The 42,398-nt window shown below is 60.2% G+C and carries 33 protein-coding genes; 11 read left to right on the top strand and 22 right to left on the bottom strand.

Annotated features, from left to right (window positions below; translation table 11 throughout):
* The 4 genes from AC6FTP_RS11325 to AC6FTP_RS11310 all read left to right on the top strand — a co-directional run.
* Positions 1-1,265, top strand: a 1,265-nt coding sequence (locus AC6FTP_RS11325; protein ID WP_497207028.1) for a DUF7453 family protein, incomplete at its 5' end; no start/stop codon positions are given.
* 469 nt (positions 1,266-1,734) lie between these two features.
* Positions 1,735-3,060, top strand: a complete 1,326-nt coding sequence (locus AC6FTP_RS11320; protein WP_497207027.1) for a Trx7/PDZ domain-containing (seleno)protein — start codon at positions 1,735-1,737, stop codon at positions 3,058-3,060.
* A gap of 45 nt (positions 3,061-3,105) precedes the next feature.
* The gene (locus tag AC6FTP_RS11315; protein ID WP_497207026.1) at positions 3,106-5,403 is read left to right on the top strand and encodes an exo-beta-N-acetylmuramidase NamZ domain-containing protein; all 2,298 of its coding nucleotides are present in this window, start codon (positions 3,106-3,108) and stop codon (positions 5,401-5,403) included.
* 55 nt (positions 5,404-5,458) lie between these two features.
* Positions 5,459-6,040 (top strand): serine O-acetyltransferase, encoded by a 582-nt coding sequence (locus AC6FTP_RS11310; protein WP_497207025.1) that lies wholly within the window; start codon positions 5,459-5,461, stop codon positions 6,038-6,040.
* A gap of 25 nt (positions 6,041-6,065) precedes the next feature.
* On the opposite strand, the gene AC6FTP_RS11305 is transcribed toward AC6FTP_RS11310, so the two are convergent.
* The 8 genes from AC6FTP_RS11305 to pyrH form a co-directional block, all read right to left on the bottom strand.
* Complete coding sequence (locus tag AC6FTP_RS11305) at positions 6,066-7,535, bottom strand: DUF1501 domain-containing protein (protein WP_497202442.1); 1,470 nt, start codon at positions 7,533-7,535, stop codon at positions 6,066-6,068.
* 170 nt (positions 7,536-7,705) lie between these two features.
* Positions 7,706-8,665 carry an alpha/beta fold hydrolase gene (locus tag AC6FTP_RS11300; RefSeq protein WP_497207024.1) on the bottom strand — a complete coding sequence of 320 codons (960 nt, stop codon included), beginning with the start codon at positions 8,663-8,665 and terminating at the stop codon, positions 7,706-7,708.
* The gene (locus tag AC6FTP_RS11295; RefSeq protein ID WP_497207023.1) at positions 8,662-9,426 is read right to left on the bottom strand and encodes a M14 family metallopeptidase; all 765 of its coding nucleotides are present in this window, start codon (positions 9,424-9,426) and stop codon (positions 8,662-8,664) included. The genes AC6FTP_RS11300 and AC6FTP_RS11295 overlap by 4 nt, the downstream gene beginning before the upstream one ends.
* A gap of 42 nt (positions 9,427-9,468) precedes the next feature.
* A complete protein-coding gene (locus AC6FTP_RS11290; RefSeq protein ID WP_497207022.1) occupies positions 9,469-10,191 on the bottom strand; it encodes a hypothetical protein in 723 nt (240 codons plus the stop codon).
* A 127-nt stretch (positions 10,192-10,318) separates the two neighbouring features.
* Entirely contained in the window at positions 10,319-10,771 is a 453-nt protein-coding gene (gene ybeY / locus AC6FTP_RS11285) for an rRNA maturation RNase YbeY (protein ID WP_497207021.1), read from the bottom strand.
* Positions 10,771-12,474, bottom strand: coding sequence for an HDIG domain-containing metalloprotein (locus AC6FTP_RS11280; protein ID WP_497207020.1), 1,704 nt, complete (start codon positions 12,472-12,474; stop codon positions 10,771-10,773). The genes ybeY and AC6FTP_RS11280 overlap by 1 nt, the downstream gene beginning before the upstream one ends.
* A gap of 81 nt (positions 12,475-12,555) precedes the next feature.
* Entirely contained in the window at positions 12,556-13,545 is a 990-nt protein-coding gene (locus tag AC6FTP_RS11275) for a PhoH family protein (RefSeq protein WP_497207019.1), read from the bottom strand.
* 24 nt (positions 13,546-13,569) lie between these two features.
* On the bottom strand, positions 13,570-14,313 hold the full coding sequence (pyrH, locus tag AC6FTP_RS11270) for a UMP kinase (protein WP_497207018.1): 744 nt from the start codon (positions 14,311-14,313) through the stop codon (positions 13,570-13,572).
* Between the two features lie 113 nt (positions 14,314-14,426).
* On the opposite strand from pyrH, the gene dprA reads away from it, so the two are divergent.
* Positions 14,427-15,527, top strand: coding sequence for a DNA-processing protein DprA (gene dprA / locus AC6FTP_RS11265; protein ID WP_497207017.1), 1,101 nt, complete (start codon positions 14,427-14,429; stop codon positions 15,525-15,527).
* Here dprA and AC6FTP_RS11260 read toward each other — a convergent pair whose 3' ends face one another.
* A complete protein-coding gene (locus AC6FTP_RS11260; RefSeq protein ID WP_497207016.1) occupies positions 15,528-16,235 on the bottom strand; it encodes an urease accessory UreF family protein in 708 nt (235 codons plus the stop codon).
* A 49-nt stretch (positions 16,236-16,284) separates the two neighbouring features.
* Between AC6FTP_RS11260 and AC6FTP_RS11255 the strand changes: the two genes are divergently transcribed.
* On the top strand, positions 16,285-16,647 hold the full coding sequence (locus AC6FTP_RS11255) for a YkgJ family cysteine cluster protein (protein ID WP_497207015.1): 363 nt from the start codon (positions 16,285-16,287) through the stop codon (positions 16,645-16,647).
* Between the two features lie 89 nt (positions 16,648-16,736).
* On the opposite strand, the gene AC6FTP_RS11250 is transcribed toward AC6FTP_RS11255, so the two are convergent.
* The 3 genes from AC6FTP_RS11250 to AC6FTP_RS11240 form a co-directional block, all read right to left on the bottom strand.
* Positions 16,737-19,274: a protein kinase domain-containing protein gene (locus AC6FTP_RS11250; RefSeq protein ID WP_497207014.1), complete on the bottom strand. Its 2,538-nt coding sequence runs from the start codon at positions 19,272-19,274 to the stop codon at positions 16,737-16,739.
* A 344-nt stretch (positions 19,275-19,618) separates the two neighbouring features.
* Positions 19,619-19,993, bottom strand: coding sequence for a metallopeptidase family protein (locus AC6FTP_RS11245; RefSeq protein WP_497207013.1), 375 nt, complete (start codon positions 19,991-19,993; stop codon positions 19,619-19,621).
* A gap of 21 nt (positions 19,994-20,014) precedes the next feature.
* Positions 20,015-20,479 carry a hypothetical protein gene (locus AC6FTP_RS11240; RefSeq protein ID WP_497207012.1) on the bottom strand — a complete coding sequence of 155 codons (465 nt, stop codon included), beginning with the start codon at positions 20,477-20,479 and terminating at the stop codon, positions 20,015-20,017.
* Positions 20,480-20,590: 111 nt separating this feature from the next.
* On the opposite strand from AC6FTP_RS11240, the gene AC6FTP_RS11235 reads away from it, so the two are divergent.
* The gene (locus tag AC6FTP_RS11235) at positions 20,591-21,040 is read left to right on the top strand and encodes a DUF2452 domain-containing protein (protein WP_497207011.1); all 450 of its coding nucleotides are present in this window, start codon (positions 20,591-20,593) and stop codon (positions 21,038-21,040) included.
* Between the two features lie 68 nt (positions 21,041-21,108).
* Here AC6FTP_RS11235 and AC6FTP_RS11230 read toward each other — a convergent pair whose 3' ends face one another.
* The 6 genes from AC6FTP_RS11230 to AC6FTP_RS11205 form a co-directional block, all read right to left on the bottom strand.
* Complete coding sequence (locus tag AC6FTP_RS11230) at positions 21,109-22,734, bottom strand: outer membrane protein assembly factor BamB family protein (RefSeq protein ID WP_497207010.1); 1,626 nt, start codon at positions 22,732-22,734, stop codon at positions 21,109-21,111.
* 22 nt (positions 22,735-22,756) lie between these two features.
* Positions 22,757-25,057: a PQQ-binding-like beta-propeller repeat protein gene (locus AC6FTP_RS11225; RefSeq protein ID WP_497207009.1), complete on the bottom strand. Its 2,301-nt coding sequence runs from the start codon at positions 25,055-25,057 to the stop codon at positions 22,757-22,759.
* Between the two features lie 533 nt (positions 25,058-25,590).
* Positions 25,591-25,977, bottom strand: coding sequence for an ApaG domain-containing protein (locus tag AC6FTP_RS11220; protein ID WP_497207008.1), 387 nt, complete (start codon positions 25,975-25,977; stop codon positions 25,591-25,593).
* Between the two features lie 265 nt (positions 25,978-26,242).
* Positions 26,243-27,640 (bottom strand): efflux transporter outer membrane subunit, encoded by a 1,398-nt coding sequence (locus AC6FTP_RS11215; RefSeq protein ID WP_497207007.1) that lies wholly within the window; start codon positions 27,638-27,640, stop codon positions 26,243-26,245.
* A complete protein-coding gene (locus AC6FTP_RS11210) occupies positions 27,637-30,744 on the bottom strand; it encodes an efflux RND transporter permease subunit (protein ID WP_497207006.1) in 3,108 nt (1,035 codons plus the stop codon). The genes AC6FTP_RS11215 and AC6FTP_RS11210 overlap by 4 nt, the downstream gene beginning before the upstream one ends.
* A gap of 3 nt (positions 30,745-30,747) precedes the next feature.
* A complete protein-coding gene (locus tag AC6FTP_RS11205) occupies positions 30,748-31,896 on the bottom strand; it encodes an efflux RND transporter periplasmic adaptor subunit (protein WP_497207005.1) in 1,149 nt (382 codons plus the stop codon).
* Positions 31,897-32,154: 258 nt separating this feature from the next.
* On the opposite strand from AC6FTP_RS11205, the gene leuA reads away from it, so the two are divergent.
* Entirely contained in the window at positions 32,155-33,819 is a 1,665-nt protein-coding gene (leuA, locus tag AC6FTP_RS11200) for a 2-isopropylmalate synthase (protein ID WP_497207004.1), read from the top strand.
* Positions 33,820-33,979: 160 nt separating this feature from the next.
* Positions 33,980-35,425, top strand: coding sequence for a DUF1501 domain-containing protein (locus AC6FTP_RS11195; RefSeq protein WP_497207003.1), 1,446 nt, complete (start codon positions 33,980-33,982; stop codon positions 35,423-35,425).
* Between the two features lie 7 nt (positions 35,426-35,432).
* Here AC6FTP_RS11195 and AC6FTP_RS11190 read toward each other — a convergent pair whose 3' ends face one another.
* Positions 35,433-36,809 carry an outer membrane protein assembly factor BamB family protein gene (locus tag AC6FTP_RS11190; protein ID WP_497207002.1) on the bottom strand — a complete coding sequence of 459 codons (1,377 nt, stop codon included), beginning with the start codon at positions 36,807-36,809 and terminating at the stop codon, positions 35,433-35,435.
* Positions 36,810-36,999: 190 nt separating this feature from the next.
* On the opposite strand from AC6FTP_RS11190, the gene AC6FTP_RS11185 reads away from it, so the two are divergent.
* A complete protein-coding gene (locus tag AC6FTP_RS11185; protein ID WP_497207001.1) occupies positions 37,000-37,962 on the top strand; it encodes an amidohydrolase family protein in 963 nt (320 codons plus the stop codon).
* A gap of 2 nt (positions 37,963-37,964) precedes the next feature.
* Here AC6FTP_RS11185 and AC6FTP_RS11180 read toward each other — a convergent pair whose 3' ends face one another.
* From AC6FTP_RS11180 to AC6FTP_RS11170, 3 genes are all read right to left on the bottom strand, one after another.
* On the bottom strand, positions 37,965-40,559 hold the full coding sequence (locus AC6FTP_RS11180) for a DUF7133 domain-containing protein (protein WP_497207000.1): 2,595 nt from the start codon (positions 40,557-40,559) through the stop codon (positions 37,965-37,967).
* Positions 40,560-40,582: 23 nt separating this feature from the next.
* Complete coding sequence (locus AC6FTP_RS11175; RefSeq protein ID WP_497206999.1) at positions 40,583-41,191, bottom strand: GNAT family N-acetyltransferase; 609 nt, start codon at positions 41,189-41,191, stop codon at positions 40,583-40,585.
* Positions 41,192-41,346: 155 nt separating this feature from the next.
* Positions 41,347-42,075 carry a 3-keto-disaccharide hydrolase gene (locus tag AC6FTP_RS11170; protein WP_497206998.1) on the bottom strand — a complete coding sequence of 243 codons (729 nt, stop codon included), beginning with the start codon at positions 42,073-42,075 and terminating at the stop codon, positions 41,347-41,349.
* A gap of 70 nt (positions 42,076-42,145) precedes the next feature.
* On the opposite strand from AC6FTP_RS11170, the gene AC6FTP_RS11165 reads away from it, so the two are divergent.
* Positions 42,146-42,398, top strand: a 253-nt coding sequence (locus AC6FTP_RS11165) for a pseudouridine synthase domain-containing protein (protein WP_497206997.1), incomplete at its 3' end; no start/stop codon positions are given.

The raw sequence follows: 42,398 nt of genomic DNA, 5'->3' as shown, positions 1-42,398 counted from the left end.
TCAATGAGACCGACCACATCGCCTTCACGGCCGAAGTGCGCGGCGCAGGCATCACCAAGAACGTCAACAGCCGCTGCCTGTTCAGCAATGCCAGCGATGGCACCCTGAAACTCGTGGCCCGCACGGGAATGAATGTTGGCCTCACCAGCAATCTGAAGACCATCGGCAACTTCTCCATCGGCGGTGATCTCATCATCTTCCTCGGCACGCTCGTGGATAACAGCATCGTGCTCTTCGGCTGGGACGCCAATACCGGTCTTCGTCCTCTCATGCGCAATGGCCAGAGCCTCGATGCCAACGGCGTAACCAAGACAGTGAAGAGCTTTAACATCCTGGAAACTGGCAATGCCTCCTCCGGTCATGGCAAGGAACTCAGCGTGGCCCCCACGGGTGAGTCCCTCGTCAGCATCAACGTCACCTTCACTGACAACAGCTCCGGCGTCGTGGTGGGCAGCTTCGATGGCACGAGCGACACGGGCTTTGGCGCGACCTACGGAGCCAGCCAGCAGCTCGCGGACACCTATGCTGCTCCGGCGGTCATTCCGTTGGCGAAGTGGGGCAGCTTCCGCAGCCCCGGCTTTGACAACACGGGCAGCTACTACGGCTTCATCAGCCAGATGCTAACCAACACGCTGGCCGGAGTCAGCACCACGAACAACGTCGGTGTCTTTGTGGATACCGCGCCCGGAGTGCTGACGCTGCAACTGCGTGAAAACGACGCCGCCCCCGGCACCAGCGGCCTCGTGTTTAGCGACTTCAGCGACCTCGTGCTCGGCGGCGGGGACTACGAATACCTCGTCAAAGGTGAAGTGCGTGGCAGCGGAGTGGTGACCAACGTGAATGACAAAGGCCTGTGGGCGCAGCACGCCACGAACGGGCTCGCACTTGTCGCAAGAGAAGGCAGTGAAGCGCCCGGAGTCGTCGGCAGCACCTTCTACCGGCTGAGCCAGATCGCGCTGCCCGGCACCGCCCAGCCGATGTTCCAGGCGACGATGACCAACGGAGTCGGCGGTGTGACCAGTGCGAACGATACCGGCCTGTGGGTGATCAACGAAAGTGGAGCCGTGAAGCTGGCCGTGCGAGAAGGTGACACCCTCAACGTGGACGGCACCCCACGGGTCGTGACGGCGATCACCGCCCTGCTCAATGGCACGACCACCGGCGGAGCCCTGGGCCGCCGAGTCTTCCTGCAAGATGGGCAGCTCACCCTGATGCTGACCTTCACCGGCGGCATTCAGGCGAATGCCAAGGTCGTGGTACCGTAAAGGAAGTTCTCGCACCCAACCCTTTGAAAAGACCGCCTGATTGTGTGCGCTCGACTCCGAACCTAATTGGAATGGGGTTCTACGTGGCGGCCCGGACGTGCCGCCCCATTCCCAAGGAAGGTGAGGCCCCGACAACACGCATGTTGTTGATGCTGAAAGGACGCGTTGCTGGTGCTGCCCTGGGCTGAAGAGGTTGACAGTCGTCGGTGAAGGTACCGAGCGACTCATCGGCCTGTGGGCACAGCACGCCCCGAACGGTTTCTTGCTGGTGGCAGGGGAAGGCAGTGCCGCCCCCGTAGTGACCGGCGGAACCTTTCCAGCTCAACCCGATCGTCCTGCCTGGCACCTCGCAGTCGATGCCAGGGCCGTGGTGCCATGCGTTGTCAGCACCCGGCGTTTTGGGCTTTACCTGAGCTTAACGAAAATGTCATGCTCGCCTGCGAAATTGCTTTTCCCAACCTCCGACCTCATGAAGACAAAACTTATCCTGTGTGCCATCGCGCTGCTTTTGAATCCACTGATCCGCGCCGAGTCCGTCAAAGATCGTGAAGGGGCGGTGCGTGCGGACAAGGCGAAGATGGAGGCCGACAAACGCTGGGGTTACAACGATGTCGAGAGCGGCTTCAAGCAGGCGAAGCTCACGGGCAAGCCGGTGCTCATCGTGATGCGCTGCGTGCCGTGTCTGGCCTGCATGGGGCTGGACTCGGCGGTGCTGATGGAGAGTGATGCACTCTCCGCGCTGCTCGACCAGTTTGTCTGCGTGCGTGTGATCAATGCCAACGATCTCGATCTCTCGAAGCTTCAGTTCGACTTCGATCTCTCCTTCTCGACGCTCTTTTTCAATGGCGACGGCACCGTGTATGGCCGCTACGGCTCATGGACACACCAGAAGAACTCGGCGGACCAGACTTTGGCTGGCTACAAGAAGGCTCTCGAGGCAGCGCTCGCCATCCACAAAGGCTATCCGGCGAACAAAACGAGTCTCGCGATCAAACAGCCCGGCCCACTCCCCTATGTGAATCCGACTGACATGCCAAAGCTGGCGGAGAAGTACAAGCGTGAGCTCGACTGGAATGGCAAGGTCGTGGGAAGCTGCATCCACTGTCACATGATCGGTGATGCACTGCGCACGTCGTATCGCGACCAAAAACAGGCCGTGCCCGACGAATGGGTTTTCCCGATGCCATCACCAGAAACACTGGGCATCGCGCTCATGGCAGATCAGGTGGCGACAGTGAGTGCTATCACCACAGGTAGTTTGGCCGAGAAGGCAGGATTGAAAGCGGGCGATGAGATCACGGCCTTTGCAGGGCAACCGCTGGTATCCATCGCCGATGTAAGCTGGGCGCTGCATCGCACGGGTGACAGTGCGCAGCATGAAGTCGTCGTGAAACGCAGTGGAGCGGAAACGAAGCTCATGCTCGACCTGCCCTCCGGCTGGAAGAAGCAGACCGACACCTCTGGGCGCGCCTCCGCGTGGTCCATGCGTGGCATGGCGGCAGGCGGACTGAACCTGCTGGACCTCACGGATGAAGAGCGGAAAGCTCGCGGTCTCGGCACGGATGGCATGGCGCTGTGGGTGAAAGGCCTCGGCATGTACAACATCCACGCAGCGGCAAAGAAGGCTGGATTCCAAAAAGACGACGTACTGATCGAAGTCGCCGACCTCAAACACCGCATCACCGAAAGCCGCCTCCACGGCCATCTCATGCAGGAGCATAAGCAGGGTGAGAAGGTACCCGTGAAAGTGCTTCGCGGAGGCAAGACGGTGGAACTGATGCTGCCGATGCAGTGAAAGCAGCAGTTGCGGCCCATCGACTCCACTTGGTAGGATGGGCTCATGCTTCGAGCCCTTTGCTTTCTCTTTCTCACGGCCGCTCTAGCCGCCCAAACCACCTTTGATGCCAGCGGACTGAAGGCGCTGGATGAGGTGGTGGAGAAGGCGGTGGCGAAAAAGAATCCCGCCGGGGCGGTGGTGTGGCTGGAACATCAGGGGCAGACGCAAACGCTGGTGAAGGGTGCGCGTGAACTGGTGCCCGTACGGGAGGAGATGACGGCGGACACGATCTTTGATGCGGCCTCGCTAACGAAGGTGATCGCCACGACGCCGTCGATCATGATCCTCGCAGATCAGGGGAAAGTGGACATCGAGGCTCCGGTGAGCCGTTATCTGCCGGAGTTTGTCGGTGAAGGGCGTGAATTGATCCGCGTTCGGCATCTGCTGACGCACACCTCGTGCCTGAAGCCGGGGATTCCAAAGGAGCCGACATGGACTGGCTACAAAGAAGGCATCCGCCGGGCCACCAGCAGCATTCCTGATGCACCGCCGGAGAGCTTTTTCAGATACAGCGACATCAACTTCATCCTGCTCGGCGAGATCGTGCAACGCGTGAGCAAACAGAAGCTGGATGTGTTTGCCGCAGATCGCGTTTTTAAGCCGCTGAAGATGACCTCGACACGCTTTGTGCCACCAGCGGACTGGCGCTCACGCATCGCGCCGACAGAGCGCGATGAACTCGGGCAGATGCTCAATGGCGTGGTGCATGATCCCACGTCACGGCGCATGGGCGGTGTGACAGGTCACGCGGGGCTCTTCACCACAGCAGCGGACCTCGCACGCTATGCGCGGATGATTCTCGGAGGTGGTCAGCTTGATGGCGTGCGTGTTTTGAAGGCGGAGACCATCGCGCAAATGCAAGGCGTGCAGACGGCGGCGACGGTCTATGAAAGGCGTGGGCTCGGGTGGGATATTGATTCCCTCTACAGTAGGCCTCGCGGCGAGGTGTTTCCCATCGGCTCGTTCGGTCACACGGGTTTCACGGGCACGAGTCTGTGGATCGAGCCTGCCTCGCAGAGCTTCGTGATCTTTCTCAGCTCACGCCTCCATCCTGAGGGCGGCGGCAGCGTGCGGGATCTCTATGAGTTGGTCGGAACAGCGGCGGCGAAGTGCATCCCTGGGTTTGATTTCAAAAGCGTGACAAATGCACTGCCGAAGCGCGGTGAGAAAGAAGTGCCCACGGTGCTGAATGGCATCGACGTGCTCCAGCTTGATGGCTTCTCCGCGCTGAAAGGTCTGCGCGTCGGGCTCATCACGAATCACACGGGCATCAATGCCCGACGCGAGAGCACGATCGACCTGCTGCATGAGGCGAAGGACGTGAAGCTGCGCGCCCTTTTCAGCCCGGAGCATGGGATTCGCGGTGAACTGGATCAGGAGAAGATCACTGACTCGAAGGACACAAAGACCGGCCTGCCCGTGTTCAGCCTCTACGGTGAAAATCGCGCGCCCAAAGCTGAGCAACTCGAGGAACTCGACGCCCTGGTTTTCGACATCCAGGACATCGGCTGCCGCTTCTACACCTATATTTCGACTCTGCGTCTGAGCCTGGAAGCTGCGGCAAAGGCGGGGAAAAAAATCACCGTGCTGGATCGCGTGAATCCCATCGGTGGCATCGAAGTGGAAGGCTCGCCGCTGGTGGATGAGGAGAAGTTCACCGCCACTCATGCCATCCCGATCCGCCATGGCATGACAGTGGGCGAGCTGGCACAGATGATGAACGCCGAGCGGAAGATCGGAGCCGACTTGCAGGTCATCCATGTCGAAGGCTGGCGACGTGAGCTGACCTTTGATGAAACCGGCCTGCCCTGGCAAAGCCCCTCGCCCAACATGCGGTCGCTGGAGGCGGCGCTGCTGTATCCCGGCGTCGGACTTCTCGAGTTCAGCATCAGCGTGGGGCGCGGCACGGACACACCTTTCCAGGTGCTCGGTGCCCCGTATGTCGATGACCTGCGACTGGCCCATGAACTGAACAAACTTGGCCTGCCCGGTCTGCGCTTCGTGCCTGTGCGGTTCAAACCGACGGCGAGTGTTTTCAAAGACGAGTCCTGCGGCGGCGTGCGGATGATCATCACGGATCGTGAGACGTTGAAGCCCGTGGCGGCGGGAGTCGGCATCGCGGTGACTTTGCAGAAGCTGTACCCGAAAGAGTTTGCACTCACCAAAGTGAACACCCTGCTGAATCACGCCAAACTGCTGGAGCAGATCCGCATCGGCAAGGATTGGCGGAACATCGCGGAATTCTGGGCGGCAGAAGCGGCGACTTTTGCCACGCGGCGTGATGCTGTGCTGATGTATTGAAAACGGTCTCAAGGTTGACGGCTTTCCGTCAGGCCGTGATGGTACCCGACTGCGCATGATTCGTTCCCGCTCTGATTACCTGGCTTACCTGGAGGCTGACCGCCTGGCGCTGGGTCGTGCGGGGATGCCACCGCTGCTGCTGATTCAGGACCCGATCTGGTATTTTCAGCGGCTGCTTCGGAAGCAGGAGTATTACACGAACTGCCGCCCAGGTCCGCTTTGGTGGCCCATACGGATGTGGCTGAAGCTCCAGATGAAGCGCGCACGGCTTCTGCTCGGTTTTAACATCCCGCTAAACGCCATCGGCCCCGGGCTGATGCTCATCCATGAAGGGGACATTTTGATTCACCAAAACGCCCGCATCGGCAGTCACGCGCGGATGAATATCGGCGTGGTGATCGGCGTCGGGCTCACGGAGGAGGCCGTGCCGGTGATCGGTGATCATGTGCTGATCGAACCGGGGGCGAAGATCTTCGGTGCGGTGACCATCGCCGACTGGACACACATTGGCGCAAACGCCGTGGTGAACCGCTCAGTCACAGAGCCCGGCATGGTGGTGGCAGGTGTCCCAGCGAAGGTGGTGAAGGCGAATCCGTCCTACCCTGGAGCGAAAAAAAAGCCCGGCACGATCGGGTGATCATGCCGGGCGAATCGATAAACGATCAGGCGAAGAGCTTCGTCACCGGCTTCGCCTTCACCAGCTCGCGTGGCTGGTTGAGGTGATTGTACACGATGGTCTCGGGGTCGATGCCGACGGCGTGGTAGATGGTGGCGAGCAGCTCCATCGGATGCACGGCGTCCTCGGCAGGCGCAGAGCCTGTTTTGTCGGATTTGCCGTGGATGTAGCCGCGCTTGATGCCGGCACCACCGATGACGGCGGTGTAGCAGTATGGCCAGTGGTCACGACCATCGGCGCTGTTGCCATTGCCGGAGGTGGAGACGCCTTTTTCAGGGCTGCGGCCAAACTCACCGAGAGCGACGACGAGCGTTTCATCCAGCAGGCCAGAGGCGTCGAGATCTTCAAACAGGGCGCTGAGGCCCTGATCGAGCATCGGACCGCTCTGGTTCTTCATACGCTGAGTCAGGCCGACGTGGTGATCCCAGCTGTGATTGTCCGAGTTGGCGACCTTGGGCCAAATGAGTTCGACCACACGGGTGCCAGCTTCGATGAGGCGGCGTGCCAACATGCAGCTTTGCCCGAAGGTGTTGCGGCCATAGCGGTCGCGGAGTTTTGGCGACTCGCGGTCGAGTGCGAAGGCATCGCGGGCACGGCCACTGGCGATGAGGTTCAAAGCCTGGTCGTAGTAGCTGTCGAGGCTCATGTCCTTCACAGCGGCTTCGATGGTGGGCATCTGGTCGTTGATAGCGTCACGCAGTTTCGCGCGGCGTTGGAGGCGGACGCTGAAGAGGTCGGGGCGGAGCTGGAGGTCCTCGATCTTGATGCGGTCCATCTTGCCCATGTCGAGGTCATCGCCATCGGGATAGAGCGTGTAGGGATCGTAGGCCTTGCCGAGGAATCCCGCAGTGCCGCCTTTGCCGACGACGTTGGATTCCTGGAGCGGACGCGGGAGCATCACAAAGGGGAGCATCGGTTCATCCATCGGCTTCAGGCGGATGATGTTGCTGCCGAAGTTCGGGAAGTCTTTCGGGCTCGGTGGCTCGAGCTGGCCGGACGGGCTGACTTTGTCCGTCGTGTAGCCGGTCATGATCTGGTAGATGGCCGCCGTGTGGTTAAAGAGACCATTCGGTGTGTAGCTCATCGAATTGATCATCGTGAACTTGTCGTTCACCTTCGCGAGTTGCGGGAGGATCTCGGTGAAATGATGGCCGGGAACCTTGGTCGGGATCGTTTTGAAGGCGGAGCGCACCTTGTCCGGCACGTTCTCTTTTGGGTCCCAGAGGTCGAGATGGCTCGGACCACCCTGGAGGTAGATCATGAGCACATGCTTCGCTTTGCCCCAGCCAGCACGACCTGCGGCGGCGGAGTTCACGGAAGCGGCTTGCGCGCGGAACATGCCATTGAGCGTGAGGCCCATCATGGTGGCACCGCCCACGCGCAGGATGTCGCGGCGGGTCATGCCGAGGTCTTTGTCGCAGAGATCTTTGCCGAGGGAGCCGGGGATGCGAAACATAGGAGTGAAGGGGTGAGGATGAGAGGCTACACAAAATCGCAGGCCTAACGCAAGCAGCGATTATTCTTTCCCCGGTTACGCGCAGTGGGGAGCTTTCTTGCTCAAGCACCGGGATCAGCGGGAAAATCCATGACCAGACGGGGAAGCGCCATGACTTGGTTCTCGTTGCCCTACCGCACACGTCCGAGCCAGCGGAGCAGGTCCTGGCTGACCTCGCTGCGCTGTACGTCATGCAGGAGAAGGTGGTAGCTACGCGTGTACCAAAGGAGGCGCTTTTTCGGCGAGCGCACCTGGCTGAATAGGGTCTGCACCTGATCCGGGGAACTGAGGATGTCGTTGGGCGAGGCGAGGAAGAGGACGGGCATTCGCAGATGCCTGGCGGCTTCAGGGTTCTCGTCTAGCAGGCCGCCCACTTCAGATAACAACCGCACCGTGAAGGCGCTGACATGGTGCTCGGTCTGCTGCATTTGGCCGCCGTGGGTGGTGGTGCTGGTGACTTGGAGTTTGGATTCATCGACTCCCGCCAGATCGCCGATGGAAAATCGCGTCCTCGGGGTCAGTCTGGCAGCCGTCTCCAGAAGCCAGCGGCGGAAATGGGAGACCGTCATGCGCAGTCCGGCCACGGGTGAGGCGAGCACGATGCCGTCTGGATCACGGCGATCCGGCAGGCGGTTCGCGGCGGTGTGCAGGCAGATGAGGCTACCGAGACTTTCCCCATACCAGAAGACGGGCGTCTTGGGATGTTCGCGCCGCACGAGCCCATGGAAGGTTTCCAAATCGCGCAGCCATTGATTCGCGGAGGTGATGTCGCCCCGCTGTGAGATGACGGGATCATGCCCCTGGCCACGGAGATCATAGGCATAAACGGCGTAGCCCTGCTTTGGCAGCGTGTCGCCGATGAACCAGAAGTCGGACGCCGCACCGCTGAGACCATGCACGGCGATCATGACGCCGCGCGGCTTCGAGCCGGACGGAGGCAGCCATTTTTTAAAGGGCATGACTTTGCCATCATAGCTCGTCCAGTCCTGCCCACGAAGCTCCGGACGTGACGGCAGCTTCGGCAGGCTGCTGCACGCGGTGAGCCCCGCCAGCAGGAGGCCGGCGAGACAACAACGATGGAGAGATGTCATGGTTGGTGGTTGGGAACCGCGTGGTGGAGCACGGCGGAGACGAAGTCGGCCTGCGTCTGCACCCGGTCATCCAAGCTGAACTCGGAGGGGGTTTCAAACGTGAGTGTGACGGGACAGCCAAGCTGCCAGAGCACGATGGCCTCAGGTAGTCCGGGCAGACCTGAAGGGATGGTGCTGCGGCGGATGACTCCATCAAGGGCGCGGCGGCCGTCGATGCTGGCGCGCGGATCAGGGGCGATACGGCTCGTGCAGTCGCGCATCAGCAGGTCGCTGTGGCGCATGCGATGATGGCCGAGTTCATAGACGTAGGAGCCCTGGGCATCGTAGTCCTCATGAAGGCAGACGCCGATGCTGAGCTGTCTTTGCTGCACGATCTGCCGCCAGGGGCCGCAGAGTTCATCTCCATCGAGATGGAAGCGGCGGTTGATGTCCATTCCACGATGGTCGGCACGAGTATTCAGCCGAAGACCATGAGGATTCAGGCAGGGAAAAATGAGGAACGGGCGCTGCCGCAGTTGCTCGATCTCGCGCTCAGCCCAGGCAAGCAACCCCCAAGCGGAGCCTGCTTCATCTCCATGCACGCCAGTGGAGAAATAAACGAAGGGCTGGCTGCCAGCGCGAGGGCTTTCCAGATAGAGGATCTTTTCTCCCGCCTGTTCGGTAAGCACACGCACGCGGAGTCCGGCAGTTTTTGCCACGGCACGCCAGCGCTTGATCAGGGCGTGTGGGTCGTGGGCTAGATGGTGTGGCAGCAAAGACACGCCGTGAGAGTGGCGAGGTTGCACGGCGGCTGCAATGACAGATCAGGACCGGCCATTCTTCCGGCGGCTGCTGCTGGCGGAAGACTTCTCACGAATGCGGGCACGCAGGCGCTCTGCCGTGAGCGCCTGCTGTAGAATGGTGTTCTGCTGGCGGAGTTCTTCGAACGCGTAGTTGGGCACTTCGGTGATGTTTTCGGTGAGCACCTCCGCGCGTGGTGCCGGATCAGGCTCAGGGAGAGTCTCGGAGAGGGTCTCAGGTCCACTGCCATTCAGATCCGGCAGAATTGACATTGCCGAAGTGCCGTTGACTGGCTCTGTGGCTGCACCTCCATGAGTCAGTCCCTCGCCTCCATCAATGCCAAGCAGGCCCTCGAGCTGCATGACGCGGGCTTTCGCAGCGGGTAGCTCGGCGCACATTTGGCGGGTGAGATCGAGCGTAGCCTGAAGTTCATGCTCACGATCTCGGGACTTGGTGAGGAGGTTGTCGAAGCGTGTCTCCTCCACCTTGAGCTGGTCGCTGGCCATGTGGCGGAAGTGGTCAAACTGGCGCTGCATTTCCGAGCGCCAGGCGTTCGCGTCTGAACGCACCTGCATGAGATCCTTCTGCTGGGCGATCACTTGCGCTTCGAGCTTGTCTTTGTTCTTGAGGAGCTTCTCCTCCACACGCCTCAGCAGCCAGACGCGGATCAGCGCGGCAACGAAAAGGACTGCCATGATGGCAGTCGCCAGGATGTATGGACCTGCTTCAGAGGGAATGGTTTTCACGAGGGCTGATGCAAGCAGGTCCAGGGCCGAGGAGCAAGCCTACGGCACGTGTCATGAAAGTTTTGTCTCGCAGCTTTGAAAGGCCGGCCCTGAACATTCAAGGAGAGTGAAGCATGCGCTTCACCACTCACGACTGCGCCATTTTCATCAGCGTCATGCGCAGAATCGCGGCCTGGATCAATGCCATTTTTTCCGCGTCCTCGGGCTCGTGGTCATCCAGCCCACCCAGGTGAAGCAGGCCATGGATCATGTAGAGCGCGAGTTCGTGATCGAGACTCTGGCCATGCTCAGCAGCCTGACGTTCGGCTGTGTCGGTGCTGATGAGGATCTCGCCGTGGTGAAAGGTGATGACATCCGTGGGCGTCGGGTCTTCCAGAAACTCGCCATGCACGCGGGCGATCTCTTCGTCGCTGACAAAGGTAATCTCGATCTCCTCAAGAACGCGGATGGGCGCATCAGGGGAAAGGGCCTCATGCTGACAGGCGGGCAGAGCGATGCGGGCGATCTTTTTGAGCCACGGAAGCGGCGGCTTGTGCCGCTTTTGATGATTATAAAGATGCAGACTCGGCAGCCGGGCCATCACGCAGCAGAGGCAGGAGGTTTACGCTGAGCGCGCTTCTTTTTCTCCGAGGGCGGAGTCTCTCCACTGACAAGGTAGGGCGAGTCTATCATGAGCGTGCGGCCATCATGGACATGCACTGAGGCAGCGGTGTCCCTCGGACCGATGATCGTGGTGACGGGAGTCTCCGTGGCTTTCTGATACTTGATGCGGCTGTGCATCATGCTCAGCAGCGTCTTCACAAAACGGGCCTTCACCCGCGCGAGTTCGGCGATGGTGAGGTCGCATTCGTCGAGCTGACCATCGACCATTCGGTTTTGCACAATCTCGTCCACCAGCGCCTCGACACGGGCTGGCGTGGGCTTTTCCAACGAGCGGGAGGAACTCTCCACCGCATCAGCCAGCGAGATGATGGCAGCTTCCTTGAACTGTGGCCTCGGCCCGGGATAGCGGAAGACTTCTTCGGTCACCTGGGGGATGTCGTCTTCCTTGGACTTGCCCTGCTCGACGAGGCGGATCATCTCGGCCTTCTGATCCAGCGCGCGCTTGTAGAAATACCAGGCCAGCGTGGTGCCATGGTGCTGCTCGATGACGTCGATGATGCTGCAATTGAGCTTGTGCTTGATGGCCAGATCGACGCCGTCCTTCACATGCGCGATGAGGATCAGGGCGCTCATGCGCGCGGTCAGGTCCTCGTGCGGATTGTGCGCGGGGTCCATGTTTTCGATGAAATACTCCGGCTTCGTGAGCTTCCCGATGTCATGGAAGTAAGCGCACACACGGGTCATGGCAGCATTCGCGCCGATGGCCTCCGCTGCTGCCTCCGCGAGATTCGCGACGACGAGACTGTGGTGATAAGTTCCCGGAGCCTCGATGCTGAGACGTTTCATCAAAGGATGATTCAAGTCCGCCTGCTCAAGCCAGGAGACCTCAGTGGTCACACCAAAGAGACTCTCGATGACGGGCATGCCACCACCCACGATCAGACCGGTAAACACACCGACCGTGAAAGGAATGCCAATCATCCGGCTGAGCGTCGCTGAGTCCACGGCGCCACTGGCGTGATGCAGGATGACGGAGAAAATCGCCGCTGCAGTGCCAATGTAGAGGCCGGCCATGAAGAGCTTGTTCCGCCGGCGGACGCGGTTGGTGAAAAGGACAACGAGGAAGCCGATGAGCGCCGAGCAGGCGAGGTAGGTCACCACGTTCACCGCCATGAAGACGATGGCTCCAAGCAGGCTGGAGTAGATGGCTCCGAAGAGGCCGATCTTCCTCCCAAGCGCCACGGAGAGCACCATCGGACCAAGTGCATGCGGCAGCGCGAGAACCGGCAAAGCCCCGGACCAGCCTTTTTCATAAGCGAAGTCGATCATGCCGACGCTGGCAGCAAATTGCAGGAGCAGGGTGCCGAGCAGCAGCAGCAGTTCGGTGTTGTCCGTGATCTCATCTTTCAGGGCGACGAGGAGATGAATCACCATGGCAGCGCCGATGGCACCCGCACAAAGATAGGCGGTCAACTGCGGCTGGATCGTGCCCGGCACTGCCGAGGCGGCGAGGTTCATCAGGATGCCGAGCCCGACAAAGAACATGGCATAGACCAGAACGGTGGCCGCCGGATGGGTGCGGAGTTCATCGACCAAGTCGCCATCCTGGTGCTTCCGGCGGACTTTTCCGCAGGATAAACCTTCACGCTGTAATCGGGCACGCCGGAGGGATTCAAACATGGCTCTATGGGGAGAAAGGCTACCACAGTGCGAGTGCGGGACAAGGCGTGATTTGCCCTGAGCGCTGTTCAAAGAAGCAGTTCAAGATTCGCTTTTGAGAGCAACTTTGGCTTTCTCCGTCTCCGCACGATGCCGGTCATAGGCTTCGATGATGCGCTGGACGACGGGGAGGCGGACGATGTCCTTGCTCAGGAAATGCACGAAGCGGACCCCAGGCACGCCGGGCAGGATCTCCACGACCTCGCGCAGGCCGGATTTCACATGGCGGCGGAGATCGACCTGGGAGGGATCGCCCGTGATGACGCATCTGGCTCCTTCGCCGAGGCGGGTCAGGAACATAAGCATCTGCTCGCTGGTCGTGTTTTGCGCTTCGTCCAGGATGATGAAGGCATTCTTCAGCGTGCGTCCGCGCATGTAGGCCAGCGGGGCGATCTCGATGGCCCCTTTCTCGATCAGTCGCTCGGCTTCTTCGGGCTCCAGCATCTCGAAAAGCGCGTCGTAGAGCGGACGGAGGTAGGGGAAGATCTTCTCTTTGAGGTCGCCGGGCAGGAAGCCGAGCGCCTCGCCAGCCTCCACGGCGGGACGAGTGAGCACGAGCCGCTGGACCTGCTTTTCGCGGAGCAAATGCAGCCCCTGGGCCATGGCGAGGAAAGTCTTGCCAGTGCCTGCCGGGCCGATGCCGAAGACGACTTCGTTTTCCCGCATGGCCTGCACGTAGCTGATCTGGCCGCGCGTCTTCGCCAGCACGGGCGGCTTTTTGTTGGAAGTCAGCAGCTTCAGCGCGTGGATAGCCTCGGCAGGCTCGTCGCCATGCTCGGAGAGCACGCTTTCGGCCACCAGCTTGATCATGGCGGTGGAGATCTCCCCACCTTGGCGGCGCACTTTTTCGAGCTGAATGAAAACTTCCCGAGCGGCAGAGACGGACTTCTCTTCACCTTCGATCTTCACCCAACTGTCCCGCGAGGTGACTTGCACGCCGCAGCTCTCGGCCACGACCTTCAGTCCCGCCAGATCATGCCCGACCAGCTTCTGAAGGAACTGCGGCGTTTCGTAAGTGAGCGTTTCAGTCATGGCGTGGTGTCACGCGGCGGAGAATCAGAGCGTGCCCGTGGCATTCACCACGGTGCCGAGAGGCTCGCCCACGAGCGCACGGCGGATGTTGTCCGGCTCATTCATGCTGAAGACGACGATGGGCATGTTGTTCTCCTGGCAGAGGGAGAAGGCTGTGGCGTCCATAACCTTGAGCTGCTTCGTCAGGCAGTCCTGGAAGCTCACGCTGTCATAGCGCACGGCGTTTGGATTCTTGTTCGGATCACTGTCGTAGATGCCGTCCACCTTGGTGGCTTTGAAGACGACATCCGCGCCGATCTCACTCGCACGCAGAGCGGCGGTGGTGTCGGTGGAGAAGAATGGATTGCCCGTGCCAGCGGCGAAGATCACCACGCGTCCCAGCTCCAGATGGCGCATGGCCACGCGGCGGATGAAGGGCTCGGCCACGTTCTTCATTTCGATGGCGCTCTGCACTCGGGTCGGCACGTCGATGGCCTCCAGCATGCTTTGCAGAGCCAGCGAGTTCATCACCGTGGCCAGCATTCCCATGTAGTCGGCCGTGGCGCGCTCCATGCCTTTATTGCTCGCGCTGACGCCGCGCCAGAAATTGCCGCCACCCACGACGAGGGCGATCTCGATGCCGGTCTGGTGCGCGGCTTTGATCTGCGCCGCCATGTCTTCGACGATGGGGGGGCTGATGTTATCAGTGCTGCCCGGCTCCCGAAGAGCCTCGCCGCTGAGTTTGAGAAGAACGCGCCTGAATTTCCGATTGCCGTTGGTGTCGCCCATGAATGGTGTGGATTTGAATCGTGATACATGAAGCCCCCGGCGATGCAAAGATAATTCCAAAACCTCTGTCACACATTGCATGGCTGGAATGAATGCTTCATGAATCCCCACTCATGACCCGCACCGAAGCCTGGATCGCGCTGAACCTGATTCCCCAGGTGGGGCCGGTGCGTGTGCGGAAGCTGCTCGCCCGCTTCGGCACGCCGGAGCAGATTCTTTCGGCGAAGGCTTCCGAAATCATGGACGTGGACGGCTTTGGCCGTGCTCAGGCGGAGTCTCTCGCGGGCTGGGAAGCGCAGATCGATCTGGCTTTGGAGCTGAAGAAAATCAGCGACCGGGGACTCACGATCCTGACGCAGGAGGATGAACTCTACCCGACGCTGCTGAGATCTATCTACGATCCACCGTTAGTGCTCTATGTCTGGGGTGAGGTGACAAAGCGCGACCACAACGCCATCGGCGTGGTCGGCAGCCGCCATGCCACGATCTACGGCATGAATGCCACGAAGAAGATGAGCTTCCAGATCGCCTTCGCGGGTTACACGGTGATCAGCGGGCTGGCGCGTGGGATCGATACCGCCGCGCACGAGTCCGCCCTCGCCGCGAAAGGGCGCACCATCGCCGTCATCGGCTCGGGCATCGGCAAACTGTATCCACCGGAGAACATGGCGTTGGCGGAGCGCATCGCCCAAAACGGCGCGGTCATCAGCGAATACCCCGTGGATCGCATCGCCGACAAACAGACCTTCCCGTATCGCAACCGCATCGTCGCGGGCTGGAGCAACGGGCTACTTGTCACCGAGGCACCTTTGAAAAGCGGCTCACTTATCACCGCGCAGCAGGCAACGGAACAGGGCCGCACCGTCTATGCCGTGCCCGGCCAGATCGACAAACCGACCTCCGCAGGCTGCAACCGCCTCATTCAGCAGGGTGCCAAGCTCGTCATGGATGGCGGCGATGTGCTTGATGATCTGATGACGCTCTTCCCCACCGCTCCAAAGCCGCCGACGCTGGAAGCCACGAAGCCAAACGTGACACTTACCTTGGATGAAGAGATCCTCCTCAATGCCATCGACACCGACGAGCGCCACATCGACGACATCGCCACTCGGTCCGGTCTGACTCAAGCCACCGTGAACGTCACCCTCATGCGCCTGGAAATGAAGCGCCTCATCCGCGCGCTGCCGGGCCGGCGCTACGTCCGGCTCGTGTGATCACGCCACCACGCGCAACTCGGCCAGCCCGCGCTGCATGACCCGCGCCGTGAGCTGCGGCAGATCCTTCATCGGCGGTGTCTCGGGCAGATGCCGTGTGGCGATCCCCCATTCGAGGCGCAGATATTCGGCGATGCCGTTCGTCAGACTGAGCTGGAAAAAGTGCGCCACCACCGCCCACAACGTGAGGAAGTGGCCCGGCGTCGCACCTGACTCACAAGCCGTGCGGAAGCGTCCGAGCAGCCCCTGGTAGCGCGCGCGATTCGTCGCTTTCAGCAAAAGGCGGCAGGCTTCCACACTGCGGGCACATTCCTCCTCCGAGAGAGCTTGGGAAAAGGCCTCATCAACCGCCATCAGCGCGCTGAGATCATGCTGCTGCACCGCCTGCCAGCAGGCATGAAAATGCGCCGCCAGAATCGAGTCGAGCGGCCCGCTGGCGAAGCGATCCCAATCTGTGCGCAAACCAATGCGTGGCCGCGTGCGCTCCGAAACGAAGTGCAAATGCGACATCCGCTGGCGCACACCGGAAAGCAGCCACTGCACCCAGTCGAGACCACGCGCCCAGTCTTCGAGAGCCTCCATCTCCGACTCATCCGCCTCTGCCAGCACCGTCAACGGACGCAGCTCAGGGCGCTTTGCAGGCATGGATTCACCACCCGCAACGTGGCGCGGTTCGGCATCATCCATGCGTTGCAGGAGTCGAAACATCCGGGCATTATGGCTTCACCCCTTTGATCCCGCGAATTGAAAAGTTTCCATGTCTGAACTTGCCCCGCTTGACACACCTGCCGCCGAATCCGCCCAGCCCTACTACCAGTGCGTGCGTTGCGGAAACTGCTGTCGGTGGCCAGGGGATGTGAATGTCACCGCCGAGGAGGTCACCGCCATCGCGGCCTACATTGGCATGGATGAGCAGGAGTTCATCGAGACGAGCACGCGCTTGAATTCCAAACGCAGCGGGCTTTCGATCATCGACAAGCCGAATGGAGAGTGCCTCTTTCTCGAAGGCGTGAACGTCTGCCGTATCCAGGCCGTGAAACCCATCCAGTGCTCCGGCTTTCCGAATGTGTGGAACTTCCCCGGCTGGCGGGAAAAGTGTGAGGCGGTGGAGGTGGGATAGTTCTCAGTCCTCGGAAAATTGCCCGCATGTCAGGTCAATCGTTGTCTTTGGACAAACTGAGAACTGCGCACTGAGCACTTTCTGCTGCTTCACTTCCGCCGCTCCAGCACGATGCGGAATCCGATCGTCGGGCGCTTGGTGTCCGGCGGGACGGGGGTGCGGGTGGAGGAGAGGAGTTCGTCGGGGTTGGCGCTGCGCCAGTTGCCGCCGCGCACGGTGCCGAGAGTGCTTTTGGAGTCGCCACCCTTCGCGCTATCGAAGTCGGTGTCCACCCACTCGCTGGCATTGCCGGCGAGGCTGAGGATGCCTCGTTCGTTAGGTTGGAAGGCGGTGACGGGGCCGAGATTGGCAAAGCGATCTTCGTAGCCGGGGATGAAGGTTTCCAGGTTGGCTTTCCGCGCCCCGTTGGCATCGGCGAGGTTGTCGATGTTCGGCGGCGGCGGCCAATCATAACCCCAGGGGTAGATGCCGCGGATGCGGCTATTGCGCTCACTCGGCTTCGTGCCGCGCTCCGGCGGCAGGCCGACGGCGCGGCTCCATTCGTCGTCGGTGGGCAGGCGATACACATCCTTCGGGCCGATGAGCCCGGCATTGCGCTCGCGCTCGGTGAGCCAGGCACAGAAGGCGCGTGCTTCTTCGCGGTCCACGCCCACGACGGGCTGCGTGCCGCCTTTGCCGTCCACATCCATGTTCCCCGGACGACGCACATTCGTGGCTTTCGCGAACTCGATGTAATCCCGCCGCCGTGTCTCGGTGGCGGCGATCATGGTCGTGTCCGTCAGTGGCACAAAGCGAATGCCCAGACCGTTTGCCTTCCACTCACGACCAAAGGTCACCGCCTGCCGCGTCTGCATGTCAGTGAAAAGCTCCAGCAACTCACCGGCACTCACTTCGCCTTCGAGCACCACATCGGAGAAGCCTTCTTCACGAAGTTCATACTCGATCAGGCCGCTGCGCACGCGCGGCAGTTCCAGCGGCGTGTAGCCGAGAAACTCCTCATGCTGGAAAACACGCACCTTTTCCGGCGTGCTGCGAATGATCACACTGCCGTAGGTCTGCCGCTCCACGCGAAGGTGAAAGGCCTGCCAGTCCGCGCTTTCGTTGCCACTCGTGCCCGTCGGCTCGGCTTCTCGTTCATCCGGCATGTCTTCGGCGCCTGCACCGGGAGCATCGACATAATAGAAGGGCTCCACTTCGTAATGATGTTCCTGGCTCAGCAGCCCTGCCTCGCGGTCCCGGTCCGTGAGCCAGAAGCGGAAGGCCTCCGAATCTCCCACAGGAGCGACGACATAATACGCCGTCTCTTTCCCCGTGCCCGCGCGCACCACACGCCCCTCAAAGGAGCGGCCTGTGGCTTCGAGGAAGCGTTTGAAGTGCTTGATCTCCACCGGCTGGATCGTCATGTGCCCGCCCGGTGCCGGTTTGAAAATCATCCCGAGGCTGTTTTGCCAGCGCTCGCCTTCCTGAGGCAGACGCGTCAGTTCCAGCGTCAGATCATACTCCGCAGGTTTCGCCCGGTTCGCCGTGTGCTCCACCTCCTGGTGCTTGTGCCCTGGCAGGCGGAGCTGGTAAATGATCGGCACGCCTTCCTCAGGATTCAGCGCCAGCGGCGTCACGCCCAGATCATCTTCCCCCGCATACACATGGGCTCCTGCGGGCGTGGTTTTGATCATCAGCATGGGCGTGCTTTTTTGCACCGACACCATCCCCAGGGCTCCATTCCGCTGCGCCAGCCACATGCCAAAGCCCACCGCCAGAGTCAGCGTGATCACCGCGGCGGCGGCCCATTGCCACATCGCCTTGCGTGAGGACGGCAGCGGCTGCCCGCGCAGATCCAGAGCCATCTCACGCGCACTCATGTAGCGGTTCTTTGCCTGCGGGGCGCAGGCTGTGCAGATCACCCGATGCAGACGCTGCCAGGACTCCAGATTGTCCCCACTGTCACTGCACGAGGGGATGTCCGGGAAGTCGAGCCGGTCTTTTCCAGTGCTGGCTTCATACAAAACCATGCCGAGGGAGAACACATCCGACGCGGGAGAGCCCGGCCCCTCCGGTGCAACAAAACCTTCCGTGCCGACAAAGCTCCGCTGCCCGAGCAGAGCCACGAGCCCGATGTCCGCCAGCCGGCAGTGCCCGTCGATGAAGATCAGGTTCGAGGGCTTCACATCGCGATGGATCAGCTTGCTCTCGTGCAGGTGTTGCAGACCCTCTGCCACATTCGCGCCGATGGCCAGACAGCGGTCCGCCTTGATCTGCTTCGAGCGCCGCATCTCCAGCCCCAGCGTGTGCGGCTTGTACTTCTCAGCGTCGATGTCGCGGCCCGTCTCCAGATCATCGGCCAGCTCCATCACATAATAATAGAAGCCCTGTGCATCGCTGCGCCCGACCTGGAGGATCGGCACCAGCCCGGGATGACGCCGCGAGATCGGCTCGTAGCGTTTGATCGCCTCGAACTCGCGCTCAAAGGAGTCCGCATGATCATAGTCCTCACGCCACACCACCTTCACCGCACGCAGAGCACCCGTCACCGAGCGCGCCATCCACACCTCCCCATAAGCACCGCGTCCGATGATGCGGAGCGTCTCATGGTCGCGGATTTCAGGAGCCGGGCGGGGGGTGGAAGACATGTGGAGAAATTAAGCTAGCCACAACGCCCCCCGGATGCCCAGCTAAAAAGTGATCTCCGCCCCGATCTCCCCGAGATCAAGACCGCCGAGGCTCAGCTGAATGGATTCCCTCGCGCACCTTCCTGGCGGAGATTTCCAAGCCGCCGGGAAGTTGGCATCGTTGTTCACTTTCTTGGTGCAGTCATTTAGCTCCGAACCTTCCCACCCTGCGGCAATCCTGTGCTCCCCGCTCAAATTGCCTTCTCCCCTGCGATGAGCTGAAAACTCGATTGCTTAACGGCATGGGATTTAGGCTGGCTATAATGCACTGAAGGCCAGACAAGAATGGACCCTTGCGACAGGCTTCAGGCCAGCCCAAGCGCCGCAACCTGCTGCTCATCGAGTCCGAGGTAGTGCCCGAGCTCATGCAGCAGGGTCACTCGCACTTCATCTCGAAACCGGCCACGGTCACGGCCAGAATGGTCCCAGAGATTGTCCAAAAACAATCGGATGCGCGGCAGATTTCCCAAACTTGCCCCCTCTTGATCCTCGCCGTGGGAACAGCCCTCAAAAAGACCGAGCAAATCATCAGCCAGACCCTCTTCATGCAATGCGGTGTTTTCCATCCATGCCATCTCCACAAGGCACTCCCCGGCGGCGGAGCGGATCGAATCCGGCAGACGGCGGAGTGTCTGACCGATCACCGCTGAGGCCACTGTTTCCAGATGCTTCGGACTCATTGAGTCAGCAGGCAATGCGCATCACTGCGGATCGTAGATTGTGCCAGCACGACGTTGATTGAAATTCCCACCGCCCACGTCGCGCATCATGTTTCCCTGAATCTGGTTTCCCAGCCCATTGATTCGCGAAGAGGAATAGAGAGAACCCTGCACGGTCCCAGCCCCGGGAGCCTCAAGAACCACGGGTTGATCTGGCGTGGGAATGCCATTGGCTTTCATTTCGCTCTGCACCAGGGCGTGACGGCTCCAAGTCATGGCATCCACCTTGGCGAGCAGCCGATGATCCAGGCTGGCGCGCTCGGCCTCATATTCAGCCTGACTGAGCTGGCCTGACGCACGGCGCTGGCTCAGATCGGCATACAGCGGCTGATTCTCGGCACGAAGCTTCTGCTCCAAGGCATCAAGCTGCTCGGGAGTGGGAACAGAGGAGGAGGTGCAGGCCGCCAAAAGACAGGTCAGTTGGCAAAGCAGGAGACGAAGTTTCATTCTCTGGCAGACTACCCTGCCAGAACACGGATGGCAATCCTCTCGTCCGGCCTTTGCTTGAAAACAAAACATCACCAGCCGCCCTCCCCTGACAGGCGTAAACCTACACTCATGATGACAATGACTCAGGATGACCCCATCGACCGCGATCTTTCCCAGACGGACCCTCGCACCAATTACCTCCCCTACCCTTCGTCACGCCTCGCGGCAAAAATCATTCCGCAGGACCTGACGAATTTCAAAAGCCGTGGCATCACCCGTGTGGAGCGGGAACTCCAGCAGGAGCTTGTGGAACTGCGCGAAGCTTATTTAAAAGTCATCGACGCCTTCAACTGGAACAAACTCATCTACGAATCCCAATTCGGCTTCGAGCCCGTGATGGGCGAGGTTTATCACCTCTACGAGATCGAGGGCAAAAGACATCTCAGCATGATCGAGCCCGAGTCCTGGCATCAACGCTGGATCGGCACCTTCCGCCTCAACGCAGACGGCCGCTGGCAGGCAGACAAGGTGGCGGAGGATTTTGATCTCCGCTCCTATGTCAGCACCAGCGTTGGCTGATCCTGAAAAAAGCGGGCCGGGAAATGAATCCCGGCCCGCGAATGAACTCTAGAGTTGCTTTGGAATAATCACTCCGCGCCTGCGACAGGCTTGGCACCTTCTTTGAAGCAGTAGAGGTGCGTGTGGGTGGTGATGTAGATGCAACCGTTGGCAGCGACGACGCTGCTCAGCAGTGGGGATGGGAACTCGATGGTCTTGAGTTCTTTGAGTTCCTTGCCTTCGGCGAGGATGAAGAGTTCACCTTCTTCGTTGCCGATCCAGACTTTGCCGTCAGCGACGAGCGGGCTGGCCCAGATGTGGCCTTTGGTGTCGAACTTCCAGTATTCTTTGCCAGTCTTGGCATCGAGGCAGAAGACGCGGCCGGTGTAGTCGGCGGTATAGACGAGACCGTCTTTCACCGCTGGGGTGGAGATGGAGCGCTCGATGCCTTTGAAGGTCCAGACGGCTTTGCCGGAGAGGTCGCCGGTTTGTTTAGGGTCGATGCAGCTCAGCATGCCGACGCCTTCGCCGTGCTCGGGGTCCTGGCCGATGTTCACATAGACGAGGCCGTCATGGAAGACGGTGGTGCCGATGATTTCGCTCGGGCCGTCGTATTCGACATACTTGATGGGCTCGCCAGCGGAGTTCTTGCGATACTCAGGTGGGTTGGCGTCGTAGCGCCAGAACTCCTTGAGAATGTCGAAGTCGTCCTTCTTCTCGGTCTCGGTGGCCATGGAGTAAACCCAGCCGTCGCCAGCGCCGAAGATGATTTGTTTTTTGCCATCGATCTCACCCAGTGTCGGGCTTGACCAGGAGCAGTGGAGGACGCGCTCGGAGGCGACGTGATCCATTTCACCAAGGAGGGTGCCGTCTTCAGCATTCAACATGATGAAGCTGGGAGCCTGTGGAGCGGGAATGTTGGTGTGGGTCCAATCCACGCCGTTGCAGGTGGGGGCAAAGAGCTTGCCATCGACGATGAGCGGGTAGCCGGCGGTGGCGTTGTGCTGGAAGACGCCGAGTTCTTTATACATGTCATACACCCAGAGGATGTCGGCATCGGTTTTGCCGGGCTCGACAGGGACGGGTTTGCCGTCTTTGTCAGGAGCTGCCATGAAGGCGGCTTCGTCCTGCATGCCTTGGTTGCCGTTGGACATGCCGTTGACGTCCATGCAGATGATCTGGCAGCGGTTGCCGGGGACGTAGGCTTTGTCACCGACGATGGTGGGGCTGGCGCAGACGCCGAGATATTCCCAGTCGTTCACTTTGCCGGAACCCATCTTCGGGGAAACCATCTGCCATTTGAACTGGCCTGTGTATTCATCAAAGACCATGACGATGCCGCGGTCGCCGATGTGCTTGTCGTTGCGGGGGGATTCGTTGTTCGTGCCGACATAGACCTGACCGCTGGCGATCATGGGGGTGCCGTAGGTCTGGGAGCCGAGTTTAGCCACCCAGAGGCAGTTCTTGGTGGTGGACATGTCGATGTCTTCCGCGCCGGGGCCTTTGTTGGCTTCTTCGGCGTTTGGACGGAGGCGACCAGCGATCTTCGGCGCGGCTTTGGGGCCGTATTTTTTGCCGGGATCAATGTCCATGGGCAGTCCCTTTTCAGAGGAGACCATGTTTCGGCTCTGGCCGCCGCCCCATTCGGGAAGGTCGGCTGCGTGGATGGAAGCGGCGCTGAGCAGCGCTAAGATGAGGGTGTTTTTTGGCTTCATTGGAAATGGGCTGGAGCGAAAGTTACTTGTTCTCGGTGATGCTGAGGTTGTCGAGGAAGACGCGCTTCTGGTTCATCGGTGTGAAGCCGAAGATACCAGGGCTGCCTTGGGTGTGGGCTTTGGGGACCTTGGCTTCGAGGGTCCAGGCTTCGGGCTCGGGCTGAGCTTTGGGCCAGATTTTGCCCTTCACGACACCGCTGCCATCAGCGGCGACATCGACTCGGGTCTTCAGCGTGTACCAGGTGTTGGCGCTGACTTTGAAGACGGCGGTCTGGGCGAGACGCTCGAGGTTGGAGCTGATCTCGAGCTTGTTGGCATTGCCACGCAGGCAGATGAGGTAGCGCTGATTGATGAGACCCAGGTCGGCTTTCGAGCGGGCGTTGCCGTCGGTCATGACGTCGGCCTGCATGGTGTAGTTGGAAAGCGTGGACGGGGCGACGAAGACAGTGCCGCGCTGGAAGAGGAGACGGTCGAAGCTCTTGCCGAAGACCTTGTTGCCATCTTTTTCCATGACCTGGAATTTGAAGCGAGCGCCGATCCATGGGAGCGGCGGGTAAGCAAATTTGTAGGCGGGATTGGCTGGGTCGGCGGGGAACTCTTCGGTGAGGTTGTAGCCTTCGAAGTCTTCGGTGATGGGCAGGCCTTTCAGACCGCGACCACGGATGGTGCCGGTCAAGCCATCGGCAGAGGTGGCTTTCCAGGCACCGGCGCTGATCTTGGCATCGGCGGCCACGACGAGCTCACCAGCATCGTTGAAGCTGGCGTCCATGGTGGCTTTCACCTTGGCGGTCGGTGGGATGAAGCTTGCCCACTTCACGCCTTCGACTTTGTCGCTGACGACCATGCCGTTGGCATCGACGCTGCGGATGCGGAAGGCCTGCTTGTTGCCACGCATGATGACGGTTTCCGCAGGGATGATCTGGAGAGCCACGGCTTTGCCTGCGGCAGGGATTTCAGCCACGGGAGCGGGATCGACCTTGATGCCGCTGTTCGGGATCGGGAAGGCGTAGAATTTCTCGGTGGTGGTGACGTAGAGGGTGCCATCACACACGACGGGAGCGCCGAGACATTGGGCGGAGTTGCCGCCATCGAGTTTAATCTCCTGGACGATTTCCGCATCGGTCGCGCCGGGTTTCACGACGACGAGTTTGCCTTCCATCATCGGGCAATAGAGCAGGCCATCGACATACAGAGGGGAAGAATGCAGGTTGGCATTGCTCAGCTTCTTCTTCCATAGGTCCTTACCCGTGTTCGCGTCGATGGCGTAGAGCTCGCCACCGTCGGTCAGTTGATAAAGAATGTCGCCGACTAGGACAGGCGAGCTGCTGGTGGCACCGATGGGATTCCGCCAAGCTTCGGCGCTGGCTTCAAGCACGGTCGTTTCAGTGCCTGGGGCAGCGGCGACGAGTTTTTCTGGCAGCTTGATGGCTGACATGCGGCCTTTTTCGGAGGTGTCGATGTTTTCGTCACCATGGATGGCGATGACGTTGCCTTTGTGAATCACGACGCTGGGGTTCATGCCGTTTTTGCAAAGGGGCATTCTCCAGTAAGGCTTGCCGCTGCGGGCGTTCACGCAGACGAGATTGCCACAGCCGGTGGTGAAATAGAGCACGCGTTTGCCATCGCGAGTTTCCACGACGGGCGTGGAGAAGGAGGAGTCCACCGGCGGGCTCACGCCGGGCAGGCTCCACCAGACGAGTTCGCCAGTCTTCTTGTCGAAACCATACACGCGGTCAGCGGCAGGACCGTCAGCACCCCAGTTCGAGAAGATGAAGTGAATGATGACGAGATCGCCTTCGATGATCGGACTGCCTACGCGGGAGTTCGGGAAGGTCATGCGGCCCAGATCTTCCATCAGGGGCATCTCGAAGACCTTCTTGCCGTCGAGTTCATAGCAGACAAAGCGGCCCGCGTTGCTGACGAGGTAGATGCGCTTTGTCTCAGGGTCCACGGTTGGAGCACCGATGGAGTACCTATTATAGATGGAGTCGGAGAGGTAGTCCGCGATCTCCACTTCCCAGAGCTTCTTGCCGGTCTTCGCGTCGAGGACGGTCAGGATCTCGATGAGGTCGGTGGTTTCACCGCGATAGCCCCAGAGGACCACTTTCCCATCGACCACGACAGGAGCGCCACGGCTGCGGGCATCGTAGGTCCAAGCGGGAGTGTCGGCCAGCTTGCCAGCGCCCGTGTAGTGTTCCAGACTGACACCGTTCTGGAGAGGGCCACGCCAGTTGGTCCAGTCATTGGCGTTGGCAAAACTTCCTGAGGCGAGAAGCGCGGCTGCCAGGAGGGTGGCTCGGCGCGAAGTGAATGAAGATTCCATGGGGTTGAGTAGAGGACTGAGAACTACACCGTCCATGCAGCCGAAGCCACTTCAACGCCTTTGTCGGCATGACAGAAATCACGCGATTCGAGGTAAATGGGGGGTAGTCAGGGCAAAACGGGCTGCCAAGAAGGCATCTTTCGGCGAGAAGGGTCGCTTTGGCAGGTGATGAAAGCCCCCAGTTGTTAGGCTTATTCACATGAACAGCAGTTTATCCACAACCCTGTCAAGGCGCTTTCTTCTAAAATTATCACACTTTTGCCCCTAAAAGAGGAACTCATTAATGAGAAACCCTCCTCTTTTTGCAAAAAACGACCCCATTGGTTGACGAGGGCCACAAAAGTTTTTACTCTCCGTTCGTCCAGACGAGCCGTTTCTCGAATGGGCCACGGAGATGCAGCTTCATTAGCTCTCACTTTCGTGCCATCGGTCCTCACTGTTGTTGGTTGCTGGATCGCTAACAGACCCTCTGGTTTCACCGCCAGAGGGTCTTTTGTTTTTCAGGGATCCTCCACATCACTTCATGAGCTGGTTCACGCCAGCATCGGCGGATGCATTTCAAAACGCGGGATGCGAACGAATACAGGGCGACCATGTGTGGTGGTGCCGAAGAAGGAACCCGTCGCTGTGCTCTCTGCTTTGATCACATGATATGAATTGTAGCTGAAGGTCTGCCCGGGTTCGAGCTTGGGAAATTGACCCACGACCCCATCTCCTTCGACGACGAGAGTGTCGCCATCGGTGTCACGCACAATCCATTTGCGACCAAAGATATTCACCGTCTCTGCAGATCCATTGTGAATCGACACATGATACACGAATGGATGCGGACGATCCGGAGGTGCGGGTCGAGTGGGATCGTAGGACACATCATCCACGGTCGCGGTAAGGCCTGGGAGATGATCGAAGTGAACAGTCATATTCTAAGATAGTGCAGACGAGACGATGAACAAGAAATAGCAAAGCCGACATCACATACTGCCTTTGAAAAGCTGCTGGCGTGCCACCGCAGATGCCACACTTCCAGGCAATGAAGAAAGAAGGTCTCCAGTCAATATCGTTGAGCTAAGAAGTTCACAAGTTTTGAGTGCGTTTGGTGCAAGCTTGAGTGGATCGGAACGTCCTGGCGGAATCAGACAGCACCCCTAAAACTCTCGTAGAAGCTGCTGAAGGAAATGAAGTCGCTCACCACCCACCCCCGAGCGCCTTCACCAGTATCACCGTGGCAAGGAAAAGCTCTCCTTGGAGGCGGGTGGATTCGCGCTCGGCACGGAGCAGCGTGCGCTGGGCATCGAGCACTTCGTAGTAGGCGACGAGGCCAGAATCGTAGCGCCTTTGAGCTAGCTCCAGAGCCTTCGTGGCGGAGGCGACAGTCACGTCCTGCGCTGCTGATTGGCGGTGGAGGACATCGAGAGCGCTGAGGCTGTCCTCGGTGTCACGCATGGCGGCGAGCACGGTCTGACGGTAGGCGGAGGCCCCCTGCTCGTAGCGTGCTTTAGTGGCCTCGTGGGTGGCTTTGACCCGACCTCCGCGCAGCAGTGGCCACTCGACAGCAGCGGGTCCGAGACCCCAGATGCGGCTGCTGCCGTTGTCGATCAAGTCATAGAAGCTCGTCTGCGTGCCGCCACGCAGGCCGATAGTGACGGTGGGAAAGTAAGCTGCCTTTGCCACGCCGATCTCGGCATTCAGCGCCGCCATCTCACGCTCCGCCGCTGCGATGTCAGGACGACGTTCCAGTAAAGTGCTCGGCACGCTGCGGGGCAAGGAAGGGGGCGAGCCAGCGAGCGGTCCGGCAGGCAGTGCGAAGTCACTCGGCATCCTCCCGAGCAGCAGGGCGATAGCGTGTTCCAGCGCGGCGCGCGGCCTTTCCAAACCAATGGCCTCGGCTTGGGTTTCGGCGAGGTCTGTTTCCGCCTGCGCCACGTCCATCTGGGCAATGTCACCCTGAGTGAAACGCTTCCGCGCCATATCCACCGTGCGCTGTCGCACGGCGACGGTGCGCTTCAAGAGTGCGATCTGTGCATCCGACACACGCAGCGCGTAGTAGTTCATCGCCAGCTCGCTGAGCAGGCCGAGGTGCGCGTTTTGCAGATCCGCCTCAGCAGCATCCGCGCGGGCGCTGCCAGCCTTGCTTTGATTGCGGATGCGACCCCAGAAGTCCACCTCGTAAGTGAAGTCGAGCGTGTTCAGCAGCGTGTTGCGCGAGCGTCCGCCGGCGAACTGAAAGGCCATCGTCTCAGTACTACGATCCCGCTGCGCACTGTTGCGCATCGTGGCGAAGGGAAACAGCCCCGCCTTGTCCGCCCGTGCCTGTGCCCGGGCTTCGAGAACTCTCTGGCGGGCAATTTCAAGCGTCGGACTCGCAGTCTCCGCCTCACGCATGAGCTGACTGAGCCTCGCATCGCCAAAGTAGCGCCACCAGTCGCCACGCGCCTCGGCATCACTTGGCTTCGCTGTGCGCCAGGGGCCCTGCGTCTTGAACTCCGTCGGCAGATCCGGCTTCGGCGAGAGATACTTGGGCGCGACATTGCAGCCAGAGAGCAACATGCTGCAAAGCAGGGAAATGGAGATCGTTTTCGTCATTCAGGTTTCGTCTGTTCAAGCGCCTCATCCAGCTTCCGGCTCGCATCCAGCGGTGAGCCTGTCCTTTGGCCGAGCAGCGCATACATCATCGGCACCAGAATGAGCGTCACGACGGTGGCGATGCTGACGCCGAAGACGATCACGACACCGACGACGCGGCGCGTTTCAAAGCCAGCTCCACCTCCGAGCATGAGCGGCAGCGCGCCCATCACGGTCGCGAGCGCGGTCATGACGATGGGGCGCAGGCGTTGCTCGCTGGCAGTGAGGATGGCCTCGCGGAAGGCCACGCCTTCATCGCGGAGCTGATTGATGAACTCGACGATGAGGATGCCGTTCTTCGCCGCCAGACCGATGAGCATGATGAGGCCGATCTGGCTGTGGATGCTCTGATTCATGCCCATGAACTTCAGGCCGAGCAGCGCGCCAGCCACGGCCATCGGCACCGTGAGCATGATGGTGAAAGGATGCACGAAGCTCTCGAACTGCGCCGCCAGCAGGAGGAAGGCGATGAGCATCGCGAGGGCAAAGACGAGGCCGATGTTGCCCTGGTTCTGCTTGAGCTTCAGCGAGTTGCCTTTGTAGCCCACGATGGCGCTGCCGGGCAGGGTTTCGCGGATCAGCTGCTCCATGTAAGTCACCGCTTCGCCGAGGCTGTAACCCGTGGCCAGCTCGGCATCGAAGGTGATGCTTCTCATGCGGTTGTAGCGGTTCAGCGTGCCGCTGTCGGCGAACTCTTCGGTCTTCACAAGGTTCGAAAGCGGGATGAGTTGCTTCGTGCGCTCGCTGCGGACGAAGAGATTGTTCAGGTCCACCGGCGTGCGTTTGTCGGCGTAGCTGCCTTCCAGCATCACGTCATACTCCTCACCTTCATGAAGGAAGGTCGTGGCCCGCCGACCACCGAGCATGGTTTCCAAAGTCATGCCGATGTCCGCTGTCGAGACGCCCAGATCAGCGGCACGCGCTTGATCGATGGTGACGCGCAGTTGCGGCTTGGTATCTCGGTAATCACAATCAAAGCCGAGCAGTTTCGGATTGAGTCGTCCCTTTGCCAAGATGATGTCCCGCCACTTGGCGAGTTCTTCAAAGGTGGGGCCACTCACGACGATCTCGAGCGGCTTGTTCAGCCCGCGCAGGATGGCCTGACGCATGATGACGGAGACCTTGGCCTCGGTCATGTCAGCGGTTCTTTGCCGCACATCTTCCATGATGGTGAATCCATCCCGCCGCGTGCCGAAGGGAGTCAGGGTGATCACGGCGATGGAGTCATTGAAGTCGGCGGATGAACCGAAGCTTCGCGGTGCGCGTGAATTCACGCGCGTGGCCTCCTTGGTCTCCTCCACGAGCGGCATCACCCGCTCCGTGAGTGCATCGAGCGTCTGCACGGCATTGCCATACGTCGTGCCCGGCGGGCCGGTGGCGACGACGAAGAACGATCCACGGTCCTCGCGCGGCATGAACTCATCCGGGATGTTCATCAGCAGCCAAACGCACAGCGCCGTGATGCCTGCAACGATGGGAAAGGCTGAGGCTGGGAAGTGCAGCGCCTTATCCAGCACCCAGCGATAACTCCGCTGAACCACCCCAAAGAGACGATCCAAGGTGCGAGCGATGAAGCCATCGCCCTCGCGACCACGAAGGATCTTCGAGGCCATCATCGGCGAAAGCGTCAGAGCCACGAAGCCCGAGAATGCCACAGCAATGGAAAGCGTGACGCTGAACTCCGCAAACATGCGTCCCGTATCCCCCGGCATGAACGCCACGGGGATGAAGACGCTCATCAGCACCAGCGTGGTGGCGATGACGGCGAACCCGACCTGACGTGTGCCTTTGTAAGCGGCGACGAGTGGGTTTTCACCATGCTCGATGCGGCGGTGGATGTTCTCAAGCACCACGATGGCGTCATCGACCACGAGCCCGATCGCCAGCACGAAGGCGAGCAGCGTGAGAGTGTTCATCGAGTAGCCGAGCGCCTGCAAAACCAAGCAGGTGGCGAACACGCTCACCGGCACCGCCACGGTCGGGATCAACACCGCGCGGAAACTGCCGAGGAAGAGGAAGATGATGATCACCACGAGCCCCAGCGCGATGCCGAGCGTGCGATACACTTCATGCAGGGATTCCTCGATGAACTGGCTGATGTCGTAGCTGTTCTCCAGCTTCAAATCGGGCGGCAAGGTCTTGCGGATGTCTTCCGCCTCCGCACGCACAGCACGGGCGACTTCGAGCGGATTTGAGCGCGACTGCCGGATGATGCCGACAGACACCATTAGCACTCGATTGCCTTTGAAAACCGTGCGCGCCTCCTCCGCTCCGAGCGCAATCTTGGCGACCTCACTCAGCCGCACCTGATAACCATTCGCCCCGCGTGCGATGACGAGCTTCTCGAAGTCTTCGACTGTCCTATACTGGCGCGTCAGGCGCACCGTGAACTGCCGGTCGAGCGACTGCACCGTGCCCGCTGGCGGGTCCACGTTTTCACTGCGCAGCGCCTTTTCCACATCGATGGCCGTGAGCCCACGCGCCGCGAGTGCTTCACGATCCAGCCACACGCGCAAAGCATAGCGCGAGCCACCGTTGATGCGCACACGCGCCACGCCGGGCAGCCGGGAAAAACGGTCGATGAGATAGCGCTCGGCGTAGTCGGTAAGTTCCAGCGTGTTTCGCGACTCGCTGGTGAGGTTCAGATACATCAGCACCTCGGCGCTTAGCTCCGTCTTGCCGACGTTCGGTGGGTCCACCTCTGGCGGCAGTGTGGCGAGCACGGGGCTGATCGCCTCGCGGATGTCATTCGCCGCTGCATCGAGGTCGCGCCCGAGGCTGAACTCGACCGTGATCTCGGATTTCCCATCGACGCTGATCGACGAGATGTTTTCGATGGCCTCGACCTGCGAGATGCGATCCTCCAGCCGCTGCGTGATGCGACTTTCCACTACACTCGCCGAAGCTCCGCGGTAGTAAGTCTCCACCGTCACGATGGGCGGCTCGATGTCAGGAAACTCGCGCAACGGCAGCCGCGTGTAAGCGACGATACCAAAGGTGACGAGCACCAGATTCATCACCAAAGCCAGCACCGGGCGGCGAACGGATGTGTCAGAGAGCCACATGACTTACTTCGCGCTCTCCCCGCTGCTTTTGGACGAGAGCGCCTCGGGATTGAAGGCTTTCACAGGACCGGCGAACTGGCCGGTGATTTTGACGGCCATGCCGTCCTGCAAACCGACGAGACCATCAGCGACGACAAGCTGGTTTTCCTCAAGGCCTTTCAGCACCTCGAGGTAGCCCGGCTTGCGGCGACCGGTGGTGATCTCGACACGCTTGGCTTTCTCTTCAGCAATGATGAAGACAAAAGCCTTCGATCCGATGGGCACGAGCGCCCGCTCGGGAATGGAAAGAGAGATGCGTGGCTCCACGCGCAACGAGGCGGTGACGAGCATTCCCGGCTTCAGCAAAAGATCCGCGTTTGGCACCTCCGCACGCGCGGCGACAGCTCGGGTGGCGGGATCAATGCGCGAGTCGAGGCGAGAGAGCTTGCCTTTGAAAACTCGGTCGCGACTCGCCTCGGTGCGCGCTTCGATCTCCGTGCCTTCCTTGATCATGCCGAGGTAGGTTTCCGGCACGCTGAAGTCGATCTTCACCACGTCGATCTTATCCAGCGAGACGATCACTGTGCCCGGTGACACAAGTGCGCCGACGCTGATGCGCCGCAGCCCGAGCCAGCCATCAAAGGGTGCCACGATGCGCCGATCTGCGAGACGAGCTTCGGCTTCGAGGATGCTCTGCTTCGCCACCTCAGCCAGCGTGCGGCGTTCCTCCAGTCGTGCCTCGGGTGCCGCGCCGTCTTTGACGAGACTTTGCAGGCGGGTGATCTCGCGCTCGTGCTCGGTGAGCTGGGACTTCGAGGCCGAGAGCGCTGCCAGCTCTTCCGCTGCGCTGAGTTCCACGAGCAGTGTACCTTTTTTCACCTGCTGCCCGTCTTCAAAATGTAGCGCGGTGACTGTCTCGGTGACGTTCGCGCTGAGGTCGATCGACTCATCTGCCGCCACGGTGCCGATGGCGAGCAAGTCGAGTGCGTAGTCCATGCGGGTGACCTTGGCGGTAGAGATCGGCATGGCACCTTTCGCCTTCGCGGCGGCGGCTGGGATCTGCTTCAACGCTTTTTGCTGCTGCCAGAAGATCCATCCACCACCAGCGACAGCAGCGCTGATGATGAGGAAGACGATGGAGCGTAGCCAGGGCGCAGGACGGGAATCGGACATGATGGGGGGCAGAAACAAACGCCGCCAGATCCCTCCGCTAGCAGCCAAAACCATGCTGGACAAGTCGGCATCCGACTCTAGCATTCGCCCTCATGACCGCGCCAGCTTCGGCTTTGCTCCTCCTCTCCCTGCGACTTACGCAAGGGTAGGCGGCCCGCGTTTCCTCGTCATGCTCCCCAGCCGTCACGTCACGGCTACCGATCTCAGGGAAATCCTGTGCATCTTTTCCTCTTGTTCATCCTTTAAAGAAAGTCTGTCATGTTAAAGAACCCCTCCGCCAAGTATCAGCCCTTCCCGGCGATCCCGATCCAAAACCGCCAGTGGCCCAGCCGCACCATCACCCACGCGCCCATCTGGTGCAGCGTCGATCTCCGCGATGGCAATCAAGCCCTCGCCGTGCCGATGAATGTCTCCCAAAAGCTGGAAATGTTCGATGCGCTGGTGAAGTGCGGCTTTAAAGAAATCGAGGTTGGGTTCCCCTCCGCCTCCAACACCGAGTTCAGCTTCAACCGCCGCCTCATCGAGGAAAAGCGCATTCCCGATGATGTCACCATCCAGGTGCTGGTGCAGGCGCGTGAGGACTTGATCGAAAAGACTGTGCAGAGCCTCATCGGCGCGAAGCAGGTGGTCATCCACATGTACAATTCCACCTCGCCAGCGCAGCGGAAGTATGTGTTTGGCAAGAGCAAGGAAGAGATCATCGCCGTGGCCAAGAGCGGTGCCAAATTGATCAAAGACCGCCTGCATCGCCTCACTGAAGGCGGCACCAAAGTCACGCTGCAATACTCGCCCGAGAGCTTCAGCGCCACCGAGGTCGAGTTCGCCAAAGAGATCAGCGAGGCCGTTATGGATGTCTGGCAGCCCACGCCCGAGCATAAGATGATCCTGAACCTGCCCGACACCGTCGAGGTGGCCATGCCGAACGTCTATGCCGACCAGATCGAGTGGATCTGCACGAACATCAAAAACCGCGACAGCCTCATCATCAGCCTGCACACGCACAACGACCGCGGCACCGGCACCGCCGCCACGGAGCTGGGATTGCTGGCCGGAGCCGATCGCGTGGAAGGCACGCTCTTCGGCAATGGCGAGCGCACGGGCAATCTGGACATCGTCCAAGTCGCCATGAATCTCTACATGCACGGCACCGATCCGAAGCTGGACTTCAGCGACATGAACGGCCTCATCCAGATGTATGAGCGCACCACCGGCATGACCGTCCCCGCCCGCCAGCCCTACTCCGGCGAGCTCGTCTTCACCGCCTTCAGCGGCAGCCATCAGGACGCGATCAAGAAGGGCCTCACCGGCTACGACGAGCACAAAACCATCTGGGATGTCCCCTACCTCACCATCGATCCGCATGATATCGGCCGCGAATACCATGAGGTCATCCGCGTGAACAGCCAGAGCGGCAAAGGCGGCGTCGCCTACCTTCTCGAAAGCGAGTTCGGCATCGAGCTGCCCAAAGACATGCAGCGCGAGTTCGGCCCCATCGCCAATGATCTCGTGGACAAGCTGGGCCGCGAAGTCAGCGGCACCGAGCTGAAGCAGATGTTCTGGAACGAATACATCGAGCGCGAGACCCCCTTTGCCCTTCATCACTTCCATGCCGATGGCGTGGATGGCGTCTTCACCTGCCGTTGCAGTCTCGTCGTGAATGACAAAGAGCGCGGAGTCGTCGGCACCGGCAATGGCCCCATCGCCGCCTTTGTGAACGCCCTCATCACCGACGCCGGAGCCCCGAGCTTTGAGGTGTCCACCTACCGCGAGCAAAGCCTCAGCTCCGGCACCGAAGCCGCCGCCCTCGCCTTCATCCAGATCAAGACCGCCACCGGCAAACTCGTCTGGGGTGCCGGAGTCGATACCAACATCGAACTCGCCTCCATCAAAGCCGTGCTCAGCGCGGTGAACCGGGCGGGGTGAGTTCGCAAACCAACCGACAGCAAATGGGGGCAGAAAAATGAGAGTGATCCTATTTTCTGCTCCCTTCTTCTGTCAGCCTGATGGGGATTGATGGCATAGGAAGCTGTTGCACCCTGCATTGGAGAGATTGAGCCCTCTAATCTCGTAATTTCATCCCCCTATGAATCCCGTCTTCCACGACAAGCTCCAGCTCCGCACACGTCGCCAATTTCTTGGCAATGCAGGGCAGTTCAGCCTCGGTGCCATCGCCATGCAGGCGATGCAGGCCGTTGCGGCCCCGAAGTCGGACAATCCGCTCGCGCCAAAGCATCCGCTCCATGCCGCGAAAGCGAAGCGGGTGATCTACCTGCACATGTCTGGCGCACCGCCGCACCTGGACCTCTTTGATTACAAGCCGGAGCTGGTGAAGCGCGACGGCCAGAACTGCCCCGACAGCGAACTCAAAGGCCGCACCTTTGCCTTCACCACCGGTGTGCCAAAACTCATGGGCACGCCGCGCACCTTCAAGCAATACGGCAAGGCCGGCATGTGGATGAGCGATGCCTGCCCGAACTTCCATACCATTGCCGATGACATCACGATGGTGCGGTCGATGAACACAGATCAGTTCAATCACGCGCCTGCGGAGCTGCTGCTCTTCACCGGTCATGTGCGCCAGGGTCGGCCCTCCATGGGGTCGTGGGCCACCTACGGACTCGGCACGGAAAACCAGGATCTGCCCGGCTTCGTCGCGCTCATCTCCAGCGGCACGCAGCCCAGCGGTGGTCAGGGTTGCTGGGGCAGTGGTTTCATTCCCAGTGTGTTTCAGGGCGTGCAGTGCCGCAGCAAAGGCGATCCCGTTTTGTATGCGAACAATCCCGCCGGCATGAGCCGCGAGATGCGCCGCAAGACGCTCGATGCGCTCAAAGAGCTTAACGAACTCCAGTCCGCCGAACTCGGCCATCCCGAGACTGTCACCCGCATCGCCCAATACGAGCTCGCCTACCGCATGCAGGCCAGCGTGCCGGAGGTCATGGACATCTCGAAGGAGCCGCAGCACATCATTGAGGCCTATGGTGCCAAGCCTGGAGAGTCCAGCTTCGCCAACAACTGCCTGCTCGCGCGCCGACTCATCGAACAAGGTGTGCGCTTCGTGAATCTCTTCGACTGGGGCTGGGACTTCCACGGCACGGGCGTGGACAATGGCATCACCGATGGCCTGACGAAAAAGATGGCTGCCACGGACAAACCCGTCGCCGCATTAATCAAAGATCTCAAACAACGCGGGCTGCTGGATGACACCCTCGTCGTCTGGGGCGGTGAGTTTGGCCGCACACCTTTCCGCGAAGGTCGCACCGCTGCCAGCAAGGTGCTCGGTCGCGATCACTACCCGGACTGCTACACGCTCTTCATGGCCGGTGGCGGCGTGAAGGCAGGATTCGACTACGGCAGCACCGACGAACTCGGCTTCCACATCGCTGAAAACAAAGTCCACGTTCACGACCTCCAGGCCACCATCATGCACCTGCTCGGCTTCGACCACGAACGCCTCACCTACCGCTTCCAAGGCCGCAACTACCGCCTCACCGACATCCACGGGCATGTGGTGAAGGATCTTTGTGCGTGATCGCCACTCACTCCGCCTTCAGCGACCAGAGCTGCTTCATCGTTGCCAAATAAACGACGCCGTTCGCCGCGGTCACGGTGGCGCTGATGGGTGCTTTGAGTTCGAGATTGCACAGCACCTTTTTCTCCCGGCCTGCGGCGAGCACACAGAAGTTTCCTTTGCGGGTGCCGAGGTAGATTTTGCCATCGGCGATCATGGGCGAGGCCCAAAAGGTGCCGTTCATCGAGTGCGTCCACACGGCTGCACCGGTCTTCTCCTCGACACAATGCACACCACCATCGGAGTCCGTGGCATAGACGAGACCGTTATGCACAGCGGCGGTGGTGAGTGTGTGTTTGCCGAGCACGTAGCTCCATACTTCCTTGCCATTGTGTGGATCGACGCATTTGAGCCAGGACTGGTTCTTGCCCCAAAATACATCGCCTCCACCAGCGATGAAAAGCCTGTCATTCGCGATCACCGGCATGCCGTAGATGTTGCTTGGGCCTTCCTGCTTGTTCTGGGTGTAGAAATGCACCTTTGTCTTCGGCGCGGCGGGATCGAGGTCGTATTGCCAGCGCTTCTTTAACGTCACCACGGCATCGGTGGGCGATGCAGCTTCCAGAGTTTCAAAGGCGTAGGTGATGCCGTTACCGCCGCAGAAGAAGATCGTCGGTTTGCCGTCCACCTCCGCGAAGCTCGGCGATGACCACGTGGAGTGGAAGATGTTTGGTGAGATGTGCTCATCATCGCGGGCGAGATACTTTCCCGTGTTCTTGTCCACGACGATCAAACTGGGAGCCTCGGGTCGGCGGATGAAGCGATGCGTATTGTCCACACCGGTGCCGGTGTTCACATACAAGTGATCACCGCGAATGAGGACCGAACTGTGCGCATTGTCGTGGCACCAGATTCCGCAGGCCTCTTTCATGTCGAGCATCCACACGATGTCCGCATCGAGAGGTCCTGGTGTCATTACAGGCTGATCACGCAGGGCCATGTGCTTGCCCTCGTCTTGGTAGTGCCCGTCGTTGCCATTCGCCAGACCATTCACGTCCAGACACACGAGTTCTCCGCGATTGGTCACCAAGTAGGCGCGCTCGCCTTCGACGGTGGCTTCCGATGACATGCCCGTCTCTGGCCAGTCGAAGTATTTGTCGTCCTCCAGCTTCGGCACCACGAGTTGCCAGAGCAGATGCCCGTCATTTTCATCCAGGCACATGAACACACCGCGATCTCCAGCGTGCCTCGGATCACGTGGGTTGGTGTTGTTTGTGCCGATGAAGATGCGACCGCCTGCCACGATCGGCGTCGAGTGCGTCTGCGTGCCGAGATCGACTACCCACTTCACATTTTTCTTGGACTCGGGATCGAAACTGTCTGGCAGGTGCTTTTCCGTCGACACGAGATTCCTCGTCCACGGCTGCCCCCACTGAGGTTGATCAGCAGCCAAAGAAACGACGGGAAGCAGAGCGAGTGCGATTCGAGCAAAAGACATCCATCTTAAACGCGACAGCCTTATCGCTTCACGCGATCAAGCTTTGCAAACGAAGTGACAAGGAGAATGCATGCGCTCCGTACAGCCTTGATCCACCATGAACCGCCGCCACTTCTTCCAAACCACTGCCGGAGCTGCTCTCACCTCATGCTCAACGTTGAGCGAGCCAGATTCACTGATCATCGACACGCATCAGCATCTCTGGGATCGGGACGTCATCAGTCCGCCCTGGATCAAAGGTGCACCGGAAGTGCTGCGGCATGATTTTGTGACGGCGGACTATGTGAAGGCCAATGCAGGTCTGAACGTGAAAGCGATCTACATGGAGGTCGATGTGGCTCCGAAGGATCACGTTAAGGAAGCGGATGACATCGTGGTCCAGTGCCGCGCTGGAAACACACCCACCATCGCCGCGACGATTGGTGGAAGGCCTGCTTCGGATAACTTCGAGACCTATGTGAAGCGCTACGCGGGCAATGGCATCGTCAAAGGTCTGCGTCAGGTGCTGCATGGCGACTCCACGCCTCCGGGGTTCTGCCTGAGCCCCGAGTTTGTGCGCGGCGCTCGCACGCTGGGCAAGCATGGGCTCAACTTTGAGCTGACCATGCGCCCCACTGAATTGAAGGACGGCGTGAAGCTCATCCAACAATGCCCAGACACCCGCTTTGTGCTCGACCATTGCGGCAATGGCGACCCCAAAGCCTTCAATCCCAAACTCGGTCCCGGTTTGAATCGAAGCTGCACGCCCGATGAATGGAAACGTGGCATTGATGCCGTCGCTGCGCAACCCGGCGTCATGTGCAAGATCAGCGGCATCGTTGCCTTTGCCCCGCCGGGCAAATGGCAGGCGGAAGACCTCGCTCCCGTCGTCAATCACTGCCTCGACACCTTCGGTCCCGACCGCGTTTTCTTCGGTGGCGACTGGCCCGTCTGCCTGCTCGGCAGTCCTGTGCGCGGCTGGGTAGATGCGCTGAAGCAGATCGTGGCCTCACGACCTGCCAGCGAACAGCGGAAACTGTGGAGCGGGAATGCGGTGCGGTTTTATGGGCTGAAGGTGTAAGCCTATCTCTTCACCGCCCCGAGCACGTCCAGTTCGTGGATGGACCAGTACAGACCTTTCACTTCGCCGGTGTCGGTGATGCGGATGAATTTTGTGGTCACGGGCTTGGGGAAGAGGAATTCAGTGACGTTGGTTTCGCTGCTGCCTTCGAGGATGGGTTTGTCCCATTCGGTGCCGTTGGCGGAGGTTTCGATCTTCCAGCCGCGGGGCCAGTCGCCACGCGATTTGGCGGTGTCGAGGTAGAGGCCGGTGATGGCGGTGGCGGCGGGCAGCTCGATCTGAATCCACATGCCGGGCTTTTGCGGTGTGTGGGAATCCCAGCGGGTGCCGAGATCACCGTCGATGGCTTTGGTGAGTTCCTTCTCGTTGTGGCTGGAGGTGAGCTTCCACGCGGCGCGGTTCGGCAAAGGCTGCGGGTAATGCGAGCGGAGTTCTTCGATGGTCCAGGGCGTGGTGCGCTGGCTGAGTTCTTTGCGCAGCGCATTGACTTCCTTTTTCGCCACTAGCTTGCCGTTGTTGCCAAAGGCTTTGCGGATGTAGCTGGCGACATCGGCGATCCATTGATCATCAAAGCTGGCCATGGTGACCATCTGCGCCTCGTAGGTTTTGCCATCAATGGGGCCGGCGAGACCATTGAGCATGACACGCACGATGGCGTCACCTTGAACGGCGGTGCGTGATCCGGCGAGCGGTGGGGCGAGTGTGGCACCTTCGCGGCCTGCGATGGGCATGCCCGCGCCGTCAAAGCCGTGGCAGGCGAAGCAAAGCGAGCGGAAGATCTCTTGGCCGCGCTCGAGCTGCTTCTTTTCGTCCTTGGTGAAGCTGCCGCTGATCTTTGGTGCCTCGACAAGCAATTGCGCCCCGATTTCCTTCACGCCGACGCTGGCGGAGGTCATGAGCGTCATCTGCGCTTCGCCCTTCCACTTGGGCCAGTTGAGGTGCTTGGCGGTGTAAAGCGTCTGCAGCACCACAGTCGGGTCTTTGTCGGCCTTGAGGGCTTGAATGTCGGCGATCAAAGCGGCGTCGCCTTTTTTGAGCAGCGATTCAGCGACGCGGATGGCGCTGGCGCGGACTTGCGCGTGCTCGTCCTTCATCGCAGCGCGGAGAATGTCCGGCGTGATGGCATCGAGGCCTTCGAGCGTCCACAGCGCATGCAAGCGAGCAAGGTGGTTGTCATGCTTGAGCAGTGAAACAAGCGCGGGGACCACGGACTTGTCGTTTTTGACGATAAGCATGCGCTGCGCGGTATCACGCCAGAAGCCGTTCGGATGCGTGAGATGCGCGACGAGCTGTGCGGGCGTTTCGCCGATCATTTTCGGCTGCGGGCCGGGTTTGAAGTCTTTATGCACGAGACGCCACACGCGACCATGACCGGCGACGTGCTGCATGCCGGTGGGCTCGATGGCTCCGCGCAGGAAGCTGCCGGGTTTGACCCAATTTCCCTCCTGAATGATGCCGCGATACGCATCGACGATGTAGAGGCAGCCATCGGGGCCGGTGGTCATGTTCAGCGGGCGGAAATTCGGATCGCTGCTGCGGATGAACTCGCTCATCTGCTCCTCATACGGGTTCGCGACGGTGGTGATGCCGTCTTTGATTTCCACCGTGGCGCGGCGGATGAGGCGACCGACCGGCTCAGGCAAGAAGACGTTGCCATAAAGCTCCTTCGGCAGGCGATCCCCGCGATACACGGTCTGTCCGGCGCAGCCGGTGAAGTGGTTCAAGCGCTTGTCCTCCGGCGAGTGGAAGCGTCCGGGTCCGCCCTGGAAATCGCCGAGCCCGACGATGGGCCACACGGTGTCGAACTTCTCGCTCTTTTGCTGCTTCACATTGATCGCGGCATACAGAATGGGCGCTTGGTAGTTCCACAGGCCTTTTTCGCCGCCGGCATTGCTCCACCACATCTTGCCGTAATCATCCTGCGCCAATCCCCACTGGCCGCCATTCGGCGCGGTGTTCTCTTTGAGTGCCGGCTGCTTCTCGCCCGCCCAGCGCAGGCGGTAGCCGTTGTAGGTGGTGTAGATCCAGTTATCCAAGCCCCACACGAGACCACTGGGCTGATGCTCCATGTTTCCACCCCGCGGCCCGCCGACAAACCACGGCGCTTGCTCATCGGCCACACCGTCGCCATTTGCATCGCGATGAAGCGTGATGTCATTCGTGTTCGTGATGCCGACGAGCACCCGGTCATCCAGCGGCAGCACCATACGAGGCAGCAGCAGGTTATCCAGATACACGCTGTGCTTGTCGAAGACGCCGTCGCCCTTCGTCGATTCATGGAGCGAGATGCGGCTCTTTGGCGTGAGTTCGTCCGTGCCGTCGATGTCCTGCATGTAGGTGCGCATCTCGACGACGTACATTTTGCCATCACCATCAAAGGCGATCGCCATCGGCTCCTTGATCAGCGGATCGCTCAAAACGAGCTCCAACGAGTAGCCATCCGGCAACTGGATGGTCTTTAGCTCCTCCTCAGGCGTCTTGGCCTGAATGGGGAAGGTGTAAGTGGGGTTCGTTTCGGCGAATGTCGCGCTGGTGAAAGCTAGGAGGGAGAGGAGACGGAAGAGCATTTTGAGAACGCCATAGTCGTGGGGAGGCAAGGAAGCCTTGCAACGAGATCTCTTCATTCCAGAGGAGCATCTGGAGGTGTTGCGCGGAGGAAGGCAAGCCAGTGCCGCAGGCTGTTGGCCGCTGACGTGTCGGGCAGCGCGGCTTCATCGAGCGTGAGCGTCATTTCCCATCCATGCGGATGCTGGATGGCTGACGCGCCCAAGCTGGTCCACCAGGTGAGCATGACGTGATTGGAATCCAACACATGCGCCACGAAGCGCTGGATGCCCATTGCCCAGGCCTGCTCCCACAAGGCGGCCAGCAGAATCGTGCCAGCTCCCTGGCCCTGAAACTCATCTGCCACCGTGAAAGAAACCTCCGCCAGACTCTCATCTTCGCCAGATCGCCAGAAGGAGCCGCCGCCCACACCGGGAACATCGTCGTTGTCCTGGATGACGATGATCCAGCTTGCATGATGGCCCTGATCTTCCGCACAAAGCTTGTCAATGAAGGTCGGATTGACACCGCGAAAACGCGTCCAGAACCTGAAGTAAGTGGATTCAGGTGAGAGCCGCTTGAAGGCGTCGATGATCCGCTCCCGGTCATTCGGAAGCAGCGGGCGCAGGATCACAGGTAGCCCATCGCGAAGACGCAGTTGATGATGGGACAACAAAGAGGGCATGAGCTGTTTTGAACCGAAGAGGGGACCAAATCAGCCGATGATCAAGCACAGCAAAGCAAGCGAACAGCCATCGCATCTGCGAGGAGGCGTAGAACGAACTTCCGAGTCCGTTCCCTGGCAGGGCGCTAAGCTGAGATCGAACTTGGAAGTTCGATCTACTTTTTCGCATCAGCCTCAGCGAGGATCTTCTTCGCTTCCTCCGCACCGATCTCACGCACGAAAAGATTCCGCCAGCGGATTTCGCCGCCGTGGGTTTGCAGCATGATCGGGCCTTTGGCGGGATAGGGGACGGCTTTGTCGGGATAGTTCTCCATTGGGGCACCATCGACGACGAGCTTGTCATTCAGCCACACCCAGGTGCGGGCACCGATCTGGCGGATGCGGAAGCTGTTCCACTCGCCAAGGTCCTTGTCAGCAATCACGAGCGGATCACGCCCAGGTGTGTCAGGCGTGTTGTTGAAAAGACCGCCGGAGCCGAGGTGTGGACGACGGGTGGGCTTCGCTGGATCGAAGACTTGGCTCTTGTCCCAGATCTGGACCTGCGGCACGCCGCGCAGGTAGATGCCGCTGTCGGCTTTCGGCACGGTTTTGTATTCGATGTGGAATTCCATATCTCCAAACTCCTGCTCGGTGGTGGCATAGGGGCCGTGGCCATCGTTCACGAGTTCGCCATTTTCGGCTTTCCAGTTCGTGGGGAACTCCTCGCGCATCTTTTTCAGCGCAGCGTCTTTCTTTTCACCGGTGAGCTTCTGGACGCTGTGTGGATTCAGGCCATACCAGCCGGTGAGATCCTTGCCATTGAAGATGGCTTTGAAGCCAGCAGGCGGCTCGGCTGCTTGAAGTGAGGTGAGAACGAGGAGGGCGGCGAAGGGAAGAAGCTTCATGGTGGTGGGCAACAAACGGAAGAACTCGCGAAACAGTTTCACCCGCCGCCAAGGCGATGCAGAATGCAGTGTGAAACTCGACCGCCTCATCGCCAAACATCGCTCGCTCGGGCGAAGCGAGGCCCATCGACTGATCTCCAGCGGCTGCGTGCGGGTGGATGCTGCCATCTGCACGGCAAACCAGCATGAGGTGGATCGCTTCACCCAAGTGGAGCTAGAGACCGAAGTGGTGCAGCAGGCCGAGCGAGCGCTCTACCTGATGATGCACAAGCCCGGCGGAGTCGTCAGCGCCACGGTCGATGTTGAGCATGAGACGGCGATCG

This window comes from Prosthecobacter sp. (assembly GCF_044378005.1).
GTDB lineage: Bacteria > Verrucomicrobiota > Verrucomicrobiia > Verrucomicrobiales > Verrucomicrobiaceae > Prosthecobacter.
Note: the sequence above shows the minus strand (reverse complement) of the source record. Positions and strands in the feature narration are given on the sequence as shown.

What these genes read in the sequence shown, in the direction of transcription:
- AC6FTP_RS11320 (WP_497207027.1), top strand. Translation starts at nt 1,735, where the DNA reads ATGAAGACAAAACTTATCCTGTGTGCCATCGCGCTGCTTTTGAATCCA.
- AC6FTP_RS11315 (WP_497207026.1), top strand. Translation starts at nt 3,106, where the DNA reads ATGCTTCGAGCCCTTTGCTTTCTCTTTCTCACGGCCGCTCTAGCCGCC.
- AC6FTP_RS11310 (WP_497207025.1), top strand. Translation starts at nt 5,459, where the DNA reads ATGATTCGTTCCCGCTCTGATTACCTGGCTTACCTGGAGGCTGACCGC.
- AC6FTP_RS11305 (WP_497202442.1), bottom strand. Translation starts at nt 7,535, where the DNA reads ATGTTTCGCATCCCCGGCTCCCTCGGCAAAGATCTCTGCGACAAAGAC.
- AC6FTP_RS11300 (WP_497207024.1), bottom strand. Translation starts at nt 8,665, where the DNA reads ATGACATCTCTCCATCGTTGTTGTCTCGCCGGCCTCCTGCTGGCGGGG.
- ybeY (WP_497207021.1), bottom strand. Translation starts at nt 10,771, where the DNA reads ATGGCCCGGCTGCCGAGTCTGCATCTTTATAATCATCAAAAGCGGCAC.
- AC6FTP_RS11280 (WP_497207020.1), bottom strand. Translation starts at nt 12,474, where the DNA reads ATGTTTGAATCCCTCCGGCGTGCCCGATTACAGCGTGAAGGTTTATCC.
- AC6FTP_RS11275 (WP_497207019.1), bottom strand. Translation starts at nt 13,545, where the DNA reads ATGACTGAAACGCTCACTTACGAAACGCCGCAGTTCCTTCAGAAGCTG.
- pyrH (WP_497207018.1), bottom strand. Translation starts at nt 14,313, where the DNA reads ATGGGCGACACCAACGGCAATCGGAAATTCAGGCGCGTTCTTCTCAAA.
- dprA (WP_497207017.1), top strand. Translation starts at nt 14,427, where the DNA reads ATGACCCGCACCGAAGCCTGGATCGCGCTGAACCTGATTCCCCAGGTG.
- AC6FTP_RS11260 (WP_497207016.1), bottom strand. Translation starts at nt 16,235, where the DNA reads ATGTTTCGACTCCTGCAACGCATGGATGATGCCGAACCGCGCCACGTT.
- AC6FTP_RS11255 (WP_497207015.1), top strand. Translation starts at nt 16,285, where the DNA reads ATGTCTGAACTTGCCCCGCTTGACACACCTGCCGCCGAATCCGCCCAG.
- AC6FTP_RS11250 (WP_497207014.1), bottom strand. Translation starts at nt 19,274, where the DNA reads ATGTCTTCCACCCCCCGCCCGGCTCCTGAAATCCGCGACCATGAGACG.
- AC6FTP_RS11245 (WP_497207013.1), bottom strand. Translation starts at nt 19,993, where the DNA reads ATGAGTCCGAAGCATCTGGAAACAGTGGCCTCAGCGGTGATCGGTCAG.
- AC6FTP_RS11240 (WP_497207012.1), bottom strand. Translation starts at nt 20,479, where the DNA reads ATGAAACTTCGTCTCCTGCTTTGCCAACTGACCTGTCTTTTGGCGGCC.
- AC6FTP_RS11235 (WP_497207011.1), top strand. Translation starts at nt 20,591, where the DNA reads ATGATGACAATGACTCAGGATGACCCCATCGACCGCGATCTTTCCCAG.
- AC6FTP_RS11230 (WP_497207010.1), bottom strand. Translation starts at nt 22,734, where the DNA reads ATGAAGCCAAAAAACACCCTCATCTTAGCGCTGCTCAGCGCCGCTTCC.
- AC6FTP_RS11225 (WP_497207009.1), bottom strand. Translation starts at nt 25,057, where the DNA reads ATGGAATCTTCATTCACTTCGCGCCGAGCCACCCTCCTGGCAGCCGCG.
- AC6FTP_RS11220 (WP_497207008.1), bottom strand. Translation starts at nt 25,977, where the DNA reads ATGACTGTTCACTTCGATCATCTCCCAGGCCTTACCGCGACCGTGGAT.
- AC6FTP_RS11215 (WP_497207007.1), bottom strand. Translation starts at nt 27,640, where the DNA reads ATGACGAAAACGATCTCCATTTCCCTGCTTTGCAGCATGTTGCTCTCT.
- AC6FTP_RS11210 (WP_497207006.1), bottom strand. Translation starts at nt 30,744, where the DNA reads ATGTGGCTCTCTGACACATCCGTTCGCCGCCCGGTGCTGGCTTTGGTG.
- AC6FTP_RS11205 (WP_497207005.1), bottom strand. Translation starts at nt 31,896, where the DNA reads ATGTCCGATTCCCGTCCTGCGCCCTGGCTACGCTCCATCGTCTTCCTC.
- leuA (WP_497207004.1), top strand. Translation starts at nt 32,155, where the DNA reads ATGTTAAAGAACCCCTCCGCCAAGTATCAGCCCTTCCCGGCGATCCCG.
- AC6FTP_RS11195 (WP_497207003.1), top strand. Translation starts at nt 33,980, where the DNA reads ATGAATCCCGTCTTCCACGACAAGCTCCAGCTCCGCACACGTCGCCAA.
- AC6FTP_RS11185 (WP_497207001.1), top strand. Translation starts at nt 37,000, where the DNA reads ATGAACCGCCGCCACTTCTTCCAAACCACTGCCGGAGCTGCTCTCACC.
- AC6FTP_RS11175 (WP_497206999.1), bottom strand. Translation starts at nt 41,191, where the DNA reads ATGCCCTCTTTGTTGTCCCATCATCAACTGCGTCTTCGCGATGGGCTA.
- AC6FTP_RS11170 (WP_497206998.1), bottom strand. Translation starts at nt 42,075, where the DNA reads ATGAAGCTTCTTCCCTTCGCCGCCCTCCTCGTTCTCACCTCACTTCAA.